General features: G+C 57.9%; 65 protein-coding genes and 5 pseudogenes (2 of these 70 running past the window's edge). 15 read left to right on the top strand and 55 right to left on the bottom strand.

Features of this window, described 5'->3' with window-relative positions:
• The 3 genes in view from ACK59Z_RS02680 to ACK59Z_RS02670 are tightly spaced (each overlapping or abutting the next) and all read right to left on the bottom strand, a layout consistent with a single transcriptional unit that may run on beyond the window.
• On the bottom strand, positions 1-22 hold the 5' end (the start) of the coding sequence (locus ACK59Z_RS02680) for an ATP-binding protein (RefSeq protein ID WP_003248156.1). The gene continues 1382 nt to the left of window position 1, outside the view; the window shows 22 of its 1404 coding nt (coding positions 1-22); it begins with the start codon at positions 20-22; its stop codon lies beyond the left edge, outside the window.
• Positions 19-1833: a DAHL domain-containing protein gene (locus ACK59Z_RS02675; protein WP_108191043.1), complete on the bottom strand. Its 1815-nt coding sequence runs from the start codon at positions 1831-1833 to the stop codon at positions 19-21. The genes ACK59Z_RS02680 and ACK59Z_RS02675 overlap by 4 nt, the downstream gene beginning before the upstream one ends.
• Positions 1830-2828, bottom strand: a complete 999-nt coding sequence (locus ACK59Z_RS02670) for a cytochrome-c peroxidase (RefSeq protein WP_108191042.1) — start codon at positions 2826-2828, stop codon at positions 1830-1832. The genes ACK59Z_RS02675 and ACK59Z_RS02670 overlap by 4 nt, the downstream gene beginning before the upstream one ends.
• Positions 2829-3025: 197 nt before the next feature.
• On the opposite strand from ACK59Z_RS02670, the gene ACK59Z_RS02665 reads away from it, so the two are divergent.
• Together ACK59Z_RS02665 and ACK59Z_RS02660 are read left to right on the top strand one after the other, a co-directional pair.
• Entirely contained in the window at positions 3026-4396 is a 1371-nt protein-coding gene (locus tag ACK59Z_RS02665; protein ID WP_409292337.1) for an HD domain-containing phosphohydrolase, read from the top strand.
• A 120-nt stretch (positions 4397-4516) separates the two neighbouring features.
• Positions 4517-5182 carry an SOS response-associated peptidase gene (locus ACK59Z_RS02660; protein ID WP_108191041.1) on the top strand — a complete coding sequence of 222 codons (666 nt, stop codon included), beginning with the start codon at positions 4517-4519 and terminating at the stop codon, positions 5180-5182.
• Positions 5183-5454: 272 nt separating this feature from the next.
• Here ACK59Z_RS02660 and ACK59Z_RS02655 read toward each other — a convergent pair whose 3' ends face one another.
• On the bottom strand, positions 5455-5712 hold the full coding sequence (locus tag ACK59Z_RS02655; protein WP_100773845.1) for a hypothetical protein: 258 nt from the start codon (positions 5710-5712) through the stop codon (positions 5455-5457).
• An 884-nt stretch (positions 5713-6596) separates the two neighbouring features.
• Here ACK59Z_RS02655 and ACK59Z_RS02650 point away from each other — a divergent pair.
• The 3 genes from ACK59Z_RS02650 to ACK59Z_RS02640 are packed head-to-tail and all read left to right on the top strand — an operon-like array spanning position 6597 to position 7910.
• Positions 6597-6851 (top strand): hypothetical protein, encoded by a 255-nt coding sequence (locus ACK59Z_RS02650; RefSeq protein ID WP_012052510.1) that lies wholly within the window; start codon positions 6597-6599, stop codon positions 6849-6851.
• Positions 6844-7557, top strand: coding sequence for a YafY family protein (locus ACK59Z_RS02645; RefSeq protein ID WP_108191039.1), 714 nt, complete (start codon positions 6844-6846; stop codon positions 7555-7557). The genes ACK59Z_RS02650 and ACK59Z_RS02645 overlap by 8 nt, the downstream gene beginning before the upstream one ends.
• A 44-nt stretch (positions 7558-7601) precedes the next feature.
• Positions 7602-7910, top strand: coding sequence for a hypothetical protein (locus ACK59Z_RS02640; protein WP_108191038.1), 309 nt, complete (start codon positions 7602-7604; stop codon positions 7908-7910).
• A gap of 180 nt (positions 7911-8090) precedes the next feature.
• Here the strand turns inward: ACK59Z_RS02640 and ACK59Z_RS02635 are convergent.
• The 3 genes and pseudogenes from ACK59Z_RS02635 to dapF all read right to left on the bottom strand — a co-directional run.
• Positions 8091-8242: pseudogene (locus ACK59Z_RS02635) on the bottom strand (transposase domain-containing protein); the annotation flags it as partial.
• Positions 8243-8483: 241 nt separating this feature from the next.
• A complete protein-coding gene (locus ACK59Z_RS02630; protein WP_070096978.1) occupies positions 8484-9110 on the bottom strand; it encodes a VOC family protein in 627 nt (208 codons plus the stop codon).
• 139 nt (positions 9111-9249) lie between these two features.
• Positions 9250-10047: a diaminopimelate epimerase gene (gene dapF / locus ACK59Z_RS02625; RefSeq protein ID WP_070096979.1), complete on the bottom strand. Its 798-nt coding sequence runs from the start codon at positions 10045-10047 to the stop codon at positions 9250-9252.
• A 408-nt stretch (positions 10048-10455) separates the two neighbouring features.
• Between dapF and ACK59Z_RS02620 the strand changes: the two genes are divergently transcribed.
• On the top strand, positions 10456-11037 hold the full coding sequence (locus ACK59Z_RS02620; RefSeq protein ID WP_108191036.1) for an MliC family protein: 582 nt from the start codon (positions 10456-10458) through the stop codon (positions 11035-11037).
• Between the two features lie 116 nt (positions 11038-11153).
• Here ACK59Z_RS02620 and ACK59Z_RS02615 read toward each other — a convergent pair whose 3' ends face one another.
• Together ACK59Z_RS02615 and ACK59Z_RS02610 are read right to left on the bottom strand one after the other, a co-directional pair.
• On the bottom strand, positions 11154-11909 hold the full coding sequence (locus tag ACK59Z_RS02615) for a DUF4239 domain-containing protein (RefSeq protein WP_108191035.1): 756 nt from the start codon (positions 11907-11909) through the stop codon (positions 11154-11156).
• Positions 11910-12035: 126 nt separating this feature from the next.
• Positions 12036-12831 (bottom strand): annotated as a pseudogene (locus tag ACK59Z_RS02610) (transposase); the annotation flags it as partial.
• Between the two features lie 151 nt (positions 12832-12982).
• On the opposite strand from ACK59Z_RS02610, the gene ACK59Z_RS02605 reads away from it, so the two are divergent.
• The gene (locus ACK59Z_RS02605) at positions 12983-13468 is read left to right on the top strand and encodes an ATP-binding protein (protein ID WP_070096707.1); all 486 of its coding nucleotides are present in this window, start codon (positions 12983-12985) and stop codon (positions 13466-13468) included.
• 46 nt (positions 13469-13514) lie between these two features.
• Here the strand turns inward: ACK59Z_RS02605 and ACK59Z_RS02600 are convergent, their stop codons facing one another.
• The 3 genes from ACK59Z_RS02600 to ACK59Z_RS02590 all read right to left on the bottom strand — a co-directional run bounded on the left by ACK59Z_RS02600 (position 13515) and on the right by ACK59Z_RS02590 (position 15219).
• On the bottom strand, positions 13515-14027 hold the full coding sequence (locus ACK59Z_RS02600; protein ID WP_070096706.1) for a GrpB family protein: 513 nt from the start codon (positions 14025-14027) through the stop codon (positions 13515-13517).
• Positions 14028-14107: 80 nt separating this feature from the next.
• Complete coding sequence (locus tag ACK59Z_RS02595) at positions 14108-14650, bottom strand: AAA family ATPase (protein ID WP_028697204.1); 543 nt, start codon at positions 14648-14650, stop codon at positions 14108-14110.
• A gap of 401 nt (positions 14651-15051) precedes the next feature.
• Complete coding sequence (locus tag ACK59Z_RS02590; RefSeq protein ID WP_375135885.1) at positions 15052-15219, bottom strand: DUF2199 domain-containing protein; 168 nt, start codon at positions 15217-15219, stop codon at positions 15052-15054.
• A 310-nt stretch (positions 15220-15529) separates the two neighbouring features.
• Between ACK59Z_RS02590 and ACK59Z_RS02585 the strand changes: the two genes are divergently transcribed.
• The 3 genes and pseudogenes from ACK59Z_RS02585 to ACK59Z_RS02575 all read left to right on the top strand — a co-directional run.
• Positions 15530-15814, top strand: a complete 285-nt coding sequence (locus ACK59Z_RS02585) for a type II toxin-antitoxin system Phd/YefM family antitoxin (RefSeq protein WP_070096705.1) — start codon at positions 15530-15532, stop codon at positions 15812-15814.
• Positions 15780-16088 (top strand): Txe/YoeB family addiction module toxin, encoded by a 309-nt coding sequence (locus ACK59Z_RS02580; RefSeq protein ID WP_070096704.1) that lies wholly within the window; start codon positions 15780-15782, stop codon positions 16086-16088. The genes ACK59Z_RS02585 and ACK59Z_RS02580 overlap by 35 nt, the downstream gene beginning before the upstream one ends.
• Positions 16089-16246: 158 nt before the next feature.
• Positions 16247-16533: pseudogene (locus ACK59Z_RS02575) on the top strand (site-specific integrase); the annotation flags it as partial.
• 699 nt (positions 16534-17232) lie between these two features.
• Here ACK59Z_RS02575 and ACK59Z_RS02570 read toward each other — a convergent pair.
• From ACK59Z_RS02570 to ACK59Z_RS02560, 3 genes are read right to left on the bottom strand one after another with little or no spacing between them, the layout of a single operon-like run.
• A complete protein-coding gene (locus ACK59Z_RS02570; protein ID WP_409292329.1) occupies positions 17233-17937 on the bottom strand; it encodes a hypothetical protein in 705 nt (234 codons plus the stop codon).
• On the bottom strand, positions 17930-18565 hold the full coding sequence (locus ACK59Z_RS02565; protein WP_409292327.1) for a hypothetical protein: 636 nt from the start codon (positions 18563-18565) through the stop codon (positions 17930-17932). Before ACK59Z_RS02565 ends, ACK59Z_RS02570 begins: the two co-directional genes overlap by 8 nt.
• A 52-nt stretch (positions 18566-18617) precedes the next feature.
• Entirely contained in the window at positions 18618-19322 is a 705-nt protein-coding gene (locus ACK59Z_RS02560; RefSeq protein WP_409292325.1) for a hypothetical protein, read from the bottom strand.
• Positions 19323-19522: 200 nt separating this feature from the next.
• Between ACK59Z_RS02560 and ACK59Z_RS02555 the strand changes: the two genes are divergently transcribed.
• On the top strand, positions 19523-20614 hold the full coding sequence (locus ACK59Z_RS02555; protein WP_409292323.1) for a helix-turn-helix transcriptional regulator: 1092 nt from the start codon (positions 19523-19525) through the stop codon (positions 20612-20614).
• Positions 20615-20675: 61 nt separating this feature from the next.
• Here ACK59Z_RS02555 and ACK59Z_RS02550 read toward each other — a convergent pair.
• The 40 genes and pseudogenes from ACK59Z_RS02550 to ACK59Z_RS02355 form a co-directional block, all read right to left on the bottom strand.
• Positions 20676-20888 (bottom strand): annotated as a pseudogene (locus ACK59Z_RS02550) (hypothetical protein); the annotation flags it as partial.
• Positions 20885-21178: a hypothetical protein gene (locus ACK59Z_RS02545; RefSeq protein WP_409292321.1), complete on the bottom strand. Its 294-nt coding sequence runs from the start codon at positions 21176-21178 to the stop codon at positions 20885-20887. The pseudogene ACK59Z_RS02550 and the gene ACK59Z_RS02545, both read right to left, overlap by 4 nt.
• A gap of 73 nt (positions 21179-21251) precedes the next feature.
• A complete protein-coding gene (locus ACK59Z_RS02540; RefSeq protein WP_409292319.1) occupies positions 21252-21452 on the bottom strand; it encodes a hypothetical protein in 201 nt (66 codons plus the stop codon).
• Positions 21453-21480: 28 nt separating this feature from the next.
• On the bottom strand, positions 21481-22176 hold the full coding sequence (locus ACK59Z_RS02535) for a hypothetical protein (protein WP_409292317.1): 696 nt from the start codon (positions 22174-22176) through the stop codon (positions 21481-21483).
• 57 nt (positions 22177-22233) lie between these two features.
• A pseudogene (locus tag ACK59Z_RS02530) lies at positions 22234-22371 on the bottom strand (DUF2514 family protein); the annotation flags it as partial.
• Positions 22372-22863: 492 nt separating this feature from the next.
• The gene (locus tag ACK59Z_RS02525) at positions 22864-23247 is read right to left on the bottom strand and encodes a hypothetical protein (protein WP_409292315.1); all 384 of its coding nucleotides are present in this window, start codon (positions 23245-23247) and stop codon (positions 22864-22866) included.
• Positions 23244-23732, bottom strand: coding sequence for a glycoside hydrolase (locus tag ACK59Z_RS02520; protein ID WP_409292313.1), 489 nt, complete (start codon positions 23730-23732; stop codon positions 23244-23246). Before ACK59Z_RS02520 ends, ACK59Z_RS02525 begins: the two co-directional genes overlap by 4 nt.
• Positions 23733-24053: 321 nt before the next feature.
• Complete coding sequence (locus ACK59Z_RS02515; RefSeq protein ID WP_054573869.1) at positions 24054-25079, bottom strand: IS110 family transposase; 1026 nt, start codon at positions 25077-25079, stop codon at positions 24054-24056.
• 108 nt (positions 25080-25187) lie between these two features.
• Positions 25188-26018: a hypothetical protein gene (locus tag ACK59Z_RS02510; RefSeq protein WP_409292311.1), complete on the bottom strand. Its 831-nt coding sequence runs from the start codon at positions 26016-26018 to the stop codon at positions 25188-25190.
• 27 nt (positions 26019-26045) lie between these two features.
• Positions 26046-27983 (bottom strand): hypothetical protein, encoded by a 1938-nt coding sequence (locus ACK59Z_RS02505; protein WP_409292309.1) that lies wholly within the window; start codon positions 27981-27983, stop codon positions 26046-26048.
• A 54-nt stretch (positions 27984-28037) separates the two neighbouring features.
• Positions 28038-31091, bottom strand: a complete 3054-nt coding sequence (locus ACK59Z_RS02500) for a host specificity factor TipJ family phage tail protein (RefSeq protein WP_409292307.1) — start codon at positions 31089-31091, stop codon at positions 28038-28040.
• Positions 31060-31464 (bottom strand): hypothetical protein, encoded by a 405-nt coding sequence (locus ACK59Z_RS02495; protein ID WP_409292305.1) that lies wholly within the window; start codon positions 31462-31464, stop codon positions 31060-31062. Before ACK59Z_RS02495 ends, ACK59Z_RS02500 begins: the two co-directional genes overlap by 32 nt.
• 2 nt (positions 31465-31466) lie before the next feature.
• Positions 31467-31946 (bottom strand): DUF1833 family protein, encoded by a 480-nt coding sequence (locus tag ACK59Z_RS02490; RefSeq protein WP_409292303.1) that lies wholly within the window; start codon positions 31944-31946, stop codon positions 31467-31469.
• On the bottom strand, positions 31943-32413 hold the full coding sequence (locus ACK59Z_RS02485) for a transposase (RefSeq protein ID WP_279839527.1): 471 nt from the start codon (positions 32411-32413) through the stop codon (positions 31943-31945). Before ACK59Z_RS02485 ends, ACK59Z_RS02490 begins: the two co-directional genes overlap by 4 nt.
• 25 nt (positions 32414-32438) lie before the next feature.
• The gene (locus ACK59Z_RS02480; RefSeq protein ID WP_178095712.1) at positions 32439-32582 is read right to left on the bottom strand and encodes a hypothetical protein; all 144 of its coding nucleotides are present in this window, start codon (positions 32580-32582) and stop codon (positions 32439-32441) included.
• Positions 32583-32591: 9 nt separating this feature from the next.
• Positions 32592-35507 (bottom strand): phage tail tape measure protein, encoded by a 2916-nt coding sequence (locus ACK59Z_RS02475; RefSeq protein ID WP_409292300.1) that lies wholly within the window; start codon positions 35505-35507, stop codon positions 32592-32594.
• 55 nt (positions 35508-35562) lie between these two features.
• Positions 35563-35982: a superinfection immunity protein gene (locus ACK59Z_RS02470; RefSeq protein ID WP_218186981.1), complete on the bottom strand. Its 420-nt coding sequence runs from the start codon at positions 35980-35982 to the stop codon at positions 35563-35565.
• 79 nt (positions 35983-36061) lie between these two features.
• The gene (locus ACK59Z_RS02465; protein WP_409292298.1) at positions 36062-36301 is read right to left on the bottom strand and encodes a hypothetical protein; all 240 of its coding nucleotides are present in this window, start codon (positions 36299-36301) and stop codon (positions 36062-36064) included.
• 107 nt (positions 36302-36408) lie between these two features.
• Complete coding sequence (locus ACK59Z_RS02460) at positions 36409-36894, bottom strand: hypothetical protein (RefSeq protein ID WP_409292296.1); 486 nt, start codon at positions 36892-36894, stop codon at positions 36409-36411.
• 57 nt (positions 36895-36951) lie between these two features.
• Positions 36952-38121 carry a phage tail tube protein gene (locus ACK59Z_RS02455; RefSeq protein ID WP_409292294.1) on the bottom strand — a complete coding sequence of 390 codons (1170 nt, stop codon included), beginning with the start codon at positions 38119-38121 and terminating at the stop codon, positions 36952-36954.
• 66 nt (positions 38122-38187) lie between these two features.
• Positions 38188-38691, bottom strand: coding sequence for a KilA-N domain-containing protein (locus tag ACK59Z_RS02450; RefSeq protein ID WP_232555087.1), 504 nt, complete (start codon positions 38689-38691; stop codon positions 38188-38190).
• Between the two features lie 126 nt (positions 38692-38817).
• The gene (locus ACK59Z_RS02445; RefSeq protein WP_409292291.1) at positions 38818-39222 is read right to left on the bottom strand and encodes a phage tail terminator-like protein; all 405 of its coding nucleotides are present in this window, start codon (positions 39220-39222) and stop codon (positions 38818-38820) included.
• Positions 39219-39647 (bottom strand): HK97 gp10 family phage protein, encoded by a 429-nt coding sequence (locus ACK59Z_RS02440; RefSeq protein WP_144180488.1) that lies wholly within the window; start codon positions 39645-39647, stop codon positions 39219-39221. The genes ACK59Z_RS02445 and ACK59Z_RS02440 overlap by 4 nt, the downstream gene beginning before the upstream one ends.
• A 2-nt stretch (positions 39648-39649) precedes the next feature.
• Entirely contained in the window at positions 39650-40030 is a 381-nt protein-coding gene (locus tag ACK59Z_RS02435) for a glutamate 5-kinase (RefSeq protein WP_409292289.1), read from the bottom strand.
• Between the two features lie 2 nt (positions 40031-40032).
• Complete coding sequence (locus ACK59Z_RS02430) at positions 40033-40425, bottom strand: protein singed (protein WP_409292287.1); 393 nt, start codon at positions 40423-40425, stop codon at positions 40033-40035.
• 39 nt (positions 40426-40464) lie between these two features.
• Positions 40465-41046, bottom strand: a complete 582-nt coding sequence (locus ACK59Z_RS02425; RefSeq protein ID WP_409292285.1) for a hypothetical protein — start codon at positions 41044-41046, stop codon at positions 40465-40467.
• A 43-nt stretch (positions 41047-41089) separates the two neighbouring features.
• Positions 41090-42037 carry a major capsid protein gene (locus tag ACK59Z_RS02420; RefSeq protein WP_409292283.1) on the bottom strand — a complete coding sequence of 316 codons (948 nt, stop codon included), beginning with the start codon at positions 42035-42037 and terminating at the stop codon, positions 41090-41092.
• 10 nt (positions 42038-42047) lie between these two features.
• Positions 42048-42767 carry a hypothetical protein gene (locus ACK59Z_RS02415; RefSeq protein WP_409292281.1) on the bottom strand — a complete coding sequence of 240 codons (720 nt, stop codon included), beginning with the start codon at positions 42765-42767 and terminating at the stop codon, positions 42048-42050.
• Positions 42768-42847: 80 nt separating this feature from the next.
• On the bottom strand, positions 42848-43159 hold the full coding sequence (locus ACK59Z_RS02410) for a hypothetical protein (protein WP_367237195.1): 312 nt from the start codon (positions 43157-43159) through the stop codon (positions 42848-42850).
• An 85-nt stretch (positions 43160-43244) separates the two neighbouring features.
• A complete protein-coding gene (locus tag ACK59Z_RS02405) occupies positions 43245-44288 on the bottom strand; it encodes a phage head morphogenesis protein (protein WP_409292279.1) in 1044 nt (347 codons plus the stop codon).
• Positions 44278-45702, bottom strand: a complete 1425-nt coding sequence (locus tag ACK59Z_RS02400; RefSeq protein ID WP_409292277.1) for a DUF4055 domain-containing protein — start codon at positions 45700-45702, stop codon at positions 44278-44280. The genes ACK59Z_RS02405 and ACK59Z_RS02400 overlap by 11 nt, the downstream gene beginning before the upstream one ends.
• 8 nt (positions 45703-45710) lie before the next feature.
• Complete coding sequence (locus ACK59Z_RS02395) at positions 45711-47012, bottom strand: terminase large subunit domain-containing protein (protein WP_409292275.1); 1302 nt, start codon at positions 47010-47012, stop codon at positions 45711-45713.
• Complete coding sequence (locus ACK59Z_RS02390; RefSeq protein ID WP_012053000.1) at positions 46999-47460, bottom strand: DUF2280 domain-containing protein; 462 nt, start codon at positions 47458-47460, stop codon at positions 46999-47001. Before ACK59Z_RS02390 ends, ACK59Z_RS02395 begins: the two co-directional genes overlap by 14 nt.
• Before the next feature lie 31 nt (positions 47461-47491).
• Positions 47492-48100, bottom strand: a complete 609-nt coding sequence (locus ACK59Z_RS02385) for a putative metallopeptidase (RefSeq protein WP_409292273.1) — start codon at positions 48098-48100, stop codon at positions 47492-47494.
• Positions 48101-48445: 345 nt separating this feature from the next.
• Positions 48446-48865 carry a hypothetical protein gene (locus tag ACK59Z_RS02380; RefSeq protein WP_409292271.1) on the bottom strand — a complete coding sequence of 140 codons (420 nt, stop codon included), beginning with the start codon at positions 48863-48865 and terminating at the stop codon, positions 48446-48448.
• 801 nt (positions 48866-49666) lie between these two features.
• A complete protein-coding gene (locus ACK59Z_RS02375) occupies positions 49667-49900 on the bottom strand; it encodes a hypothetical protein (protein WP_409292377.1) in 234 nt (77 codons plus the stop codon).
• Positions 49901-49955: 55 nt separating this feature from the next.
• Complete coding sequence (locus ACK59Z_RS02370; protein ID WP_409292269.1) at positions 49956-50225, bottom strand: hypothetical protein; 270 nt, start codon at positions 50223-50225, stop codon at positions 49956-49958.
• Entirely contained in the window at positions 50225-50536 is a 312-nt protein-coding gene (locus ACK59Z_RS02365; protein ID WP_064314657.1) for a hypothetical protein, read from the bottom strand. Before ACK59Z_RS02365 ends, ACK59Z_RS02370 begins: the two co-directional genes overlap by 1 nt.
• Positions 50537-50995: 459 nt before the next feature.
• Positions 50996-51385 (bottom strand): hypothetical protein, encoded by a 390-nt coding sequence (locus ACK59Z_RS02360; protein WP_409292267.1) that lies wholly within the window; start codon positions 51383-51385, stop codon positions 50996-50998.
• 158 nt (positions 51386-51543) lie between these two features.
• Entirely contained in the window at positions 51544-51867 is a 324-nt protein-coding gene (locus ACK59Z_RS02355) for a hypothetical protein (protein WP_409292265.1), read from the bottom strand.
• A 4-nt stretch (positions 51868-51871) separates the two neighbouring features.
• Here ACK59Z_RS02355 and ACK59Z_RS02350 point away from each other — a divergent pair, with 4 nt between their 5' ends.
• The 4 genes from ACK59Z_RS02350 to ACK59Z_RS02335 form a co-directional block, all read left to right on the top strand.
• A complete protein-coding gene (locus ACK59Z_RS02350; RefSeq protein ID WP_409292380.1) occupies positions 51872-52018 on the top strand; it encodes a hypothetical protein in 147 nt (48 codons plus the stop codon).
• Positions 52019-52551: 533 nt separating this feature from the next.
• On the top strand, positions 52552-52797 hold the full coding sequence (locus ACK59Z_RS02345) for a hypothetical protein (protein ID WP_409292263.1): 246 nt from the start codon (positions 52552-52554) through the stop codon (positions 52795-52797).
• Positions 52794-53015 carry a DUF551 domain-containing protein gene (locus ACK59Z_RS02340; protein ID WP_409292261.1) on the top strand — a complete coding sequence of 74 codons (222 nt, stop codon included), beginning with the start codon at positions 52794-52796 and terminating at the stop codon, positions 53013-53015. Before ACK59Z_RS02345 ends, ACK59Z_RS02340 begins: the two co-directional genes overlap by 4 nt.
• Before the next feature lie 20 nt (positions 53016-53035).
• Positions 53036-53207, top strand: the 5' portion of a protein-coding gene (locus ACK59Z_RS02335) for a hypothetical protein (RefSeq protein WP_409292259.1). The gene runs 245 nt beyond the window's last position; 172 of the gene's 417 nt are visible here — the first part of the coding sequence; it begins with the start codon at positions 53036-53038; its stop codon lies off the right edge, out of view.

The raw sequence follows: 53207 nt of genomic DNA, 5'->3' as shown, positions 1-53207 counted from the left end.
GGCGATTGGTCAGGTCACTCATGCAGGCTCCGTCACCGCGATCAGCGGGATCCTCAGGGTAAAGACAGCACCCAGGCCAGGGCCGTCGCTGTGTGCGGTCAGGTGACCATTCATCTCGATGGCGGCCAAGGCGCAACTGTGCAAGCCGAAGCCATGCCCGTCTTTGCGCGTGGTGAAGCCATGGGCAAAGATCTTCTGCAGGTTTTCGGGCGCAATGCCTTCGCCTTCGTCCAGCACGCTCATTTCCAGCAAGCCCCCCTCAATGATGCGCGTCCTGAGGATCATCGTCCGTGGGTCGCTGCCGGGGCCGGACATGGCGTACTTGGCGTTGCTGATCAGGTTGATCAGTATCAGCAACAGCCGATGCCGGTCGCCCATCACCAGAGGCAGATCTGCGAAGTCGCGCACTACCCTCACCTGATGCCGGATCAACGCGCCTGCGTTCATGCGCAGCGCGTCCTCGACCAGGTCGTTGACCGACAGCGGCACTGGCACATTTTTAGCCCCGGCGTAGGATTGCTGGGTGGCCACCACTTCCTTGATGTGGTCGATGCTCTTGTTCATCCGCTCCAGCTCGATCACCATCTCCTTCTGCTCCTCGGCGATCGCCTCGGTCAGCTGGTGGAGGTAGCCGGGAAGCAACCGGCCTCTGGGATCCTCGTCGAGAAACCGACCGATGTCAGTGGCATGCTCGCGGAACAGTTGCATGGCCTTGCCCAAACCCTGGGTTTTGCTGCTGCGCAACGTTCGAGCGATCAGATCAGAGGATGTGTTCACGCTGTTGAGCACGTTGCCCACGTTGTGCAACACATTGGTAGCGATCTCCGCCATGCCTGCTTGGCGCGCCGCGTTAAGCAATTCGCTCTGAGCGTTTCTGAGTTCCAGGGTGCGATCCTCGACCCGCTGTTCCAGGACGTCATTGGCGCTTTGCAACGCATTGTTGACCCGTCTCACCTCGGCGAAGCTGCGCACCAGCAGCGCAGCCAGGCAAATGACCGAGAACATCAGCAAGCCGGATAGCCATAACGTGTAGAGATGGTTTTTACGGTTGATCCTTTCAACCTGCTGTTGATCCCTGTCCAGGAGGCTGGTGATCGTATCCAGGCGTTCAGCAACCGGGATCGCCTCGATCTGTTCGAGCAGGCGGTTGACGACAGGTTGCTCGCGCAGGATCAACGCCACGTGATTACTCAACAAATTGAGGGGCGTGTGGAATTCTTTGGGCAGGTTCTGCGCGTTAACAGCCAGGTTACCTAACCCCACCTCTGTCTCGGCAGCCCTTTCCACAGAGGTAACCTGCGCGAACTCCAGGGCACTTAGCAACAGGTCATAAGTGTCAGCAACGAATACGTGTACCTCCGGCCGATTCGGGGCCAGCATGGTGTTGATCTGGGCCTGAATACCGTCCTCGGCTGTGGGTAGAAATGCCAACGAATTTCGCAGCAAGGCATTGTGCGATTTGAATTGCTCCACGAGCCGAGCCTTTTCCCCAAACGCAGAGAGAAAACCGTCATAGGCATCGCGCCACTGGTCTGCGTCAACGCGCCCTTGTTCGGCTTCCCGGCTGTCGAATCGTGCCCACAGCCGCTTCATCTCCTTGAGGGGGGTCACGAGTGGATCATAGTTATGAGAGACGGCTACCCGGGCCTTGAGCACCTCGTTTTCCCACACAGCATCCTGTTGCTTGAGCTGACGAATGAGATCTCGGGATTCGTTGTAGGTCTGGGTCTGCTCTGACCCGGAATTCAGGTACAGGTACAGCAGCATCGACGCCAGTACAAGGACCAACCCACTGAATAGAATCAGGCTTGTGCGCCGGGAAATCACCCTCATGGCTGACCCGCCTTTTCAGCAGTAAGGGTTTTGAGGAACAGCATGATGAGCCTGCGGTCCTCATCACTTGGGATTCGTCCAAGCTGATACTGAAACATCACGTCAATCGCACGCTCCAGTGTAGGCGCCGAGCCATCGTGAAAATAGGGCGCGGTCATCGCCACATTGCGCAGGCTCGGCACTTTGAACACGCCCCGGTCGGCCTCCTCTCCGGTCACGTTGAAGCGGCCCTGATCCGCCTCGGTGGGGTTGCCGCGGTCCGCGATGTAGTCGCCGAACACGCCAAATTTCTGGAACATGTTGCCCCCAATATTCACCCCTTGGTGGCAGGCGATGCAGCCATAGTCCTTGAAGCGCTGGTAGCCATATTTTTCCTCCAGGGTAAGCGCCTCGGTATCGCCCTGCAGGTAACGATCGAAGCGTGCGCCAGGGGTAAGAAGCGTCCTTTGGTAATCGGCCAACGCGCTGAGGATGTTGTCCTTTGTCACCGCGTCCGGGTAGGCATCCTTGAACGCCTGGCGGTAATGCACGTCTGCAGCGATGCGCTGCTCGATCACGCGCCAGTCTCCGCCCATCTCGTGAGCGCTGGTGATCACGGCCTCCCCCTGCTCCTCGAGTGACTCGACCCGGCCATTCCAGAATTGTCGGAAATTTAGGCTGGCATTGAGTACCGTTGGCGTATTGAGCGTAAGCGGCAGGCCATCTGCCCCTATGGAAAACGCCCGGTCATCGGCCCCGTACTTGTCCAGACGGTGACAGCTGGCGCAGGACCGTGTGCCGTTGCGCGACAACCGCGGATCGTTGAACAACTGGCGGCCCAACTCGACACGCCCAGGTGCCAGAGTGGGTATCGGAGGCAGCGGCTTGAGCGGCTCGTCCAGCGGCTCCGCCCCGCTGCCTCCGCTCAGAACGAGCAGCACCCACAGGCCCAGACAACGGCGCAAGCGCTGCAGGTGAAGAGCGGAACGATAACGACAGGTTGTGCGCGCTGACATCCGGGAGAATCCTTTTCCCTGGGCTGACGGACTTACAGAAGGGTGGTGCCATGCCGTCAGGTTAGATGCCTTCCAGACAATTTGCCTGCCACCCGCCACACCTTGCCCGGCACCTGTCACGAAAAAATGAACTAGCCTTTGACCTAAGCGCTCGTTGAGCTCGAGTGCCTCCATCGATCGATCACGTGAGGCCTGCCATGGACGTGCAACCGCCCCTGATTTCACCCTATCGGCCGACCGTGTTGCTGGTAGACGACGAGGAGTCGATCCTTAACAGTCTGCGTCGGCTATTGCGTGGCCAACCCTATGACGTGAAGCTGGCGACCAGCGGAGAGCAGGCACTGGCGCAGATGGCCGAGGGCCCGGTTGATCTGGTGATGAGCGATGCGCGCATGCCCGGGATGGACGGCGCCACCTTGTTGGCACAGATCAATCAGCATCACCCATCGACCGTCAGGATCTTGCTGACCGGCTATGCCGACCCAAGCGCAATCATCAAGGCCGTCAATGACGGTCAAATCCACCGTTACATCAGCAAGCCCTGGAACGACGACGAATTGCTGATGACCTTGCGCCAGGCCCTGGACCACCAGCATTCCGAACGCGAGCGCCAACGCCTGGAGCTGCTGGCACGTCGGCAGAACGCCCAGTTGAGACTGCTCAATAACGACTTGGAGAAACGCGTTGCAGCCCGTACCGCGGAGCTGCAGCAGACCGCTGACATGCTCGATCTGGCCTACGAAGAACTGAAACACAGCTATGTGACCGGGACCGAGGTGTTCTCGATGTTGGCTAATCTGCGGCTGCCTCCAGCCAAGCAGACCAATCGACAGATCATCGAACTGGTGCGTTGCTACTGTCGGGTCCACGCCTTGGACGAGGCGATAAGCCGCGATCTGGTCATGGCTGCGGCGCTGTACAACATAGGCAAATTGAGTTGGCCGGATAGCATGATCGTAGCCCCATCGGACCAGCTGATGCACGGCGACCGCGACCGCTATCGCGACTACCCACGCCAAAGTGAAGCGCTGCTGATGACCCTTGAGCCCATGAAAGATGCCGCGCGCCTGATCCTGCATCATCAGGAGCACTGGGACGGCAGCGGTTTCCCGGACCGGCTCAAAGGTGAAGCTATCCCGTTCGGCGCTCGCTTGCTCAAGCTGGCCGTGGACTTCGTTGAGCTGCAACGGGGTTTGATTCTTGAACGGCAGATGAACAGCGATGAGGCCTTGCTCTACCTGCGCAAGTACGCCGACCGGTTGTATGACCCGGCGCTCCTTGAGGATTTCGTCCAGGTTTGCGCCTCGTTCCACAGCGATATCACCCTGGTGGACCCTGAAGTCAAGGTGTGTACCACCCGTGACCTGGCGCCGGGAATGGTGCTTGCGCGCAACCTGAACGCCGACAACGGCATGTTGCTGCTTAACGCCGGCAAGGTTTTGAGCGCCGCACTGGTGGAAAAGCTGGTGGCCTTTGAATCGATGGAAGGCGGTAAGTACTGCATTTTTGTAAGGGTCCCTTTGAACGACCCTATAACGCCTGGAAGATCAGACTTGGCGCCGTGTTGAAGGAGGGGGGGCGCTCATTCAGCCCGGCACCGTCAGAACTGCGCGTACAGCACCACGTCGGCGTCATCCACACCGGCAATACACCCAAGCGCTATGCTTGCTCTGGCAGGAGGGTTGCGCATGTGTGGAAGGTTGAGTCAGTACCGAGGCATACACGACTTTGTCGAAACCCTGAGCCTGCCAGAGGCCTGGCGGAACAACGTCGGCGACCAGCCACTTGGCCGGTACAACGTCGCGCCGACCACCCCGGTGGCAGTGCTGCGAGTGGATGAAGCAGGCCCGCGGGCGGACCTGGTGAGATGGGGCTGGCGGCCGCATTGGGCGACCGACCGTGCCGCGCCGATCAACGCCAGGGTCGAAAAGGTGGCACACGGCCCCTTCTTCCGGGCGATCTGGCCGCACCGAGGCATAACGCCGATCGACGGCTGGTATGAATGGGTCGATGAAGGCGGACCGAAGAAACAGCCGTACTACATCCGACGCCGGGACGGGCGCCCTTCCCTTTGCGCCAGCATCGGCCAGTTCGCTGGCAGCGAGCATGATGGGTTCGTCATCATTACGGCCGATGCCCAGGGCGGAATGGTGGATGTGCACGACCGCAGGCCAGTGGTTTTGGCCCCAGACCTTGCGCGTGAGTGGATGCAAACCGCGATGCCCGGGGAACAGGCCGAGCAGATGGTGCTGAACCTGGGTGAGCCAGCCGAGGCCTTCGAGTGGTATCGAGTGAGCAAAGCCATTGGCAATGTGCGCAACCAAGGCGCCGAGCTGATACAGCCGCTTCAGTGAAGCGGTAGTAGACCATGCTGGCCCTAGTACTGGCAGCGCAACATCATCGACCACAGATGTGCAGGGTTTCGACTCGGGGACCGCGTCGACTTGGAACCCGCGCAGCACGACGACTGGTAACACCACCGTCCACAATGGCACTTGCCCAAGCCGTTACTGTTGAAATGGCACGACTCGACGAACAGGGAATACCATTATCGAAGGCTGTACAGATTCCAAGGCAGTCGACCTGCCCGTGGTTGCGGTGGGTCCGATCGCAGGCCTCGGCGAACTCACCTGGCAGAACAAGCTCCGCTTTTCTGACTTTCCACGTACTGTTCAGCCATAACCTTCCCTTCGAGAATGGCTTCTGTCGAAGAGGAGAAGGGTCGACTCACACGCAGGGTTCGCGCCGTTGCGCCCGGCTTCCCTACCTCGACCAACATCCCCGTGGGAAATTCGACGCTCGACTCCCACAGCACGTAAATCGATGCCTGGTAACCAAGGTAGGCATGCACGTAAAGGTCATGACTGGTGGACTGAAGGCTCATCACTTTCTCCAACTGGGCGCCTCAATGCGCTTTTGATGGAGATACGACTCAAGCGATCTGACGAGCGTTCCGTTTTCCCTGCATCGTTATCCGTGAAGACGCGAGCCTCTGCGCGGGAGTGGTTCTGGCCCTGGTGCTTTGGGCGCAGGAAACGCCTTGGCGACCCAGTCGTGAGCACGCTCGAGCGCCCAGGTCATCGCCGCAGACAGTTTCTGTCCACGGCAGTCAGGGTGTACCTCTTCGAGCAAGAGCACGCCTTTTTTCCCGTAGATACCCAAGAAAAGTTGAGTGGCGTTTTCAAGTGAGAGCCGGGCTTGGATGTTGATTAAAGTGCCGCAGGGAAGGCGCTCATCGTAGTTGCGGGAATGCAACGCAGAATTGGCCCATTCCCAATAGATTTTGCCGCGATTACGCATGGAACGGACCTAGAACTCATATTCTTGACTGGAGAGACAGAATACACAGCTGTTCCAATGAATCCACTGCTGAAGGTGTATGTTACATTTTTTTACATCTGCTTTTTTCATCTAACAGCCGTGGTCGCACCACCAGCCCCCCCTTCAATCGCCGCGCGGTCAACGCACGGTCGCTCAAGGAAAGTGGCTACGGTGTTCCGCCAGGCGAGCGCCATGAACTACCGGCGGATGGACAACCTAGCCTAGCGGATGGCCACGCTCCGGCGTATGGCGTCCAAAACCCCATACCCGGTCAGACCCTTTGTGCTCCACCCGAGCAAAGGTGGGCTGTGGCCCAAAATTGGCCCAAACCTGACGCGCGCACCGTCCTGATGCTTACGCTGAGGGCGATGGAGTCCATCTATTGAGATGCCCTGTCCCGTCGGGCAAACTCCGGTTGTTTCATTGGCCGATAACAGGAGTTTACGGATGCCATTTCCACTGACGGAACATAATGCCTTGTTGGCCCTAAAGGGCGTAGGGCCGGCCGTTATCGCTCGCCTTGAGCAGATGGGCATTGACTCGCTGGCTGTGCTCAGCAAAGCGAATGCTTGTGACATCCTGGCTCAGGCATCGGCAGCAGTGGGATCGAGTTGCTGGAAGAATAGCCCCCAAGCTCGGGCCGCCATTAACGCGGCCATCGAGCTTGCAAAGGACTCTCAGTTGGGCACACCTAGTGCGTAAAGCTGATCGCTTATTTCAATTGGTAAATCTGATTCGCGTCCATCAGCCAATCTCTGCTGAACGACTGGCTAGCCGAATTGGCGTTTCCGTTCGCTCAATCTATCGATACATCGACGATCTTTCCTTCAGTGGAATCCCAATCTATGGTACCGCCGGCGTGGGGTATGCCTTGGATGCCGACTTCGAGATGCCGCCATTAACGTTGAACAGGCTCGAACTGGATACATTGATGCTCGGGATGGAAATGCTTTCAGCTTCCGCCGATAACGATCTAAGTGCTGCTGCAAGGATGTTGTTGAGCAAAATCTCAGCGTCCATAGCCCATCACCAGATTGACCCCAGCACGGCAAAAATCAGGGCGCTTGGAACCACTCCTTCCTCGACGCGTGGCCATCTCGCAACCCTTCGAAATGCCATCGAAAATGCACAGGCGCTGACGATAACTTATACCAGCTTGGATGGTGCAGTTTCGCAACGCCTCATTTCCCCCCTTGGCCTTTTCTACTGGGGAGGAAAGTGGACGGTTGGAAGCTGGTGTAGTACCAGGGCGGCTTACCGCGATTTTCGGGTCGATCGCATAGCCTCTATCGCTATTGCTCAACAACCATCACCCGACAATCCTGCCCTTGATCTCCAAGCGTATATGAAGCACCAGGCAAGCCAGTGGAAAGCGATCACTGCTACTGACACTACGCTGTCAGTATGAGCTATTGATAATTGGGACTTCCTAACACACAGCAGGTCATCCCTATGCAGCGCTCATCTCATGTACTCGAACTAGCCATTTTCAAGGTCAAACAGGAATGCGTTGCGCAAGTGCCTGTGCTCCGCGCAGGGCTTCGGGAAACGTTAAAGACCTTTCCCGGTTTGATTGAGTACCGTGCCTACTGCCCGATGAGCGACGACCGAATCTTCGCGGACTTAGCAATGTGGGACAGTCTTGAGAACGCACAGAAAGTGGCAAAGGCGTTCAACGATGGAGATCCGAGATTCTCTGAGTATATGTACGCTATTGAAAGCCTGACGTTCATGAGTCACCTCGCTCCAGAGATGAGTTGACCCCGACGCCCAGCCAGAGCTGGCAAGAGACACCGATGCCTTTGCTATCAGGCATCGGTGTCGTCACCTCCAGTGTAAGTGTTCTCAGATCACCTATTGCTAGGTTCCGGGCTGCAAACTGACGTTATCTGGCAAAGCCGTTTCGAAAAAACGTATCGCCCGCCCTCACACCTTGCGTGACTAAACGGGCACCCACCTATGCGGCAGCAGCTCGGTAATCTCACTCGCACGCTGCGTCGGCAGGCGAGTGAGAACATCCTTCAAGTAAGCATACGGATCATGCCTGTTGAGCCTGCAGACTGGATTAAACTCATGATCGCCGCCGCACGTTTAGCCATCATAGCTGCACACTCGTCATCCGTTGATCAGCCAAGTACTGCAGCAGTAGCGTGAGAATCGAGCATCAGGCCGCACCGTAAGCGGCCTGTGCATCGGCCCTGTCTAGTACAGTTGTGCCAGTTTCAGCGATTTGGCCCAGTAACACCCAGAAGCCTTCGATCAGCGATAAGGTCTCGTCAGCACACGCTGCCGAATTCGGCCAGGCCATCAAATCGGCAAAAGACAGGTTGCACGTTACAGGATGACCAGGCCATTCGGTGTATTGATATAAGCTTTCAATGCACATCGCTCGCTGCGTAATACACTCACCGGGCCAGTAAAACCGATAGACTCCAGTTGGCGTTCCACCAAACGGGGATTCGGAAAAGCAATTTCCAAGCGTTCCAATTCGCAGCCTTGATCACCGAGTCTCTGAACTGGATGCTCCGATTCGCCCCAATCGATCAAGCTAGGGACTGCCCCATTCAGTGGTAGATGCCCATCACGCTGAATGGTGATTTTCCACGAAAGCACTCCCCTGCTCATCGGTTCAATCTCGCCAAAAACATTCCGGAGTTCTTCGTCTGTGGTATCCAGATGCTCTGTACGCGCGACCCAATGGGCTAGATATGGCGACGCTTGCGCGCTCAGTCTATCCAGCCCAAAGCACCTGGGCCTGGTGGGCAAGGGCGCCTTACTGTCCGGAGCAATCACTTCAAGATAGAAAGACTCTCCTAACCTCAGCAGCAGGTTGTGAGTGCTCATTCGCGGATGCTCACCACCTGGCTGCAACCGTACTCCAAGCTGACGCTCAACAAATTGCGCCCCTAACGGAAGGGTCGGTGAAACAATGACCAGATGATCCAAGGTTGAACGCCTCATGGTCTCTTATCTCCCTGATCAGAGAACCTCGTTTGTTGCCTGCTCTTCATCCGGCACTCTCGATCTTAGTTACACTTACCTACGCTTGATCAGTCCACGCGATAACGGCGAATACAGAGGTGCCGCGTATTCAACCGATCTATGCCAGACACTCCGGATCCAACCAGTACCTCCCAATTTTGCACACCGGGCCCTTCATGAGTACGTGGTTGTCCTCATCAAGTTCGATGGTGATCTCACCGCCAGGCATGTGCACTGTCACATGATCGTCAACGAACCCAAGTCGTCGTGAGACTGCCGCAGCGGCACAGCTGCTGGTGCCTGAAGATAGGGTGTAGCCCACGCCACGCTCCCAGATCTGCACCATCAGGTTTCGGCGATCGACAACGTTCACGAATTGCACGTTGGTTCTGTTTGGGAAGAGCGACAATTGCTCAATGGTTGGCCCAAGCTTGCGTGCAAGTGCCTCAGTCGCCTGATCGACAAACACCACGCAATGGGGGTTGCCCATCGACACAAGGTTCAGGTGCAGGCGCATGCCATCGACTTCCATTGAGTGTCGTTCGTTTTCGGGGAATGTCGCCATACCCATGGCAATGGAAATGCGTCGGCCGTCGTCAAGTACATGGCAACGAACCTTACCGCCTTTGGTTAACAACTCGAAGGGCTCGTGCGAAACGATGCGCTGATCCCAAAGGTAGCGACATAGGATTCGCAATCCATTGCCACTCTTTTCCGCCTCGGAGCCATCGGTATTGAAAATCTGCACTGAGAGCATCTTGCCTGGCTCGATAACAGGAACAAGGATGCCGTCACTGCCTAACCCTCTATGCCGGTCGCATATCACCGAGATGGCCAGCATAGAGCAATCGAATGGCGTTTTGTCGTGGTAGACGAGATAGTCGTTGCCAGCTGCGTGATATTTTACGAACTGCATGAGTTATGAGACCAAGGCGCTCAGGGCGGGGAATAATGAATGGAGTTAGAAACATAGCACACGGCCGCTGAGCGCTAGGCTCTGTACGAAAAGTCTTGAGACGCAGGTCAGGCAAGGCGAAAACAGCCGAGGAAGCGGAGTGTACTGGAGTACATGAGCATTCCGAGGCTGTTTTCAACGCAGCATGAACAAGTATCAAGGCTTTTCGTACAGAGCCTAGCGGGGCCCGGTTGAGGATTCCACACCAGGTTAGAGCGATGGTGAAATAAGAGATGTCAGTGACTTGCTAGCAATGACCGCAATCGGCCAACAGCAGTCATTAGCCGCCGAAAAGCTAGTCCACCCTCCACGTCAGTCAGCGCAGAGCTAGACTGAGCCCAGTATTCTGAATCGCTAATGGTGGTTCCCATGAAGCACTGGCTTCCCCTGCTGCTCACCCTGCCTCTGTCGCACACCCAAGCTGCGGGACCTGCCTTCAACTGCACTCAGGTCGAGGCCGGCAGCATCGAACAACAGATCTGCCAGAGCGAGCGGCTCTCGGCAATGGACCGGAAAATGGCCGAGGTCTACACAGCCGCGCAGCAGAAGGCCGGCAATGAACATCCGCCGGTGCTCAAGACCGAGCAACGGGGCTGGATCAAAGGCCGCAACGATTGCTGGAAAAGCGCGGACCAGCCCGCCTGCATCGCCGACAGCTACCGCCTGCGCATCGCCGAACTGCAGGCGCGCTACCGGCTGGTCGAGGCCACCGGCCCGGTGTTCTACCAGTGTGACGGCAACCCGGCCAAGGAAGTGGTTGCCCGCTTCTTCCGCACCGAGCCGCCCACGGCCATCGTCGAGTTCGGTGACCGCAGTTCGCTGATGTACCTAGAACAGACCGCAAGCGGCGCGCGCTACCAGGGACAAAATGAGAGTCTATGGGAGCACCATGGCGAGGCCATCGTGGTGTGGGGCTATCAGGGGCCGGAAATGCACTGCACAGCGCGTTGAAAGCCGCCGCTATGACCCATTGCAGAAATTCTCCAGGGGTAGCTATCGGCCAATATCGAACTTTGATGTAGTCCGCCACGAGGTCATCATCCAGAACACAAGCGCGCCCTGCTTCCTTAAAGCTGCATTACGGCGAGCGCCCTGCGCAGAGGCTCGTCGGATATCTGGATAGGACCGTGAAATGGCACGTCCATATCCAATACCAGATATACGGAAGCCGCGATAAGCATTGAAGAAACGATGAACATTCCTATCACCATTGAATTACGTGGCGCTCGGTATCCAAAACTGGCGAAAATGAGCGTCAACCAAGCAACAAGCATCCCAATGAGTGGGCCGGGAATTGCCCCCTCTGACTGCTCGACGATCCTCCAGCGTTGCTCGATAAGCGAATGATATTGCTGACGAATATCCTGAAGCATAGTTTCATGGTAGCGGTCTGGCGGCTTTATGGCAGCCAAAGATTTTCCTATGTCATCCAAGTATTTAGCTGCCTCGCTGTTACGATGTTGCAGCGCCTCGTCCCCCCGGTACGGGGACTCAATAGCGTGCTCAAGATAGGTGACCAGTCGGTTGCGGGTGTCTTGTGCCGATTCGCCATAGCCCCGCAGTGTCCGATCAAATATGATCATGCTGGTTGCATACCCATGAAAGTTAGCGTCAATGGACTCGAAGGTATTTTTGGCAGAATTGATCATCAATCCAAAGACCAGCGATGTCATAACCACAAAAATGTTAGCTACCAGGCGAATCACTGTATTTGTGTCTTCGTCTCTATGGTGGGATGCCAGCTTTGGGTACCACTGCATCATGAGAAGCGAGGCGGCAACCAAGCACCCCAAAATAGCCACTGCGATCCAGAGAGAATTCATGCATCAAGGCCTCGATCAATCTGACTCAAGTCTTAAAAGATAGACCGTGGCCGACCGCTTTGGGTCCAGGCTGTGTGAAAACGCAAGTAAGTACGTCGAGTAGCGAAAGAAGCTGGTGCAGCCTGTAAGGATTTCCGGACCTTTGTAATAGCCTCGGTCGGCTACCACTGTCAGCGACTCAGCGCCGATCTCTTCGTCGGCCACTCGTGGCCATTGAGCGTGCATCAGGATCGGTAAAAGAGATTTGCTGATCTGGGCTGGCGTGAAGCTGCGTTTCAATGTCCTTGAGCTTCGTCATCTGCTGTTTCGGTTTTTCTATTTTTTCGCTCAGTCGTTCAACCTTGGCCTCGGCGACCTCGGGCGCTGCCCGAACCGCCGAATCCATCGCCGCAAGATAGCGGTCAATGCTCTGCTCGATCTGCTGCATGCGCGCCTTGATCTTGCCCTGGGTAAAGTTGCGGTCGCGGTTATTCACGGCTTTGAATTTGCTGCCGTCAATGGCGATGATCGACTGGGTGAAGAGATTGAGGTTGCGGCAAAGCACTACGAATTGCCGGCAGACGCTGCGAATGGCTTTACCGTTGTCTCGGCGAAAGTCGGCAATCGTTTTGAAGTCAGGAGCCAACCGGCCCGTTAACCACATCAGCTCGACATCGCGCTCTGCCTCGCGCTCAAGCCGACGGCTGGACTGAACCCGGTTGAGATAGCCGTAGATGTAGATTTTCAGCAGCACTGCTGGATGTTACGCCGGACGCCCCGTTGCCGCAGGATCCACACCCTCGAAACCGAGTGTTCCAAGGTCAAGTTCATCGACAAAAACATCGACTACCCGAACTGGGTTTTCTTCGGTGATGTAGTCGTCCAGGCACTCCGGCAGCAACGTGACTTGCGTCCGAGATTCACCTTCTATGAATCGCTTCATGATCGTCCCCGCCACGATCTCGACGATCAGAAGGTTAGAAAATCGCAGGCGTTTTCACACAGCCTGGACCCATAGCGAACGTTTGAATGCTCGGTGATTGCTTCGGTGCTTTTCAATGAGCATCATCGGGGTTCGACAAGGAGACGTCTCTATGCCCAAACCATTGCTGCATCTCATCTCAGGAAAAATTGCATCCGGTAAGTCAACGCTAGCCAAAAGCTTGGCAGTTGAAGGATCGACGGTTCTGCTGAGTGAGGATCATTGGCTCTCACGGCTATACCCTGAACAGATCAAGTCAGTAAACGACTATGTGCGTCTTGCGCACCAGATTCGGCAGGTGCTGGGCCCGCTCGTCATCGATATCCTTCGGGCTGGAGTGACTGTCGTTTTGGATTTTCCTGCAAATACTCCTCAAGATCGACTATGGCTGCGCAACCTGGCTGACGCAGCCGAGGTTTCACATTGCGTCCACTACATCGAGGTGGACGATGACACCTGTCGAGACAGGTTGCATCTTCGCAACCACCGTGGTGAGCATGAGTTTGCGGCGACTGACGCGGAGTTCGATCTGATCACTAGCTACTTTCGAGCGCCACATAAGGATGAAGGGCTTCAGATTAAAATTCACCGACATTGACGATCTCTAGTGCGGATTTGGGCCGCTACCGAACCAGAGCGCACCATCACCTTCGTCTATTAGCGACCTCAAGCAACGCCGCAACAATGAACGGCCCCTTTTTCTCCAGATACTCAGCCATACCGCCGATATTGGTGGCTTCCAGTTCAATCTTGAGGTCTTGATATCGCTTCCGAAGGGAGGCGTCGTTCCTGAGCAGATCTCTGAACGTCAGCATCTGAATGACTGAGTGGTGACCACGCCTGCAAATGTGAATCTTGTGGGTCCGCATCTCGCCAACATTGCGGCGATAGAAGTGGTGTCCTTCCGACAGGTCACTGCCGCGTACATAGCTCAGCGTCAGCAACACCTCGTCTCGCGCTGCCTCATTGCGATGCTCTGAAACCTCGACCAGCACATCGATCTCAGGCTTTGCTGCAAGTTGCGGTACAGCCGTGCTGCCTACATGGTGAATGGCGAGAAGCTCACCGCCTAATACCGAGGCGAGCAGCACTTTGACCGCCTCATACCGTTGCGGCCATGCAGAGTCGTAAGCCGTGATCTTGCTGGTCAGCGCCATGGGGCCTCCTTGGGCAAGTGAAAACGTTCTGATGCGCCTACTCCGCAGACACCTGCCGCCAATCAAGCGCGATCTGGCATCTAATGACCTTGCACAACCTGATCAGGCTGCGTGCCCATACTCGCGAGAAAAACATCGGTATCCCGATTGGTCCGCAGGCAGACCACGCGACAGCCCGACGGGGCCGTCGCCACGAATCGCTTTATCGCCTCCCGAGACGAGGTTTTCGTCCGCCACATGAACCTGAAAAACTCCGGAAGGTTGGCCAGCAACTCCGGGCAGTTGTCCGGCAAGTCAGGCCGGGATCGGCCGCGGTTCAACACCGTTCTGAGGAGCACGCGCCAGAATCGAAGCGGAGCCGAACGATCAATCCATATCAACATGTCTGCGCGGGCCAACCGGTTGTTCCATGTGGTCGAATGCCCGCCTTCGAAGATCCAGCGCTCACGGGCCTCGACCTCATGACAAAGACGCGTCTTCTCGTCCCGGCTCCGCTCGACCCACCCTGGCTGCCAATGAATCGTGTCGATGTGCACGACCGGCAAGCCTGTGCGCTCGCCAAGCTTGCGCGCCAGGGTACTTTTCCCAGCCCCTGGCTGACCAATGATCATCACCCGCTGCATTCAAGCTCCCTCTCGCCATGCCTGCTGAATTTTGGGCGCGCGATTCTACGACAATGGGCGACGCGGTCAACTGCAAGCGCACTCATGCTCTGGGCGTCCTTCGCAAGTCGGCAGCTGATCACTGCTCAAGTGGTGTAACTCATCATGGCGCTGGCCACTGAGTTCGCCGTTTGGGTGATCACGGCCGACAGCTTGGCTTGAGTATTATCCCTGACCGCCTCGAAAGCCTCCAATTGCATGTAGCGTCTTTGCATGCGCCACGCGTAGTTCTGCACGCGGATCGCCGCAGAGAGACTGCCTGGGGCCTGGTAGTCGGCCCTGTCAGCCGCAATTGAGCATGAAGGCCGTTGGTGTCACCAAAAGTCGGTATGGCGTTGGCAAGGGATACGGAAAACAGTGGTTCAGAGAACTGATGGGGGGTCATCCCACCGCTCGTAGATACGTTCAAAATCTGGTTGCATGAGTTCAACCCATACCCCCACGCTATAGGGCTCATCACGCTGAAATACGGGAAGAGGTAGCGTTGCCCGGACAAAGAATCGTTCGGCGGAAAACAAGCTCAATGTCATCGCTGGCGTGTTCCATTCCGCACTCATTGCAGATCATCTTAAAAGCTCCCGTTGCATCTACCGGTTTACTGCCTTGTACAACGTTAGGTACAATGGCCGCGGTTGCCAGCGACGGCTGGATCCATCTGGACACCTGTGGCCTGTGGCTACTGGAATGACGATTCTGATTCTGATCCAGATGAGAGAACACTGTGAGTCACTACGGAGCCGCTGTGCGGGCCGACTGGCTTCACTTTCTTAGAACTTTGGGCGTCGCCTGTGGCGGTCCAAAGAGCAACCCTTACCCGGGCAGAGCCCGGAGGATGGACAAATGCACGTACTGACTTTTAGCCAGGCTCGCGCCGAACTGAAGCAGACAATGGATGATGTTTGCCGGGACCATGAGCCCGCCGTAATCACGCGACAGCGTGGCGAACCCGTAGTAATGATGTCCCTGGAGGACTACAACGGGATGAACGAGACCATTCACCTGTTGGGATCGTCCAAAAACGCTTCGCGCTTGCGCTCATCCATCGCTCAGCTCCGGGACGGCCAGGCCTTGACGAAGGAACTGGACCTCAATGAGCAAGAACCAGAAGCAGCGGAACAAGGATGAAGCCCGCGACAAGGTAAGCGTGAAGTTCACCAAAGAGGGCTGGGAGGATTACTGTCACTGGCAGAGTGCCGACCTCACCATACTTGGCAACGTCAACCGCCTGATTGACGCGTGTCTACGCACCCCCTTCACGGGTATTGGCAAGCCTGAGCCGCTGAAAGGCGATTTATCTGGCTTGTGGTCCCGCCGCATCACCCGTGAGCACCGTCTGGTCTACTTCTTCGAGGCCGGTATGCTCACCGTTCTGCAATGCCGCTACCACTACGACGACTAAAGCACTGTACTGTGCTGTGCGCGAGCTGCCTCCCCCCCCCCGTAAAAGGGGCGGTCGGTGAACGAAATCACGCGCGCGGTCGTTTGGCGCTTGGTGTCCAGTTCTTAGGGATAGGCTATCCGCAGGCTCATGCAGAGGCGCACTACCACGCTGCACGGGAATCGCCGTTCGTCTTGCCGCCCGGCAAGAATGGGGAGCACGTCAAGCAGACGTCGGACCTGCACCACCAGTGGCGGCCAATCCTGAAAGGTTTGGGCATCAGGTACCGCCCCCGTATAACTGCCGCCACACCTATGCGACAATATGCTCAATGTCTGGTCTCAACCCCGCATTTATCGCCCAACAGCTCGGGCAAGGCGTGCAGATGCTCTTATCGACTTATGCGCGCTGGATTAACTCGTCTAACGACTGGCAGGAGCTGGATAAGCTCCAATTTGGTCCGTAGCTGCGAAGAAGCCACGTAAGTTATTGATAGGTAAGCTCCTTGATCTCCACCGCTAACATCACCATGCGCTATGCAATGGGATTTAGCGGGTGGAGATGAGTAGGTTTTACTGGCTGAAACTCCCCTCTATCCCCCACCAAAACGCACCGGTTGGTTCGCGAATTGGTCCGATGCTGATCTAGGACCTTCCATACCGATCACGCATAACGCTCACCGACATCGAGCGAAATCAACGGATTTGCAATCCGCCCTGCATTTTCCTGATTTTCAGTAGCTTACGAGCTTTTCAGTTCCGCATAGAAACTTTTCTAGTAAGGCTGCAGCCCTTTAAAATCAAGGGGCATGGCAGGAGTTGCGGAACTGATTTTCGCGTCTAGTCAGCGGTTTTCAAGACCGCAGGATAAATCCAGAAACCATGCCAATTGCGATGTGGAACCGATCCCAAAACAAAGATGAAACGGCAAGGCTACAGGACGCATACTGCAAGGGTAGCCGTTTCAGTTTTGGGATCGATTTTGGACTATTTGCGGGCAAAATTCTGTCAGTTTCACCGATTTTCATCCCGTAAAGCCGTAGCATCTTGCGGTGTGTTTTTGACAGACACAACACCCCATCCAAGGGTTCAGCCAACAGGAAACTCTACAAAGAATCAGATTCCGAGGTGCGCCCCTTTAGGTTTCATGGGAGGTCGTAAATAGCCTAAAAGAGCCTGCCATCTGGTGAGGAAAATGACGTCCTGTAGATGTTCCCACTATAATCTGAAACCTCTGCCTCGAACTCTATACTGGATACTTCCCCGCTGCTACCAACACCGGAAATCGTAAGATCAAGAAAGTCAGAGTAGTATATATTGTAAACATAATCACCCGCAACATTCGTTATATTTCTGCAACTAACTTTATATATATTCCCAGGAAGATTTTTAAGCACCCCTGGCGCCACAGATGAAGGAGCACACGAAATTATAAGACCAAAATCAGAAGTATACCTGTGACTTATCTTAACTGGCGTGAACGGCCAAGATTTCGGCTTTTGCTCTTGGTAATTTATCCCCTTAATATCAGATAAACCATTCGGCGGCAGAGCAACATAGGTCAGCCCATGATAAATTGAAACACCTTTTGATTTATTTAACGGTTGACCAGGAACAGAGATCGCCGTCTCCACCACCCAAAATCCATCTCTGCGCCTGTAAACTGACTCCCCCTCCATCGTGTTAGTTACGACACGAGTCTTAACATATCCACTCTTTACTCCAGAAGCTCCAACAGCTGGATCATTTTCAAGCTGCTCTTTTAGACCAGCACTAATCGGAACGTCAACTGGCCATCGCCGGAGGGGCTCGGCTTCAACCGTAGCAGAGAACAGCAATATACTCGCCAACGCCGATCTGAGGTTACTCATAGCTGCACACCTCACACTTTTCGATATCAAAATTCTTCATTGTGATCTTTTTCATACTGGCACTGTGTTCGAATGCCGGCCTTTTATTCCCTGCAATGCTGAAATATGGTGTAGTGTCAATAAAATAAGAAACCTTCGCGCAATTGGGCTCGTTCGTAGTGACTTTATAATCAGTCCCGGTTTTGCCCTGGCGAATTATTGATATATTCGCCGAGCACCGACCTACTATCTTTTGGCAGTTGCAGGACTTTTGATAGCTTTTAGCTCTCGCGCGCCAGTCGGAATCGGCCTCAATCTGGCTGGCCTCTCTTGCATAATCCTGCTGCAAAGTTAGATCTCTTTTCTGAGCTGCCTGCGCGGCGGCATCCGCTGCCCGTTGCGCATCCGCTTCTTGACGCTCTCTTTCAATTTTTCGCTGGGTCTCGTACTGCTTTAATGAAGCTCCTACCGAATTCAGAACCCTCGCCGCATCATCCAGAGATGAACCATTTTTACCGTTGGAACTGTAATCGTGGCAGTCAGGGTCGTATCTACCTGCCTCCATGCCACAGGTAGCGCTTGCCAGGATGCTAAACAACAAATAGCTCACAGAAATAAATCCTACCAGTAAATATTTTGCAGTGCGCATAAAATGCTCCAGGCTTTTAAATTGCTGACCGTTATTGTTAACGTTTCACGCTCTAAAAAAGTTCTCCCATTGGCGAGGTGAACGAGACATTATATTTGTGACCCAGATGGTCTTCGGCCTCTGCTTGAAAACTCAAACCAGGACTTGGTGCGCCATTTGTACCACCTACTGAAATTATGTAATCAAAAAAATCGGAGTAGTAAACATTGTAAAAATATGGCGGCTGAAAGCCATCACTATGCTCGCAGCGCATCTTATATATGCCCCCAGGAAACCCTTTGATTTCGTCGACTGCAAACTGCAGCTGCTTACAAGATAATATATATCCTCCAGTCCTGTATTTTTGCACCAACTTGATCGTTTTGGGAGGCCATGTCTGTGAGTCACCTTCGCTATAGCTTATTGACCGTGTAGGGTTCGTATTGTTTTCATCGGTGTTATCCAAGATACCGGTTAGACCTCTATAGATCATCACAGCCTTGTTTCTTGATCCGCCCAACATCTTATACTCCGACTCACTTACCCATAAACCATTGCGATACCGCGCTGTGGTAACATAGTCGCTGCCATTGTATCGAATTACCGTTCGAATTGTGCCTGACTTTATTAGAGCCTTTCCCACAGCCGGATCATTCTCCACCTGTTCTTTCAGAGCCGGATCAACTGAAACTTCTTCTGGCCACTTTCTAAACTGATCCGCTTGTGTAGCATGCGCGACGATCAGTAACACAGCACCGACTATAGAGAGCCTATCCATTCAACAACACCTCAGAGTTTCGATTCAGAGCTAACGAGCGTGGAGTCAGTATGGTTTCAAAAAAACCGCTCCACATCATTCAAATGAATGATTGCCCTTCCCTGTGCTGAATGCGCATTGAGCTTTCCGCCCGGCTAGACCTGCTACCAACTTCTGGTATTCTGGAAGCAGCTAACCCCAAGCCCTGCAGGTATGCCCTAATGAGCAATATGGACAAGCTGTACGATGACCTTGTCGGTCTGTGCTACGAATCGGTGCTGGACGCTGCGGCTTGGACCACCCTGCTGAGCAGGCTTGCAGAGGCTACAGGGAGGCAACAAGGTGCGCTCCTGCTCTGGGAGCAAAAAAATAAGGCTGGACAGGTATCAAGATTTTACCAGCTTGAGCAACAAGCTGCAGAAGATTACAACAATTATTACTGTAATATCGATCCTACTCGGTCCTTTATGCAGGATCGGTCGGTTGGGCTTTGGTATCACGACTACCAGGAGCTAGGAGCTGACCGCATCCGGCGCGATCCTTACTACCAGGAATATAAAGCCCAATATGGAATGAAGAGTGTTTCAGCAATCAAGATCCACAAGGACAGCACCTCAGAGGCCTTTCTCTCGTTGGTGACCAACAGAGGGACTCACGGTCCGAATGTTCAACAAGAGCTGTTGCTCAACCGTTTAACACCGCACCTTATACGGGCTTCAGAAATTTCATTTAGGCTTGGTCGCCTTGAACTAGAAATTAAGAGACGAGACTTCTTGCTCGATCGTCACCCTACTCCCCTCTGGCTGCTAGATGATGATGGTTATGTGGTTTATGCAAATCATGCTGCGACAAGGCAGGTTAGTCAGAATAAATTCGAACTTTACGAGCGCTTCGGTCGACTCCACGCTCACCATATGGATGCTCGCTTGCAGCATCATATTCAGAAGGCATTTGGAAAGACAGGCTCTAAGCAAGCCAGCCGTCTTCGCCTTTCGCCCAATGGGAAAGATTTATTAGTAGCACCGGTCGACACTGATACACCTTTGAACCAGTATTCCAGTAGACCACTTGTATTGATTGCCTATCTGAGTGGCCAGCTTCAGGGGGATTTGTTAGCCCGGCTTTTTCAATTCAGCCCAGCTGAGCAGCGACTGGCTGAACTGCTTTGCCTAGGCCATACGCCCGAAACTTGTGCGTCTCTCTTGAATGTCTCCATTAATACCGTCCGTACGCAGATGCGTGCGCTCTTTCGTAAAACAGAGACTGAGCGTCAGGCGGAGCTGGTAGGCTTGCTAACGCGGATGAAGGTTTGATGTTCACTTAGGCGGTAGCCGTAATCACTGAGCACTATGGGCTCAGCAGATCGTGATGGGAGTGATAGGCCTCTTCGAATTCCATCAGCGCCCAGTAACGAGCGGCCTCGGACAGCTCCAGCATATCGACCAGGTTCTCCGAACTGACTTCACGGCGGCGGTGAGCGGCATAGGCCATCTCATCGAGCACAGCGGCGCGGCCGTCTGGATCGGTTATCAAACAGAACTGGTCGTTCAGCTCATCCAGCCATGCTTTCGGTATCCCATTCATCATTCTGCCCTGCACCACCAGGACTGCGCGTAGAGTACGCCGTCGACCTCCTCCACCCCGTTGATGTTTATACCGAGCTGAGCCATGCCGTTGACCTTGGCGTCGTGAAGACGCGGAATGATGTCCGGCCCAGGCGCAGGGTTGAACACCCAGGCCTGTGTCGATACCCGGCCCAGCGGCTCGCTGTGGTGGTCACCAATGTGGATGTCGGCCCGAATGGGTGTGATCTTGCCGAGCTGATTCGTAGGGATGGCCACGCCATTCACGCGGCGGCGAACGAGGAGGAAGTACATAGGGCACCGATACTGTATGGATAAACAGTATCGTATAGGCGGGATCGGTCGCGGGCAATTGCCGATCAGCGGATCAGTGAAGAGGTGGCAAATCCTTACCTCTGGCCTTGGCGATGACGCGGAGCTGGTAATCGGATACCACCTGGAACAGCGACTCAGCCAGCAGCCGCAGGCGCTCGATCTCCTCCGCCGGCGCGCCGCGATCCTGGGCCTGGTGATACTCCCGCAGGGCGTCGACAGCCTGCTGAATCAGCGGCTCGCCGGCCTCAACCATTCCAATGAAGGTTTGTCCATTTGTTGACCTATGACGATGGAAGTCCAGAGCTACAAATTGACCGCTCCCCTAACAGGCCTACCTTGACATAGATGGGCTTATCAGCGCATTGGTCGATCAATTGAGTGATCTGGCGCTCATAATTGTCATAATATTGCAATGTATAATCATCAAAAAACAAAACAATGAAAATCAACCCACTAGTTCCACTAGCGTCTATTTGGCCGCCTGCGACACTTATCGTTGAGAGGAATTTTGCAAAAAACTCATTCGATAAATTCGTATACACTGAAGAATCATAGCAATCCCCTAGCGCTACTCTATCGAGTTCATCTTGGGAGACACATATGGTTTTTACCTCACAGTGCTTCAGTTCACCATGCTCCAAATACGACAAATCAGGTGATCTACCCCCTCCCTCAGGAATGAACCTTATTTGCTCAAATCCTTGCATATTAAGGTATTCATAAGCAAACGCTTCGTTCAGGCGCGTGAAAAACCCTTGTTTAAGCTGGCCATTTCGATGGTCCCTAAAATAGCCAACAACCTTGCCTAGAAAGTCGATCCATAATTCTTCAGGCATCTTCGAAAATGCTCGATCATAGGAGCCAAACATTTCTCTAGCTTGAACCGACTCCTCTATCCTAAGATCAAACTCATCAAAGAAGTTTTCTTTGGGGAACCTTCTTTTTACAGATGCGATAAGCTGTCGAAATCTTTCCATATAATCCCTTGCGAAGAGCCTGCAGTATGGCGGGGCGGCTCGAACTGTTACACAGCATTACTCGATCAGGGCATTATAGGATGCCTCGCACGCAATGCTCGCTATTCTGGCTCGATCATAAGCCTGCGCCAGCTCTCGATTCGTTTCGACAGACCTGCTGAGCAGGTCGGAGAGCACCATGGCGGCGCGGATGGCTACAGGCCTAGGGTAGCTAGCTCAGATGCTGGTGACTCTGAGGGCTAGCGCTGGTACCATCTTGCCACGCTAACTTTCCTCTCATAGGGACCAAGATAGCCAGAAGCCCCGGACGCCAGCATCCGGGGCTTCGTTTTTTTAGCGGGACGGCCTCTCAACGGCAAGACGATGCAGCAGCCTCCAACAAGCGCTCATATCCTATCCGTTGCCGTCTCTCTGCCAGCAGCGCACGAACCTTTACCTCTAGGCTGTCGGTCTTGCGCAGGCCGGCAGTTGCCCACGGCGGCACCGCGACCTCCGGTGCTCGGCATGGTACCTGCACCGGCACCTCGACACGAACGTACTGAATTTTGGGCTCGCTCTTCCCTGCGCACCCGGCCAGCCCCAGCGCCAGCATCAGCCCGCTCCTACAGGCGAAGCCACGGATTACACGGCGTACCGCCTGGTAAAGACCCGTTCCGCTCCCACAGGAGTGCGAGTTCAGCCCCATCCTCATAGGCCAAGTTCCTTGTCGATGATGGAGGTGGCAGCGGCGCACTGGTCGCCGCCGGTGTGCTCTTGCTGCAGCAGGTTCGCCGCGGCGTAGTCGATGCCTGCACTGGCCTTGGCCTCGCCCACTGCCTTTTCCGCGCCGGCCTGGCGGACGTTCGCGGCCAGGGTCAGGTCGCCCAAAGCCTTGCCCTGCTCCTGCGCCAAGCCTGCAAGATTGTCGCGAGCAGCTTTGCAGGCGGCAGCCTCCCCAGCCGAGGCATCCAGCAGCGGGCGGTAATGCCGGGCCGCCTGCCACACGCCGCCGGCAGCGCCCATGCCGATCAACAGCATGCAGCCGGCCAGCACCGCCAGTAACCGGCTATGACCGATGGGCAGCGCGATCATGCCAGCGCCCCGCCCAGCTTCTGCCATTGAGCCAGGAGCTTTTCCAGCTTGTGCGGGTTCTGGCCGTAGCTGTTGCCCGGGAAACTGGCCCAGATGTTCGAGCACTTGGCGACAGCCTGCTGGATGCGGCCGGCTTTTATGTCGTCCAGGGCCCGGCGCTCCCGGATCTGCTGCAGCGCAATGCGGTCCTGGTTCTCCGGTGTGAAGCCGCCAGCCAGGCGCAGGCTGATCCAGTATGCATTCCAGTAACGCTCCAGCAACTGGTACCGGCCAGCGGCGGTGCTGGTGACCGGCTTGCCGTTGATGGGAAAAGTCAGCTTGCGCCGCGGGTGATCGGCATAGCCCTGGAATAGGCCGCCGCCGTACAGCACGTTGTAACCATCGTCGCTGGCCTTGATGGTCGAGGTTCCTTCAGAGAAGGCGATCAGATCCAGAAACCGGAGCACGTTAGCGCCTCCGGCCTGAGATTCGGTGAGTCTGGCCATGAGATTTCCTATGGACAAAAACAAGCCCGCGCTGGGCGGGCCGGGTAAATTTCAGGCACAAAAAATCTATGGTCACCCCATTTTTTGCAATACTGATTAACGGATGAAATGGATGGCTTGCTTAAATCTATCCGGCGTCAAATTGGGGCAAGCCCCGCGCCACGATGAGAGCCGCGCCTGACGATCCTTAAAAACCGCTCGGCTTCGAGAGCCGATTTTTATGTCAGGATCCTCGCCAGGCCGGTAGGCCGTTTATTTCATCTATTGCTCAGCTATCGCAAAACCTGAAAGGTGGATCGTGGTACAGCAACAACCACAGGGTCAGGCGTTCAAGGCGCCTGGCCCTGTTTCGTATTGGGTGTGATGAGCAGAAATCGCCCAAGCTATGCGGGCGAATTTATTGGCCAGTGCACAGGCGACCACGTTTGAGTGTCGGCGCGTCATAAGCGCTCGCACCCAGTCCGCCAGAGCCCCCTTCTGCCGCGCCAGGTTCTGCATGTAGACCCTGGCGCATTGCACCAAAAGGCGTCGCAGATTCTTGTCGCCTCGCTTGCTGATCCCTAGCAAGTTAGCTTTGCCGCCAGTGCTGTACTGCCTGGGCACCAAGCCTAGAGAAGCGGCAAAATCGCGACTGCAGCCGTATTGCTGACCATCGCCCATTTCCACAGCCAGCAGGCTGGCGGTGATCGGCCCGACACAGGGCATGCTCAACAAACGACGCCCTAGATCATCGTCGGCCAGCTGGCCAACCAGCTCTTTATCCAGTGCCTTGACCTGCTCGTCCAAATAGGCGAAATGGTCATGCAGACGTTGCAGCAGCACTGTCAGCCGAGCAGGCAGCTCGTGCTCCGCTAGAACAGCAGACAAACGCTTCATGACCGCCAGGCCCTGAGGCAAGCTGATGCCGAACTCAAGCAAGAACCCATGCATCTGGTTGACGGCCTTAGTGCGGTCACGGATCAGTGACTCGCGTAGGCGATGTAACACAGAAAGAGTCTGCTGAGCTTCGGTCTTGGGCGAAACGAAACGCATCGAAGGGCGCGAAGCGGCTTCGCAGATAGCTTGCGCATCGACGAAATCGTTTTTGTTGCCTTTGACAAAGGGCTTAACGAACTGAGGAGAAATCAGCCTCGCCTGATGCCCCAGGGCGGTCAGCTCACGAGCGACGAAATGTGCGCCGGCGCATGCTTCCATCACCACGGTGCACGCTGGCAGGTTGGCGAAGAACCGCATCATTTGCTGTCGTGAGAGCTTCTTGCGAAACAGCTCCCGGCCGGGCTTATCCTGGCCGTGCAGATGAAAGGTATGTTTGCCGAGGTCGATACCGACCAGTGCCAAATCGCTCATGATGATGGCCTCCGGAATGAAAACACCCTGCGAAAGCGTAGCCCTCGCAGGGTGTCGGGGTGACCATCTCATTAACCGCTCAAGGCGGCTGCGCTCTCCGATTCATGGTCAGGGGACGCTGTAGTAAGCCTTCAGTTCAGCCATCAATTGCTTAAGCTGGGCGGCTCCCAGGGCTGATGAAAGCAGCGACTCACTGAAGGTATATAGGTCGCCAACCTTAGAGTTTCGCAGGGCGTTCACGCTGTTGTGATATCCGAGTTCCAGATATGCGTCAGCAGAAGGGGTCGGCGTTGCAACCGTTTCGGTTCGCTGCGTGAAGCTGTCAGCGTCATTGATGGAAAGGGAAATCACACGGGTTTCGTGGTTGTAGTCCGCGACGAAGATCCCCCATTCAGTAGTCGGGATCGATTCATACACCGATGTGAATTCACCCGAGCCAGTCGCCATGGTTCCTCTGGCCTCTACGGGGGTCGCATACTGCAGGCCATATGCTCGGAACAGACGCCGGGTTGGAGCGCCCGCATCAAAGCCAACCACGAAGTTGGTCAGATAGTTGCCTGCACGGTCAGCAGCATCCCAAGCAAATGCGCCCACTGCCGTATAGGACTGGGTCAGGCTTCCTGCCGGGAGCGCAATAGACGCCGCAGCACCCTGGCCGCCAGATGCCGCTGGACCGGAATAAAGAGCCTCTTTGCCACCAAGGGTAAGAACCTGCCAGCGGTCAATGTTCACCCCCAGTGGAGTGAGTGGCTTGCCTGTAAGCCGACACCGTCCTGAAACACCGCCACCGCTAAGCGGGGTCATACTTCTCGCGCTGACTACGTGCTTGAGCGAAGCAATCTGAGCTGCCACCGCATCCGGCCCGGTCATGATGATTCGAGGTGCTCCAGCTGCTGCAGCGGCGGTAACGCCTGGTAGGCGAATAAGTTGGCCAGCCATGTTATTTCCTTCGGTCTGTGGACTGTATTAAGCGGATTGAACCGCGATGCGCTGATGGCAGGCCCAGTTGTAAACAGGACGTCCCTGGCCGTCTCGATCTGGGCTGTTATCGCGCAGGCATGCACGCGCACCGGTCGTTGGGCCAAGTGGCTGGCCCGCAACTCCCGCGTCGGCAATACCGATGTATGGGTTTGAGCCAGTCGGCTCTGCGCTGAGCGTTACCTCAATCAGGTTGTCGCCAAGGAGTCGGACTGTCGTCACGCTCGCGCTCGATGTGTCGTCCACGTAGCGAATGCCCCAGTTCCCTGGGTCAGTGACGTTGCCGGTGTCCACGGTCAGAGGCCCGGATGGGGTGTGGAAGCGAACGACAACCACGGCACCTGTGCGGACTGCTGAAATGGCATGCGTGGGCAGCCAGCGTCCACCTCGGATCAGCGCCTCCGCAGCGCGCATGTGCATGCAACCGATACGGGTGTAGCTGTCGCCGGTGAGATGAGTGCCATCCGTGTTGCTTGGAACCCAGTACTTGGGACCTGCACAGGCAAACCGGTCTGGGTAGTCGAGAGCCGCCTGCAGCTGCGCCAGCGGCACGAAGCTGCTCACAAGCCCGTAGTTGGTGAAGTTGCTGATCTGATCCAAAAGCATCGGCACCGGCTCGCTCTGGCCAGACGCCGCGCGGATATCAGTGTCCAGATCAGATTGAAGCTGGAGCAGAGCCGCCAGGTAGGTGGCCTGGGCCATGTTCCGGTCAGCCTCACCTTGAATCCAGTCAACGAACGGAACCCGGTAGGCCAGCCCCAGTCGTGTTGCTTCTGCCTTAGACGAGGCCACCGCCGTCAGGAGGTTGCTGTAGTAGAGCGACCCTTTGCTCAGCTGTGCAATGGTTCGCCCGTTCCTGCCATGGGCGCTGGTAAGTACCCCGGCATTTGCGGGCACGCCTCGCAGGCGATTGAGCTGGCCAGACAGCTGAACAACCGGGACCTCACGCACGACGCTTACCAGAGGCTTGAATGGGACCACCATCGCGTCAGTCAGGGTGGTTTCCTGATCTGTCAGCATGACCCCGCTCTGGATGGTCAGAAGGCGATTGGCAGTTGGCGGTTGGGTGGTCTGGACCACACTGGTGTCGCCCATGGCCAGCGACTGGCCATACCCCAGGATATGCAACAGTGTCTGTACAAATGGCGCAACGGAACCTGGAATAGGCACGTCTACGGTAACGGATGCCACGCTGGAGCCGCGGCGAATGTAAGACAGTCTCCCGCTCGACACCTGCGGTGAGAAGTTGTCGCCACTGGACGTGACCTGATACGGCACGCCATCCACCAGCACCCAGATATCCTGGCCACCAACCGGACCGTCAGCGTATGCGGCGACGGCGCCGGTGCTCTGCCCGAACGTGACAACCTCACCGCTCCACTTGATGCCCAGGAGCACCACGCCTTGGGAGTCGACCACCGCCCAGGCATAGTCGCCCAAAAGGTCAAGCCCCGGCAGAGTATCGAGAAGAGCATGGACCGCGCCGCTCTTCTTTACGGCCAGAATCGCCCGGTAGTTTTCGTCCACGACTGCCCATGGCATTTCATCATCCAGCGATCGTGGCGGGGTCTGGCTGAGTGCTGTGCGCGCTAAAATATCTGCGCTACGGGTTGCCTCGGCGTTCGGATAGCTGTCCACATATTCCGCAGCACCGGCTTGATTTCGGTAGACCTTGACGTACTCATCCTGCGCGCTTGAGAGCACACTGAAGTTCGTGCCGTCGGCAGTCGCAGCGAGGCCAAGCTCTACCGAGGCATAAGGCATGGCACCGCCAAGCAGCGTGGCCAAGTTCGTCATCACCATCGCATTGGTTGGGCGAATAACTCCGCCACCAACGTCCATCATTTTCACTTCGGGTGACAGCAGTAGCTCGTTCGTCGTCCCGACAATCCGGTCCAGCTCCTGAAGGGTCTGTTGGCCGCTCATCAAATCTTCCTCAATAAAAAGCCCGCACGGGCGGGCTTGGTAACTGCTGCGGCGTCATGCCGGCGGTAACTGGTCGTCGTAGGTGTAAACCCGGGCGTCGTAGGGCATGCCCTTCATCGCCGTGTTGCCGTTGGCCGGGTCGGAACTGGTGATCAGCACCGGGTAGGCCCAGCGCGAGGCCGACCCAAACAGGATGTGCGGCGGCTCAAGCGGGCCATCCACCTCTGGGGTGAAGTCGAGGGCATCGACGCGGACCGTGTACTGATCCACCTGAGTGGCAGTCCACGGCCCGGACAGCGTGCCGTCCAGCTTGCGCACGCCGATCCGATGCTCGCCGCCGGCGCTGAAGTCCAGTGGTTCCGATGAGGTCAGGAGCGTTCCCGATCCGGTTACCTCGAAGGCCAGCAGGATTGCGCTCTGGCACCGCTTGGGCGCGTCATCAGCAACAGCCGCGAAGCTCAGGTAGCCGCTGTTGCTGCCGTCCATCTCGGTTTCCCAGGTGTAGATGTCGTTCCGGAACTTCTGGTGGCCACGCCGGCGCATGCCGATACGCCAGGCTCTGGTCTTATCGCTGACACCCGGCATCTTGATCTTTTCGACCTTGGTGCCAAGGTCGCCTGGCCACCGGCACTCGACCATTTCCCACGCCCAGGTGGTGCGCGAGAAGTACTCCACATCCACGCCGTCGAAGTCGTTGATCGACGGCATGGCGCCGCTGATCTTGAGCATCTTGGTCATGTTCTGTGGCGAGTAGGTCTGCGTTTTCGGGCCGTAGGTCACGTCGAATGCGGCCCTCGCGCTATCCCGAACCGGGCGCAGCAGGCCACGGAAGGTCACCAGCTCACCAAAACCGCACGCCAGTGCGTTGTTGATCATGTCCTTGACGGTGATAGTCGAATCCAGCGTCTCGTCGTAGGTGTCGCCGCGGGCTACGCAGGTGTTGTGGAAGGCCTGCCACTCGGGCAGATCCAGGTCATCGTCCGTGTACCCGCGCTGCTTCAGCTGGTAGATGCACCAGGGCACGATGTCGCGGCTTGGCCCGGTACCACCCTCCATCAGAGGAAGTATGCGGGTTGCCTCGGCGCTGACCTGGCTCTCGGACTGCGCAGAAAGCCGGTCACCGCCACGGATGTTGCAGGTCATCACCGTCATGCCGGGGTAGCTGGTCGGTGAGTTCTGCATGCGCCCACGCAGATCCGTCCAAGTGGCGTCATCCCGCGCTTCATCATTGATACGGCCAGGCCGGTCCACATACTGCTTGCGGATACGGGCCTCGGCCCGCATTGCATACGGCAGCGATACACGCTCGGTGAAGCCTTGAGCATCGAGAGAGCCGCCCACGTTCATGTACTGGAGCTGCGTCCAGGCACCGGCCACGTCCATGTCGCGGTACTCGAGCACGTAGTAGGTCGGGATCTCGTAAATCTGCCCTTCCCGGCCGATACCGGCAAGGCCATTGGCGTAGGTGACAGTCCACTCCAGCTGGGTGACCTTCTCGTTTTCCGGGCAGCAGGCGAATGGCCCACGGTAGCCGCCCTGCAGGTTCGAAGCGTCCAGCGTGATGAGGCCGTTCACGGTCTGCATGGCGTTGAAGCCGGGCCAGCCCGCGTCGGTCGACCCGGACGAGGTCAGGCGCTCGACCTCGATCAAGCTCGTGCTGAAGGCCGTGATCCGGTACCGCAGACCGCGCGGGCCGATGGTGGCCAGGCCCTGTCCCAGCGCAAGGCCCACCACGGGCGATCCACCATCATAGTCCAGCGTCATTTCCGCTGGCTGCTCGGGTATTGCACTGGTAGTTGCCGTGCCGGTCACGCCGACGGGCGACGAGCCCAGGATGATCGATGCGCCGGTGGCCGTGATGGCCTGGCCGGCGAACGGCGTTAGCTCAACGAACCGCACCATACCGCTGCTCTGCTGCGCCTGGAATGGCGTCCCGCTGAGCTGGGTATTCAGTGCAGATACCAGGCCCGCGAGATCGGTTGTGGCGGTGTTCAGCGTCACTGGGTAGGTTGACGCGCCCCGTACCAGGCTAAAGCTCAGTGACGTGACGTCGAAGTCATACCGGCTCGGTGCGGCTGAGCCAGTGAGCGTAGAAGCGGTTCCAGGGTTGGCCGGCACTGCTGGGCTGTATGGTGTGTAGCTGTGCACCACATACAGGCCCGCATTCGCCCCAGCCACCTCGATGAGCATGCCCGCCGTTGGGTTCAGCATTTCCAGCGGGCCACGGATGATGTCGCGCCCGGCTCCACCGTCAATCACCGTGTAGGTATACGGCGCAAGCACACGAACGATGATGCCGTTCGACCAGTCGGCCGGGAACAGGCCTGAGCCGGCCGGCACGCTGATCGTATCGCCGACGAACTGGTACGCCGAAGCCGTGGCCGACCTGGTGAGGTCGGTGGCCATGGTCAGTTCCAGGCCGGCCGAGCCGCTGGAGCTTGCCCCTACCTCAGGAACGTTGAACCAGTTGATATGGGCCGGGTCGCCCGACAGATCGGCGCCTGGCGGGTAAATCGTGAACGTTGCATCGGATCCCAGAGAGATCAGCGGGGTTTCGCCTACCTTGACCTTGGCCAGCGGTATCTCGTACTCGCCTTCGCCGATGTACAGCAACATTTCCACGCGCTGGTCACGCGGGGCAACATGCGCCCGGCGGGGCTGGGTCAGGTACGACGGATAGACCCGCTGGTGCCCGGCGATCTGGCGCACTGGCTCTCCCAGCTTGACCTTGTTGCCCTTGGCGCTGGCCTCTGTCAGGGGGTCACCCTGCTGGGTGCCGGTGCTGGATGGCATGCCGGGCATCTTGGGCATGATCGACTTCAGCACCGCCTTGGCGCCTTTGAACAGCGCGAAGGTGATGGAAAACGGGTCGGTGCCCTTCGGCTCGCGGTATATCTGCAGCAGGTCGGCAGGCTTGAACTTCACCTTGTGCCACAGGTGCTGCTCGATAACCTCATCATTGAGCACAACGCTGATCGGCGGGCTTTCCCGGCGCTCGTACGACGGAGCCAGGGACTTCAACCACTCCTCGATCGACATGCGGCGGTCGGTCTTCCAGGTGCCGAGCGGCGCCGTGTCACTCAGCTTGTTCGGATAGAACTCGATCACGGTAATAGACCACCTTGGGGTGAGCGGCTTCAAACTCGCCAGTTGTCCGGAGGCATGCGCCGCCGGGGTTTGTGTCCAGCACCTTCAGCCGGCCCTCGCTGAGGAGCACCGTGCCGACATGCAAAAGCGCTGTTCCGCGCAGCACTGCTGCAATTGCCCCAGGCTCCGGAGCGCACTCCTCCATCGCCTTGCGCAGGCTGCGGTAGGCCTTGGTGTTTTCGCGGATCTTGTCTTTGCCAACCGCCCCCAAGGACGGGAGCCATGGCAGACCGAACAGGTCGTGACGGATCGCCCGGCACATCCCCCAGCAATCAAAGGCAATAGGCCCCCGTGCACCCTCGCGGTACGGGGCGCGCATGAATTTCTCGATCATGGTTAGAGGTACTTCAGGCCAGGGGCTTTTGTCGCGGTGAGGAACTCACGCATGCCGTTGGTATTGAGCAGATCCATAAAGCCGCAAGTCAGCTTGGCGATGCCGTCTTCATACTCCCGGCTGAGCAGGGTCATCCGATATCGCTCTTGCGGAAACGAAAGATCTTCGGCGAGATAGCGCCGGATGGTGATGATGAAGCGCTCGTCGGCCGCCTTGGCTTCCTCAACGACCTCCTGCACCTCTCCAGTGACGTTATCCATCCCGAGCACAATGTTCTGGAACGCACTGTTGTCGCTCTTCGGTAGGCCTAGGTCCATCGCCATAGCGATGAAGGTCAACGTGCGACCGTCCTCAGTGGTGCATACTCGATCTTCCCAGCCAGCGCAGTAGCAGTGCGAGACCGTGCCGCCCTCCTTCCGCGCCTCGATCGTATCCACCAGCTCCCCGCGCCCCGAGGCGTAGCACTCTTCTATCAGGCTCATCCGAAGTAATCCGTATGCCATTTCTCAAGGATGGATTGCAGGCCGGCGTTGAACTGGTCAAGCGGCATGCCCAGGTAGGCGCCGAGGTACTGGTCCTCGGTGTAGACCGGCCGTTTCTTGAACTCCAAGCGAGCAGAGAACCGCCAGCGCTTGATCTGAGCCAGTTCACCGCCGGTATACATACCTTTGAAGTGCACCAGGTGCACCTGCATACCCAGCGGGGTCTGAAGTGGCATCTCGAACCACTCGACGCCAAGGTTCAGAGCCCAGGTATGCCAACCCTCGAACAGCGCAGCCTCTTCCTGGCTGAAGTTGAATGTGAACTGAGCAGAGGTCGGAGGATTGCTGGTTACCCGTCGATACCGCGACCGGCCGGTGACCATCGGCGTAGCCCGCATCGGATCGACCGTGCTCAGGCCATACCCCTCCTGCAGAGGAAGTGGCAATTCTGCCGGGTATTGAATCATTGCCATTCCTCAGCTGAGGTTCGTTTTAGGTGAGAGGGCTGAGGCCCAGCGCTTCCTCGATGCGGGCAAGCCGCCGTTGCAGCAGAAGCTCTTTCTCGTCAGGCGGCGCGACAGGCTCGGGCACAGTTGAGCCCGGCCCGGTATCGGCCTCTTCCGTTTCGGTGGTCATGTAATTTCCTTACGTTGGAACGCGCTGAAGACCAAAGGCCGCCTGAAGCGCCTGAGCTCGCTCGCCGTCTCCCCAGATGTCAGCGACGAAGGCGTCGATCTCAAGCTGGCCGTTGTCACCGGTGCGCTGGTCGACTGTGCCGGCTCGGGAGCGATCTTCGATCAGGTTTACGGTGACGTTTGGCTGGGCGACCACGGGCGCCTGGGTGCTGCCGGACGATTGAGTCGAGACAACCGAACCGCCACCACCAGCCACCGATACCCGCTCATTCGAGTTGATCGCCTCCAGCAGAGCCCGGTTGCGCTTGGTAGCCGCGGCGTTTACCACGAACTCGCCGTCGCTCAGCCGGGCCATGATGCTGTCGGAGGTGCCGGTACCGGCGCCGGACACGTAGCCGCCGGTGGCGAAGCCAGGAATCACGGCCAAGCTGGATGCCAGAGCCGTGGTCGAAGTCAGCGCCGCCGCCGCGGGCACGGAGTTAGCGCCCAGCGTTGCAAGGGAAGCCATCGCCGCCGCCGGTGCCCAGGCCGTGGCCGTGGTGCCCGCCAGGATCATGCTCTGGCTCGCAGCAGCAGTGCCAAGCGTGGCATTCAGCGCCGCATTCAGAGCCATCTGCACGCCCATCTTCACGAAGCCCGCGAGGATGTCGCGCACCACGTTACCGGCGATGTCACCCAGGTTGCTGAACGACAACTGCCCATCCATGATCGCGTCGGTGATGTCGGTGGAGATGTTGTTGAACGCGCTGGAGAAGATGTACTCCGTCTGCCCGGCGATGTCGCGCGCCTGGTTGCCGAAGTTCTGCACCGCTGCCGTCCACCCGTTGATCGGGTTGAGCATGGCCTGATCCATCTGCGCCCAGCCGGCCTGCATCGCTGCAAGCTGCTGGGGCAGGAACTCGTTGATGGCGTCGATCTGCCCCTGCAGGGCCTGGCGCTGCTTCTCGTCTGTGGCGTTGGCCAGTTCGGTCTGCAGTTGGAGTAGGCGGTCGTTGGTCTGCATCTCCAGGTTAAGCCGCTGCTGCATGCGAGACGCCTGCAGGTCACCCATTCCGATGCTGGCAGCGTCAAGCGCGTACTGGTCGCGCTCATTTGCCAGCTGCTTTTGCAACTGGGCGCGGTACTGCTCCACCGCGGTCAGGCCCTGAGCACCCTTGAGCGCTGCCGCATAGTTGATGGAAGCCTGGGCCAACGCCTTGCTGTACTCCTCCTGCGTGATCTTGCCCTTGGTCAGCGCTAGGTCCAGCTGACCCTGCTCCTTGGTCAGCGCCCGTGCGGCCTGGGCTGCTGGGTCGTACTGGCCGTACAGGCGGGCGAAGGTGTTTTCGGCCTCGGCCACGCCACGGTTGACGTTCTTCGGAGCGTTTTTCTTTGCCTCGCGGGCTTTGATGTCCGCGATTTCCTGCTCGATGTTCTTGCGGGCAGTGGCGTACTTTGTCTCTTGTTCGGAATTGAAGCCGCCGGCCGCCATCGCATCGGCGCGGGCCTTGTCGAGGTCCTCCAGCTGCTTCTGCAGCTTCTGGGTCTGGGTCTGCGCGGCAGTGAACGTCGAGTTGATCAGATCCACGCCTTTCTTGCCGGCGTCTTGAACAAATCTGTTGGTATTGCCTTCCCACGCCTTCCAGGCTTCGTCGGCAATACGGCCCTGCAGTTCAGTGGCTCGCTTTTCCAGCGCCTTGAGGCTGTCGGGGTTTACGCCCATAAGGCTGCTCGCGGCAGACCCGTACTTGCTTATGGACTTGCGTGCCTCGGCGATCTGGTTATAGACATCGGCCAGTTCCTGTTCAGGAGTGGTCTTTCTCCCAACATCAAGCATCGCATCCCAGGCTTTCTTGGCGAAGCTGCCAAGGGATTGCCAGGCGGACTCCAGGGAGCCGAGATTGCTTTCCATCTCTGCCGATCTGGAGCTCAATGCTGTTGCATACAGATCCGTCGCCGCCCTTGCGGCATCGATGGTTTTCCCCTGCTTTTCCAGAGAGATGATGTTCGCGTACTGGCTGGCAGTGAGGAAGTTGAGCTCTGCGTCGAGCTTCTTCACTGCCTCAACTGGACCTTTAGCGATCTCGTTGAAGGACTGAACTACCTTGGTAACGTCTTCCCCCGTCTGCTTGGACCAGGCCAGTGACGCTTTTGTGATCTGCGCATACATGGGGGTGAGAGCGTTGCCGGCCCCGGCAAGCTGCTCGAGAACCTTAGACGCTGCGCCAACAGTCGTGCCAGTGTTAGCCACCTGCTCGGCAAGGTTGGCAAGTTCGCTGTAGCTCGTACCTGCTGCGTTCCCATTCCTGATAATCGCATCAGTCAGTCGATCCGACTCTTCGGATCCCTTGTAGTACGCCAGAGCCAGTGTGCCAGCTGCTGCGGCCGCCACTGTGAACGGATTCACCAGGCCAAGGACGTAACCACCAAGGGCCTTGGCCGCAGGTAGAGCGCCGCCGAACATATCCTTGAGCTGACCGCCCTGCTGCAGGAACACCGTGAGCGGCGCTTGCCCGCCCTGAAGGCTAACCGCGATATCGGTAAATTGAGCAGGCACTCCACGCAATGCTGCCTGGTAAGCCTTGGCCGACATTCCAGCCTTGTTCATGGTCGTGGTGGTTTCGCCGAGAGCTTCTCGCATCGTGTTGATGCGCTGGGTGTACTCGACGAATGTGTCGCTCTCGACGACGCCAGCCTTCTTCAGCTTGGCCAGCTTTTCCTGCATGTCATCAAGACGGCCCAAGGCGGCAACCGTGGGGTTGATCTGACCCAGCAACTGGGCGAGCTCTTTGCGCTGATCATCAAGGCTACTGCTCACACCATCGGCAGATGAGGCCGCTGCATCGCCGGCCCTCTCCATGCGCTCAAGGGATGTTGTCAGGTCGTCCGCATTGCGCTTCGCGCCCCGCGAGTCGATCGTTACCGCCAGGCGGGATTCCTGGGTCATACCTTTCTCCGGGCATAAAAAAACCCGCCGAAGCGGGTCTTGTATGTGTTTGGTGTTAGCTCACCACTAGCGAGCTGCCACAGTGCTTGCACTTGATGGCTTCCACCTTGATATCTTCAGCGCAGAATGGGCAGGTTTTTGTGGCTGCGGCAGCCTGTTCCACTACCGGCGCCTCTTTGTCCTGAGCGGCCACTGCAGGTGCCGTTTCTGGCTTTTTGAAGGCCCATACCAGTGCGACTACCCAGCCAATCAGCGACCAGCCGAGGAACAGGTTAACGAGCGCGATTGAGGCGATATTGGTATGCCCGCGCAACTTAGCTTCGATCGTAGGAAGCATGTAAAGCAGCGGCACGCTGATCAGCCCAGAAAACACGACCAGCTTGCCAAAAGCATTCAGCTCATTAGCTGGTATGGTCCCCATGCCTAAGCTGTAAGCAGCCAGAAATGCCAAAACCACGAATCTCACTGCAAACATAAACTCATCCCTGTATGAACGTATGGCTGGATGCTAGCACTTCATGGGTGCACGGACCAACGGATGGCCTGAGCAGCGGCTACTTCTTGGACCTGACTTTTTCACCCTCTTTTTGATTCTGCTCATCCCACCGCCGGCGAAACTCTTCGTCCAGGGCGAAGATGGCGGCATCGAACTCTTCGCGGCATATCACCGAGGGGTAGCGGTCGAGATACTCGGCGATCGCGGCCGGTGCGATCGGAGCCGGAGCACCCATCATGCCGACGTACTGCCGGGACCTGCCGATGTGGCCGTAGGCCTCAAGGATCTCGGCAACCACGTCATCGATCTCCGGCGGCTCCTGGGCCTTGAGGCCAAGGCGCTCATGCTTCCAACGCTTCTTTTCGTTGTCAGGCCCGGCCCAGTCCCTACCCCAGCGATATGCCGCTACTGCTTTTCCGCAGTGGCCTGGGCCTGTTCCTCAATGCGCTTGGCGATGTCGAGGCCGGTGCGAAGGGCCAGGAAATAGACGCTTGGCATCTGCTCGATCAGCGACTTGCACAGCTGCGGGGTGTACTTGGCTGGCTCGCCTGGACGCTCTTCGACATCAATACCCTGCCAGTCCTTGATCAGGTGCTTGGTGGCCAGGTCGATGAACAGATCGTCGTCGGTTTCGAGCTCAACATCGGGGATGGAGTCGATGGTGAAGCCTGCAGTGCCCACGCCAGCCTGCTGATTCAGCGCGGCAAGGTGTCGGCGGATCACGGCTTGGTGCGACTTGTAGATCGGGTTGGCAATGGATGCGACCAGAATCGCAGCCGTGTCCGGCCCCTTCTCGCATTTCACAGCCAGGCCACCCGGGCCTACCTTGAAGTGCACCCAGCGCTCGCCGTTGATATCCAGCTCAGGCTTTCTTGCAATGGTGATGCCCATGGTATTCCTCTGCGGTAAAAGGCCCGACGCACACCGCAGGGCGCGCCGGGCAAAGGGTTAAGCGGTGACGGTGACAGCGCAGGTATCGGTCTTGGTGCCGTCTGCGACGCTGGTGGCCGTGATAGTGGCGGTGCCGACTGCCAGGGCGGTGACCAGGCCGGTCTCGCTCACGCTGGCGATGGTCGGGGCGGAACTGGTCCAGGTGACTTGCTGGCTGGCACCCGCCGGGGTGACCACGACTTCGAGGTCGCCGGTATCACCTACTGCCAGGCTCAGAGTGGCCGGGGTGACGTCCACGGCAGCCACAACGATCGGTGCCGGCAGGCGGGTGATGGTCGGAGCGACACGGCGGGCGGTGTAGTTCAGCTCCACCTGGATGATGTCGGTCGAGCCGCCATCCGGCCAGTCGGCGGTCACTTCCATCTCAGGGATCAGGAACTTGTATCCACCGTCAGCGTTGCCGATGGTGAATTCCAGGCTGATCGCGTCGTTGCCCTTCTGGGCCTTCCACAGCTCGTAGGCCATCTTCGACCAGCTGATGGTGATCGCGCCGGACGGGGTGAAGGTGGTGGCAATGATGTTGCCCGGATACGGGTTGCCGTTGCCGATGCAACGCTGGGTCTGCACGTTGTTGTCGAACTGCAGGTTGAAGCTGTCGACGCAGGCGTTGCCCTCGCCAACCTGGACCCCGTTGATACGCAGGCCGCTGATGTCTTTGAAGCTGAACCGCCGCTGGCTGGACTCGGGCTGGGCGTTGACGATGAACGACGTGTTGTCGCCCTTGTCATCCCAGGAGCGCGCCGCCATGGTCATGGTGACCGTGACTTCGTTGTCGCCTGGGAAATCGAAGTTCATGTTTGCGACTTGCACGCCACGAGCAATGGCCGAGACACCGATATCGGTCGCGTAGGATGCGATCGAGAAGGTGATGCGGTCGTCGCCCATGGTCAGGACGTTGCCGGCCCAGTCCTTGCCGAAGCAGGAGGCCATGAAATCGTCCAGTGCGCCAAAGCGCCATTTGGTTTCGATATCGCCGCCCACGTCCACGGTGGTTTGGGCAGTACCCTGAGACATGCGGGTGAAGCCGATTTCGTTGTTCTCTTCCGAGTTGAAGGTCGGCATCAGGCCATTGCTGATGCGGGTCAGCACCTTCCAGTCACCGGCCGGCGTTACGCCTGGCGTCACCTCTTTGATGGAGGCAAGCTGTACTTTTGCACCGCTCGACATGGGGTGTTTCTCCTATGAGTAGGCGTAAAAAAACCGCCATGTGGCGGTGCATTGGGCGGATTCTGATCAGGCCGCGTCGAGCCCGAGTGTCATTTGCAACTGGTCGCGCCAGTATTCGACCTGGTGTTCCAGGCCAGGCTTCTTGTTGCGCCAGCGGGCCAGCTCACGACCGCTCAGGCTTGCAACGGCCTTCGCGTCGTCCAGAGCACGGCAGGCGCGGTCAAATTGCTGCTTCTCGTTCAACTCGCCGCGCAGCAGGGCATCAATGTGTAGGTCGGCCCAGACGGCGAACTTCAGATCCAGCCATCGAGCAAAGGCCACCCCCAGCTTCGGATGCAGCCAGGTGCCGCTCTGGTAGCGCCCGCGGCGAGTTTCTAAAAGTGACTCAGGATCACAATTAAGCGCTTCGGCTAAAACACCCATGTACTGCTTGGTTTCGTCCTGCTTCAGCCAATCGACCGGGCGTTTACCGAATCGCTTGGCTACATCAGTGGCATTGATCCAGCCATCGCTATTGAAGCGAACAGCCTGGCCTTGGTAGTGAAACGGAATGACGTTGCTCTCGATCATCTGTGACACCTCGTTCATCAGGCGAATAGAAACGCAGCCAGGGCGGACGGATGAACGAACATCCACCGTTCGGCTGTACGGGCCTAGGCTGCGTGTTTGGTTGCCTTGCGGCAGAAATTGGCGGGCTCAGTAGGCCCGGTACGGAACCCGTACGTTGACTTGGTACCACCCGCTACCTTCGTCGCCGACGACCTGCGGGGATGCCTCGAAGAAGTCGAACGGGCCTTCGGGCGCGCTGTAGTACTGGAACTGGGTGACCAGCGTGTCGACTGCCCGGGTAATGGCCAGGGTGCCGCTGTAGCTCGGCACGAATAGCTGAATCATTACGATGCCGGTCTGGCGCACGCATGGGCCGATACCAACTTCTGGCGTGCTGCTCAAGCCGGGAACATCGGCCAGCCGAGCCCAGATGGCGCGCCCGGCCGGATTGAATGGCTTTGGCGGATTCGGGTAATCGACGGCGTCTGCGGGGATTCCGGCCCACTGCTGCATGCGGCCGATGACAATGGCGCGGATCTGTTCAAAGGTCATGAGTAGGCCTGCGATACGCCGTTGAAGGACACTGCATAGATACCGCCAGGCGCCTGGGTCGAATGACCATCCTCAAGCTTTTCGGCATAAGGCAAGTTTGTCTGGATGTAAATGACCGTGAAGGGCTCTAGGCCTGAAAGCTGCCGCTGCCCTTCTGCGATTGTTTCTGCTCCGACCTTGTCAATTTTGTTCGTCTGCGTGTAAACGGGACTGCCAATGCTGACAATGTGGCTTCCCCTGAATCTCCCGCCGGAGTAACCAGGGGGCGGGGGACTTTTCCATAGATCAGGGTTACCGACCGGAGAGCGCAACACTATCTCGCCAAGCATTGCCATGGCTATCGCCCTGGAGCGCTGAGTGAGCGCATCTTCCACCACTCCAGCAAATGCGCTTGGTGGCGTGCTCCAACCTCTTCCCCTGGCCATGGTCACTTCCTCAGCTGGATCTCGTAGTGGGCCTTGGCCGGGTCAATGCCTGGGCTGACGATGCGGTATTTCACAGGCTCGCCCGTGATCAGGTCGTTGGCGGTGATTTCGTGGCCAACAGCCGGCTTGTCGGTGACCTCGCTGGCCAGGCAGATCAGCAGCACATCGCCCACTAGGATGTTCAGCCCGTCGATGCGCCGGCTGTCGTAGCTGTCGAGCACTCCGCGCCCCGTATAGGTCACGGGCTGGGCCGTGGTGGTCTCGCCGACCGGATCCCAGACGCCAGGCCCCATGTAGGTGCCAGTGAACGTCGATACCGCGTCGGGCAGGTCTTCGTCGAAGGCCTCTGCCAGGTCTGCCTGGATTTCGTCACGTAGACCCATGGCTACCCCCTTTTCACAGCAAAGGCGAATGGGTTGCTGCGCCATGGCGTCAGCAGGGCAAGTGCCAGCTGCACACAGGCTGGCTGGGCGATAGTGCGGGTCTTGTCGATCGAGCCGAAGGTCTTGCTGGTCGATACCGACCCAGCCTTGACGGTCTTCGCCTCAAGCGATCCTTCGGTCTGCTGCTGGTACAGCTTCCCTTGAGACGCGCATTTGGCCAGCCGGGCGCCAGCCTCTTTCACGTCGTTAGGAATGTCGTCCATGTCGATGCCGACCAGGTTGAGCGCGGTCAGGTAGGCATTCGCCTCGAACACCGCCTCTTGCTTGAGGTCGCCAGCTGCCCAGCCAGCCCCGAGGATGCCATCCACGTCGGCCACGGTGATGTAGGTAGCCATCAGGCCTCCGCTGTAATGAGTGGGGCCGATGCCCCTGTGTTACTTGGCGAGTTCGTCGACCTGCTTCTGCAGAGACTCTTTCGAGGCGTTGGCGCGGTAGGTCACTCCAGACTTGTCCAGAACAGCCTTCAATGCCTCGACCTCTGGGTCGGCGGCAGTAGCTTTGAGAGCCTCGATCTGCTTCAGCAGGTCGGCCTTCTCTTGCTCAAGGTCGACTACCTTCTGGACTTCGCCGTCGCGCTCGCGCTGCAAGCTGGCGATGCCGGCATTGACCGCTTCCAGCACCTGGAACAGGCGCCCGGCTGTTTCGCCAAGCTCACCCTCTGGGCGCTCCAGGCTCTGAGCAGCGAAGGATTCGACGATCCCCCCGACAGAGGCAAGCTCTGCAGTTAGGCGATCAAGCTCAGCTTGATCCGGGGCTTCGACGAGGGGCACGCGCTTCGGCGCCTCAAAAAAAGTCACTTCAGCACCAGCATCTTCGTAGGCGTCGGCCACCTTTGGCCAGTCACCTACGATCACGACCGCCTTCACGCCAGGCTCGGGCCGGTCGAAGTGCTGAGGATTGCGATAGCGCTTACCCGGCTCGAACCCGGAGGCCTGCGCGGTGTAGATCAGTTCCATGATGATCTCCAAGGCGACCCATTACGAGTCGCCCGATGCTTGATTACGGAGTGCCCAGGTCGATCAGCACTCCAGCAGTGGCCTTATCGCTGGTTGCGTACTTGGCCCAGTTGGCACCAGCGCCCACAGCCGCCAGGTTCGGGTTGATGCCGCCGGTTGCGTCGGCCCAGCTGTAACCCAGCAGATCCAGGTTGAAGGTGCCCTCGGCACGGAACCCCATCGCCAAGTTTTCCTGGGTGTTGATCGGATACGAGCGGAAGCCCGGGGCCTGAGATTCGGTGACGCGAATCGCGCCGGACTGCAGACCGAAGATGGTTTCGGCGGGATGGGTGTCGGTAACCAGTACTGGCTTGCCCATGGTGCCCGGCTGGCCGCCGTAGATCACCACGCCCGCTTCTTCGTAGATCTTCTCGCTGATCGCCTGATCCACCATGTCGAAGTAGGTAGCCGAATCCATGGTCCACAGTGCGATGCGTCCGAAGCGGTCACCGAACTTGCGCATACCCTTGGTCAGCACCTTCTTGCCGTCAGTGGCAAAGCTGCCGGTGGCGACCATGTTGGCGTTTGCGCCGATCGAGGCCTTGAGGGCAGCCATGGCGTACTGGATGTAGCCTTCCAGAACTGCGTCGGCGTAGTCTTGGCCAACCAGCTCAGAGAACTCTTCAGGTGAGCGAGCGCGGCGCTTGAAGGCCTCTTCGGTGGTCTCGTAAGGGCCGTACTTGAACGGAACCTTCACGCCGACCATCTCGCCAGCACCGATCTTGGAGCCGGTCACGGTAGCACTGGAGTTCACGTCGCGGTGACCGATCGCGCCGCCGATCTTGTAGAAGGCCCGCTTGCGCAGATCACCTTCGATAAGCTCGTTGTTCAGCACGATTGCGCCATTCGAGGAGACGTTGAAGATATCGATCACGTCCTGGATGCGCTCCAGGTAGGCGGTTTGGGCAAGATCGTTGTAAACGATCATGTCCGAGTTGACGGTGGTCGCCATGTGTTACTCCCTATTTGGGCAATTTGAGGTAGGCGCTCTGCCCGTGCGCTTCGATGAACTCGCGCTTCTGGGTAGAGGACATTTCGGAACGTTTCAGCGCGGCCCCGCCGCCACCTTTTGCACCGCCGGCCCCGCCGCCAGATGCTTTACTGCCAACAATCAACGGACCGAAGGCCGGATCGTTGGTGAATTCTGCTTTCAGCTCATCCAGCGTTGCCGCCGAGAGCTTGCCGGCGGCGTCCAGCACGACGACGGTGGGTTTGCCATCACGCTGCTCGACGCTCAGCCGGCGTTCGATGTGGGGAAGCAATGCCTTGGCGCTGCCTGGTACAGCCAGGGTGGTCGCGATCTCGGTCGCGGTGCGCCCTACGGTCAGATCCCGGATCTGGCCTTGCAGGGTGTTACGCTCGTTTTCCAGCGCCGAACTCAGCTCAGCTTCGCGGCGGTTGTACTTCTCGGACCAGGACTTTTCGAGTTCCTCGACGTTGCCAGACTTGCGGGCGGCCTCCTCGGCCTCGGCGCGCGCCTTTTCTTCGGCCTCACGGCGGGCTTTCTCGGCAGCCTTCTTCTCGCCCAGGAGCTCCTCCACCTTGGCCTTCAGGCCAGTGACGTCTTCCTGCTGCGGGAGACCGTCGATGCCGAGGACGAACTTGCCGTCCTTCTCGACGTACAGGGCCTGAATGGATTCGTCGACGCCTTCGAGGCTGTCCAGTTGGAATTTCAAGGTCATTGCTGTCTCCCAGAGACTTGTGCAGGCCCTGCCTGCGGGCATAAAAAAACCCGCCGAAGCGGGTTTAGTAATTGGTTTTTTCAGCCTGCCGTGAACCGGTAGGTGTACGGAGCAAGTCGCTCCATTTTGATAATCGACCCAGCCACCAAAGCGTGATCGTTCAAAAACTTGGTCACCACAAAGGTGCTGCGTTTCCGGAATATCTTCTTGTCCCCCGCAACCTCATCCTGAATTGGATCTTGGCTGCCATAGAAGACCGTTGCCAGCTGTTTGGCAGGAAACTTCCGGTTCTTGCCACCAATGATCTCAGGTTCTAACCAGTCGAACACATCGGTCAGCAGAATGTAGCTTCGTTGAGCGTTGGTTTGTAATGGAAAAGTCCTGAACGTCATCGTGCCGCCCTCTTGAATGAGGGCTCTATGGTTTCAAGCGGAAGTAGGCAATTCAACAAAAACCAACTCTTTGCAAGCCAGGCTCTCACTTTTCTGATTTCGTCAATGCCATGGGCTCACGCTCGCGCAGCTGTTTTAGGGTCAGGGTCTTGCCGTCGTCGTCGACGAACCGGTCGATGGACAACTCGCCCTTGCTGAACAGTTCGTAGCGCGCAGGCCCGAGCACGTCCTTCTGGAACGCTGCGGGCTGCCGTGCAAGCCATTCGGCGTAACTGATCTTGCTGTTAACCTGCTCGGCACCATCAGGGCCGACCGAAGGCCTGGTTGAGCCAGGGATCTCCCTGGCGAACTCGTCTCTCAGCGCCGGGATGACCGTGGTCCGGCACCGCCAGTGATACGGCGGCTTCGGCCCATCCAGCGGGATGATCGTCTGGTCGATGCTCATGCAGAACAGCGTGGTGCGGCTGTCCAGGGTGGCGATCCGGCGCATCCCCTTGAGGATGTCGTCGTTGCCCTTGAGCACCTCCACGCGCGCCGTGGTGGCGATGTGGTTGGTCATGGTGTTGACCAAGGCCTGCGCCTGATCGCGCTGCTGGACGCCCAGTGACGTCAGCCGACGACTGATCTGGCCGGACGTCTCACCCAGCGCTGAGCCCATGCGGATCTCGCTGATGATCTCAGCGCTCTTCTTGGTGCCGTACTGGTCGAGCGCGCCGTTGATGCTGATGCGCTGTCGGCCCTTACCGACCTCCAGGTCGAGAGGGTCAGCAAGCGCTGCTGCGGCGACCTGCTTGATGCTCAGCCGGTTCAGTTGGACGACCGTCTTCACGACATTGCCCAGCAGAGTCATGTTGAACTCAGCCTCATAGCCACCGAATTCGGTCAGGTCGAGCACCGCCTGCTGCTTCATCTCGCCGTAAACGCCCGCCAGCTCGCCCTGTAGCTCTTGGATCTGCTTCTCGTAACGTTGGGTGCCGTAACGGCTCAAACCTTCTGATACGCGAGATTTGGCGGTGCTGATGGCCTTGGTGATGAACTTGGCCAGCCGCTTGAGGCTTCCCCCGGCGTAGCGCTGCACGTGCAGCTGGTGACGAGTCGCTGCATCGGACAGGTAGCCGTCACTGCTCATCGCTGCCATCTCCGGTGTCATTGCCGGTCACCGGCGCCTGCTCGGCCAGTTCATCTTCGATCAGCTCGTCGGTACGGTCAGCCTCAAGCACACCACCCTGGCGGAGGTTGGTGCGCACGTCGGACTTAGCGATCAGGCCCTGCTGCCACAGCTGGACTTGGGCCAGGATGTCCTGGGCGGTCATCGTCTCATCGAAGAACGATTGGTTTAGCCAGAACACAGTCCCGGCCTCGTCCGGCTCGCTCATCATGAATCGCTCGGCGTCGAGGATAGCCCGTTTCAGGGCCTCGGATACGTTGCCTGCGATGGTGCCCAGTACGCTGTTGTCCGAGCTGTAGCGGATCCGAACTGCCTCGGCCGTCTCCGCGCCACCCGCCTTCTGGACGATGCGGGCGCCGATCATCAGCATCTGCTCTTCCTTGTCCTTCATCAGCGTACGAGCCAGTTGGCTCTCCGTTGCCTGGACAAGCTTTGCGTCACCGGACTTGCCGAGGTTGTAGCCCCGGGTCGATCCGATGTGCATGCCGTTCGGGTTCACCTTGGCGAACTCGTCGGCGCTGATATCCGTGGTGATGAACAGCGTCGGCTGGCTGCTGATGAAACCGCTCTCCTCCACCGTGGCGCTATTGCCGTAGTGCAGGATATTCACGTCGGCCAGGTCTTCGAGGGGCGACTTGTCGACGCTGGCGTCGTTGTTCTGCGAGCCGTAGAAGCTGAACAGGATGTGGTCGAAGGGGCGTCCATTCTTGTCGAGCGGCGCGACTTCGCTATAGGTGTTGCCGTCCTCGGCGTAAACACGCTGCACATAGCGTCCATCAACCAGCAGCAATACGCGGTATTGGGTGCTCGTTGTGCGCTCCAGGCTGTCCGGACTGAACGTGGACACGCATTCCAGCAGGCAGACATAGACTAGGCGCTTCACCCCATCGACCACTTGTTCATCCCAGTCGATGATCGACTCGGCGCCATAGTGATGGATTAGCGCGCTGCGCCCCTGCATGTCGGCCATGGAGGACACGCCCTCAACCGCAGGGAAGTCCACGAGGAACCCACCCCGGCCTGCGTCAAGGCACTCGCCCACGGCATCCTTGGACAGCTGCTCCAGGCTCGTGCCGTCGCCGCTAGCGTTCTCTTTGAGGTATTCGACCCCGGCGGGCAACTCCAGCTCTGCAGTCTTGCGAAACACCGCACCCAGCAGGCCGGTACGCGTGCGCCCGGTGACGTTCAGGAACATCGCCCGCTTCTTGTACTGCTTGTATCGCGCCTGGTTCTCGGGAGACTTGTTCTCCGGGTCCGGCATCGGTAGGTAGATATCGTGCTTGCGCACCTCGCGGGCGCCCGCCACGCAGCGCTTGACCAGCTGCCAGCCGGGCAAGGCCTCCGAGTACTCTGCCCGAGGGAGGAAGTTAGGCATGGATGGCCTCAGAAAGTGAACGAGATTGGTACGTGAGTGACCGGCCTGCTGATCGGGTAGTCGTGGTGGATGAAGTAGCCGCCGGCGTCGTTCGCGTGGTCGACGCCAGATTTTTTGTCGGGCTCGCCATTGGGCGCCCACACCTGCTGCTCCAAGCCATCCGCGTAGGTCGGGCAGCGCAGCGGGTTAATCAGGTAGCGGCGCTCGCCATTCGCGTTGCAGAACATGGCGTTCATGGCGTTGATCCGGTCCTTTACCGGGGGGTTGGCATCAGGTGCAATCACACTGAAGCCGGCCTGGCGCAGGATGGCGATGTCCGTCTCGCTGGCATTCACCGACTTGCGCGACCCGCCCGAGGCGTCTGGATAGATCCTGATCTCGCAGGTCTTCTCGTAGTCCCTGCCGTTGTGCCGCCAGTACCGCTCCTTGATGCGCCGGATCATGTCCGGGGTATCGAAGCCGTCGATCAGTTCATCCACCGCCCTAGGCTTGCCGTCTGCGCGCTTGACGTGCGTGATAGCAGCCATCTTGCCGACGTTGAAGTCCATGCCGATGAACAAGGGCTCTCCAGGCTCTACGGTATCAAAGCAGGAATTCAGCTTCCGGTCGTAGGCGTGGTAGATCGACCCGGCGTTGAGGTTGACGAACTGACCGTTCAGGTAGGCCAGGATCAGCTGGGCCGGGTATGACTCCATCAGCGACGTGATGTAGTCAGGCGGTAGGTTCAGCTCGTTGTCGAACGTGCTGGCCTGCACCAGGCCATACATGCCCTGCAGTGCAGGCTTCTCGCGCAGCTGCTTCACGAACTGCTGATAGACGAACTTGAAACCCTCAGGGGTCGTGGTCACATCCACGCCGTTCTTCAGCCCGGGAACGTTGTAGCGCATCCGGGCAATGATCTTGCGCCAGGCGTGTTCGGCCTTGAGCGCTGGCAGAACATCGAGCTCGTCGACCAAGGCGTGCCCGATCTTGAAACCGACGATAGTCTGCGGCTTCTCCATCGAGCGGCAGATGGTCGTGCTGCGGTACTGGCCGCCGCTGTAGAACTCGACCTCCTTGTCGCTCTCCTTCGTCTTGACCTTCAGGCCCCAGTCGAAGGCGACCTCCTCGATGGTCGGGAAGAAGATGTCGCGGATCTGCGGGTAAGTCGGAGCGAAGTAGCCGGAGTCGATCCGTGGCCATTCCCAGACGTGCTTGCAAAGCGCCGCGCAGCCTACCCAGGTCTTCCCGCTGCCAAACCCAGCAACGAAACCTCGAAACTTGTTCTCCATGCGCAGGAAGCTGGCTTGAGGCACGTTAAGTGACGGCATCAGGCTTCCTCGCATCCACCACGTCGACCTGCACCCGGGTAGGCGGCACGTTGTCGTGGGGATTCTCGTTCTTGGTCTGGCGGTTCACGTATACATCGCCGACCTCTTTGGCCGCCTGCTCGAGCAACTGCGCAGTCAGGGCCATGTTCTTCATGGCCTCGGCCTTCTCAGCCATCCTTCCCAGCGCACGAAGCCGGAATGCCCGGTTGGCGATAGGTATCTCGGATGTCTCTTCACGGAATCGCTTGCGCGTGTCTTCGAACAGGGTCCGCCAGCGCTTGGCCAGATCTCGGCCTGCGCTCTTGGTCGGGTCATGCGATTCGCACTGCTGGCGGCTCACCTCGATGCCAAATTCTTCTCGGACAGAGGTCGCCACCTGTGCGGGGGTATCGAAACAGGCCAGGGCCTGAACGATAAAGGCTTTCACCTCGTTGCTCAGGGCCGCCATAGGTTCAATTCCGTCTTAGGTCTGTCAAAGGTCAGGCAGACTTGAGCAGACAGGTTCCGCAGGCCCTCGAAATGTTGATCTTGGCCACCTCAGGCGGCCGGCCTGCAGCGTCGATGAGCTGCTGTACTTCTTCGCTGGCACCGTAGCGCCTCACCACTCCGACGAACTCTTCCACGTCATGGCCACGCAGGTAGAGCTTGGGCAGCCCTTCCTGGGTGAACTTGGGTGCGCCGTACTCATCGGTCGCCTGGGCGATGTGGTAAAGCTCGTGCTCAACCAGGGCGCAAAACTCCGCGTCAGTACACTGGGCGCAGTAGTCGCCAGCCAGAGTGATGAGGTAGGAAGGCTCTTCGCCGAACCACTGCCGCATTTGCTGCTCTTGTCGGGCCTTCTGCCATCCGCCAGCTCGGAACATCAACTGCTCCGCCTGGCCGAAAACCACCCGACCCTTCTTACTGAATCCACTCGATGCCCACAGCACGCCGATGTTGGCGTCCACCAGGTGGGCGTGCTCGGGATTATGGATGCTTCCGGTGCCGGCGAGGATTTCCCTCTGTATCCACTCCCAGACTTCAGGCGCCGGGCGCAGAGTAAGCCAGACCGACTCAAGCAGGTCTTTCGGTGGATTTGGCCGCCCCATAAATCACCGTCGAGATAAGCAAACAATTCGAAATTTACGAAAATCCGTCAGAAACCGAGGCTTGTTCAAAAAAAAATCAGGAACACTTGGAGCTCAAACCAAAACGGAGATCCACAATGAGCACCCTAGCAATTACCGCACTCGGACTAGTCACGACTTACTTGGCGACTAAACGGATCCGGTCCACCACCACCCTGGTGATACTCGGGTTGGGGTCCTTAGCTCTGTTCGAAATCTGGAAGCTCTAGAGAGGATTGCCGGCAGGGTGCGCTTGACCGCACTCTGCCCGGAAGGCTCGTTCGATCGCTTCCCAATCGGGTTGCTTCGCTGTCATAGAGATCTCGCTTAGAAAATGTCGTACTTGACCAAAATTTTTGCAGCTACGAAACCCATGAGGCTCAGCATGAGCAGTAGGTTCCTAAGGCTGTAGTAACCCCCAGACCTATCGCTAGCTCTCTCTGCATATGCTTTCTGTTCAGGGAACGCATTGCCTGGGTATTGAGAGCACAACTGCAGGTACGCAGCGTTCAATTTAACGGTGTGAATGGAGGCCTCGACTCTCTTAAACCCACAGTACGCAGCCAGCGCCATCAAGAGTAAAGGCACAAGCTGGACGGTCGCTGGATTCCACCCAAGCTGGTCGTAGGCAATTGTTTGAGCGAGATACGCGCATCCGGCGAGCGTGGCGCCCAACACGAATTGATCGAAACCGAATGAGCTTTTGTAGTACGTGTCATTGAGGAGCTGGAGGTTCTGAGCGGACACTTTCTTATCCTGCTTGCGGGAAAAGATCATTTTTTCCGAACAAGAGACCGCCTGTCTACGACAATATCCGCCCCAAAGGAACACTTATCAGTACTACACCGTGCGGCCCTCCAGGAGCCGTTATGCAGGCCGAGAGCAAACCGGCGCTACTTGGCGAACCCAGTCGAAGCCCAGAGCACTCCGATGGTGGCGCCCATCAGGTGAGCGTGATCTGGGTTATGGATTCTGCCGGTTTCGGCGCGGATCTCGGCTTGTAGCCATTCACAGATTTCCGGGGCCTGGGCCGAGGCCAATCGAGTGCCAACATGGGATGGTTCGAATAGCTCCAGCATCGCCGCTGGAGGGTATGCCCTGCGCCTGGTCATACTCCGTTGCTATGCCTTGGAAAATCTCGCTGGCGGTCAGCGAGAAAATAGAGGGGGTGAATCAGAAATCATAGGACTGAGCGGAATGTACGCCATAACCATCCAGTAGCGATCCCAGCATCACAACGCCTGCGGTTACATTTCTAAACTTAGATTTGATACCTTGGGTGCGTTTTTTCATCTTCTTCCCTCCTGGGGCTTTAGTAGGTGATGTGTATCCTTTGTTTTCGCTAGGGGAAATCGAATCCCCTACCTGGTTTTCACATTTGCTGACGTTGGTCTGGTTAATGGTTACTGGGGCGTAGTTCCCGATCACCGTTGTAACAGGTGCCGCGGTGCAGGTCGTGCTCTGCCAGGCTCGCTCACTCCTATGATTTCTATGATAGCAATAGTACATCATTGAATGACGAAAGCCAAAGGCCCACCACCTAAAACATTAGCCGTTGAATGGATCCGTCGGTTTGGTGATCGAGCGAACAAACCACATGAAGTCCTGCTGCAGGTTGATCTTGGCCAAGGCCAGCAGCCGCGGGTCGACTCCTTCGATCTGACCGATCTGCTTGAACAGCTCGCCGGCATCAGCCTCCAGTGCCTTGATCGAGTTCATGCCGTCGATCTCGCTCTGAGTGAGATCGCGGTAGCCGGTGATCTTCTTGTGCTGGTTGTCTATGGGTGATCCTCAGATTGTCGCGCCACAATTCGGCGCATATCGAATTTGTGGCGCCCTACCTCAGCTGGAACACATGACCACGCCGGGCGACGGCATACAGGACGATCCCCAGCTTGAGGATCACGCCGTACAGGGTGGGCACATGGCCGTTCATGGCCAGGACGAAGGCGCCGAACGCCCCAATGGCCACCAGGTAGAACGCGACGGCCAGCAGCGGGTGATCCATTGGGCGGATACGTCGCAGGTAGTCGCACGCAGCGATCACCACCAGCACGCTCAGGAAAGCATTCGCGCCGATCAGAACTGAAATCAGGGTCGAGCTCATCAGGTAGCTCCCTTGGCTCCGAACTGACCCACGAGCGACTTCAGCACCGGGATGATGTTCATTGCCAGAAGGCCTATCAGAAAGGCCACGCCGTATTGGGTTTCTCCGCCGGCTTCAAGCTTGAAGAAGCTGATTGCCAACGGGGTGCAGAAAACTGCCGAGGTGAAACCGGTGAAGAAGGCTGCGACCGCCTGGCCCCGAGTGAGACCGCGTAGGAAGGTCAGCGAGAGGATCGCCCCCGCGAAGCCGCCAATGATCACGCCGTACTTCACCAGCAGGACGCCGGCAGTCGTGCTTGCTGGTTCGGCCATGAGTGGTTCCTAGAATAAAAGGCCCGATTGAGGCCCTATCCAGGGCTCAGGCAAGTGCGCGGAGCAGCACATAACGAATTGGATCGAGCAGAGGGAATCGACCCCGTCTCTGCTCAGCTTGGAAGGCTGGCGGCAAACCTGCTGCTTGCCCGCTTTGTGTGGGTCTCTCCCCACCTGTCCGCCAAAGACCATCACGACGCCAGTGCCCTACTGCAATGGTCTCGCCGATCCGATCTCGCGCCACCCACAGCACAGTGAGGGAATGGGTGCGCGGGCTGCCGGTGTTTTTCCGTATCACAACGCTACCGGCTAGCAGTGTCCAGGCGTCCCCGTGAGGGCTGCTCTGGCTGCAGTTGCGTTCTTGCTGGAGCAAAAATCCCGGCGCTTGTCCGGGACTCTTTAGGCCCTCAGGGACCAAAAAAACCCGGCACGTGGCCGGGTCTCATCGACTAATCTGTCTCAGTCTTCCTTTTCTTCATAATCTTCGAGCTCGAACCATACATCCGAAGCCTTCACAACAATGATGTGCTCTTTGATATTCATCTGGTCCGATAACTTCTTGTGCTTTTCAACAGCTTTCCTTGCCCGATTGAAGACAGCTTCGGGACTGGTTTTTTCCGTCAAGCCAGATATGAAGTACGTTGCATGAGGAAGCTGCTTCGTTCCTCCTGCCATGTCCTTGATGGTCTGAGAAAAGCCCTGCTCAGCCATGCGCTCATGGAAGTAATCATATTTGCTGCCGTTCGAAAGCTCTACACGAGCTAGAAATGCAGTTTCTTGTTCTGGCAAGAGAGTCGTGTGAGGGTCTCTCAGCGCACTGTTCACGATGTTGCTAAGCGTGACTCGCATTGTGGCTATCCATAGTTAGGTGATAGCACCGTACATGGGGGCAGCGCGATAAATTTCAAGTGCAAAAAACCCGGCGCACTGGCCGGGTTTGATTTGCCATCCTAAACACACGCAAGAATGACAGGATGAGCAAATAATGTTGCATCGTTGCACGGGTGTCAAGCGGCATCTGCCATCAAAACGCCTTCCTCCTGAAGTATCTTGGCAGACGCTGCCAGCGCCTCAGCAACCATCTCGTCCAGCACCTTCTCGATACCCTTCTTCCAGCGCCAGTAGGTGGTCCGATTTAGGCCCTGGCCGTCCCAAGTGTTGATGTCGTAGAACTCGGCAGGCAGCACGATCATGTCGGTGGAGCGCTTCACGTACTGCTCGCGCCGCGCCTGGCCGGCGTCCTCGGGCATCTCGCCGCCCTCCAGGTGCTTGACCACGCCTGCATGCAGCGAGTCGAACTCTGCACGCTCACGGGCGGCACGGCTGAGCATGGAGATGGACAAGGACGCAGAGGAGCTTTTCGTCTTCCACTGCCCAGCCGGCCAAGGCTGCATCGTCAGCAAATGGCCGCTCGACAGCTACCACATGCCGATCGCCATGGCTCATTACGGGCAGTGCTGCGAGCTGGAGCGCGCAGTCTGATTTCACTGGCTGGCCTTGGCGACAGGGCCAGACGGGAAATCAACGAATCAACCGAGGCGAGATCATCAGGCTGCGCAATCCTCGGTAACGCGCAGCTGCACGGCCCGCCGGGCTCTGGTGCATGACAGCCGGAAAGACGGCCCGATGCCTTGCTCCCCATCGCAGGCTGCATCGGAGTGTGATCTGCCAAGTAAGTAGCTGCCCCAGCGCGGGGGTAGATGAAAACCGGTTACGCGGCGTTAAACCTGGCGGCTGGCTTGGACGCGACAGATCACACCCCGATGCAGAGAAGCGCCCAGCTCAGGGCGCGGTTACCGAAGCACCTGTGGACGTCCCTTCCCTCGCACTGGGGGTAAACGAATTGCGCCGTTGGATGGGTCCACGCCAAGCCAGCTGCCGGGGTAGCGCCCGGCCTCTGCATCCCTTCCCTTCACATACGACCGCATTGGCGGGTGCCAGGCTGGCTTTTCACGCCCAGTTTGGTCACTGCGCCTGGTATCCGGCCAATGCGGTTGGCTACCTAGGTTCACACAATGAGTAAAGACACAAGCGGACCGGCGTTCCCGGTCACATTGCCGAGTGGCGAGTCATATCAGGGTCACCTGCCGCATGACGGCATGACTCTGCGTGATTACTTCGCCGCCCAGGCCCTGCAGGGGATGCTCCCGTATCCCGGTAACGAAATGCGGGGCTCTTTTGCTGAGATGACGCCGAAGCAGGCCGCTGAATCAGCTTACGGATACGCCGACGCCATGCTCGCCGCCCGGGTGAAGCCATGAGCGGCTGGATCAAGTGCAGCGACAGGCTGCCGGAGCTGCCCAAGGGTGGCGGCAAGGCCTGGGTTATCGCCTACACGCCAGCCCGAAAAGCACAGAGCGCCTTCAACGGCGCCCGGTTCCTCTACTGGAATGGCATCGACTGGCGTTATGGCGATGGCTCACGTTTTGAGCACCGCGTGACGCACTGGCAGCGCCACCTCACCCCACCCACCGAGTAACCCACCACCTGGAGGCGACCATGGGCGCACTTCGAGCAGCACAGTTTGAGTACGACAATCGGATGCCGCCGGCGGTGAGCGAAGTAGCCGACGCGGAATCCACTTGGATCGACGACGGCATCGCTGAACTGATGGCGCGCCGCGATGTGGTGTTCCAGCGCCGGATGCGCCCGAAGCAGGGTGTCACCTATG

Source organism: Pseudomonas sp. KCJK9058, assembly GCF_046230975.1.
Taxonomy (GTDB): domain Bacteria; phylum Pseudomonadota; class Gammaproteobacteria; order Pseudomonadales; family Pseudomonadaceae; genus Aquipseudomonas; species Aquipseudomonas alloputida.
The sequence above is the reverse complement of the archived record's forward strand: the minus strand, read 5'-3'. Positions and strand labels throughout refer to the sequence as shown.

What these genes read in the sequence shown, in the direction of transcription:
- ACK59Z_RS02675 (WP_108191043.1), bottom strand. Translation starts at nt 1,833, where the DNA reads ATGAGGGTGATTTCCCGGCGCACAAGCCTGATTCTATTCAGTGGGTTG.
- ACK59Z_RS02670 (WP_108191042.1), bottom strand. Translation starts at nt 2,828, where the DNA reads ATGTCAGCGCGCACAACCTGTCGTTATCGTTCCGCTCTTCACCTGCAG.
- ACK59Z_RS02665 (WP_409292337.1), top strand. Translation starts at nt 3,026, where the DNA reads ATGGACGTGCAACCGCCCCTGATTTCACCCTATCGGCCGACCGTGTTG.
- ACK59Z_RS02660 (WP_108191041.1), top strand. Translation starts at nt 4,517, where the DNA reads ATGTGTGGAAGGTTGAGTCAGTACCGAGGCATACACGACTTTGTCGAA.
- ACK59Z_RS02655 (WP_100773845.1), bottom strand. Translation starts at nt 5,712, where the DNA reads ATGAGCCTTCAGTCCACCAGTCATGACCTTTACGTGCATGCCTACCTT.
- ACK59Z_RS02650 (WP_012052510.1), top strand. Translation starts at nt 6,597, where the DNA reads ATGCCATTTCCACTGACGGAACATAATGCCTTGTTGGCCCTAAAGGGC.
- ACK59Z_RS02640 (WP_108191038.1), top strand. Translation starts at nt 7,602, where the DNA reads ATGCAGCGCTCATCTCATGTACTCGAACTAGCCATTTTCAAGGTCAAA.
- ACK59Z_RS02630 (WP_070096978.1), bottom strand. Translation starts at nt 9,110, where the DNA reads ATGAGGCGTTCAACCTTGGATCATCTGGTCATTGTTTCACCGACCCTT.
- dapF (WP_070096979.1), bottom strand. Translation starts at nt 10,047, where the DNA reads ATGCAGTTCGTAAAATATCACGCAGCTGGCAACGACTATCTCGTCTAC.
- ACK59Z_RS02620 (WP_108191036.1), top strand. Translation starts at nt 10,456, where the DNA reads ATGAAGCACTGGCTTCCCCTGCTGCTCACCCTGCCTCTGTCGCACACC.
- ACK59Z_RS02615 (WP_108191035.1), bottom strand. Translation starts at nt 11,909, where the DNA reads ATGAATTCTCTCTGGATCGCAGTGGCTATTTTGGGGTGCTTGGTTGCC.
- ACK59Z_RS02605 (WP_070096707.1), top strand. Translation starts at nt 12,983, where the DNA reads ATGCCCAAACCATTGCTGCATCTCATCTCAGGAAAAATTGCATCCGGT.
- ACK59Z_RS02600 (WP_070096706.1), bottom strand. Translation starts at nt 14,027, where the DNA reads ATGGCGCTGACCAGCAAGATCACGGCTTACGACTCTGCATGGCCGCAA.
- ACK59Z_RS02595 (WP_028697204.1), bottom strand. Translation starts at nt 14,650, where the DNA reads ATGCAGCGGGTGATGATCATTGGTCAGCCAGGGGCTGGGAAAAGTACC.
- ACK59Z_RS02590 (WP_375135885.1), bottom strand. Translation starts at nt 15,219, where the DNA reads ATGACATTGAGCTTGTTTTCCGCCGAACGATTCTTTGTCCGGGCAACG.
- ACK59Z_RS02585 (WP_070096705.1), top strand. Translation starts at nt 15,530, where the DNA reads ATGCACGTACTGACTTTTAGCCAGGCTCGCGCCGAACTGAAGCAGACA.
- ACK59Z_RS02580 (WP_070096704.1), top strand. Translation starts at nt 15,780, where the DNA reads ATGAGCAAGAACCAGAAGCAGCGGAACAAGGATGAAGCCCGCGACAAG.
- ACK59Z_RS02570 (WP_409292329.1), bottom strand. Translation starts at nt 17,937, where the DNA reads ATGAGTAACCTCAGATCGGCGTTGGCGAGTATATTGCTGTTCTCTGCT.
- ACK59Z_RS02565 (WP_409292327.1), bottom strand. Translation starts at nt 18,565, where the DNA reads ATGCGCACTGCAAAATATTTACTGGTAGGATTTATTTCTGTGAGCTAT.
- ACK59Z_RS02560 (WP_409292325.1), bottom strand. Translation starts at nt 19,322, where the DNA reads ATGGATAGGCTCTCTATAGTCGGTGCTGTGTTACTGATCGTCGCGCAT.
- ACK59Z_RS02555 (WP_409292323.1), top strand. Translation starts at nt 19,523, where the DNA reads ATGAGCAATATGGACAAGCTGTACGATGACCTTGTCGGTCTGTGCTAC.
- ACK59Z_RS02545 (WP_409292321.1), bottom strand. Translation starts at nt 21,178, where the DNA reads ATGTACTTCCTCCTCGTTCGCCGCCGCGTGAATGGCGTGGCCATCCCT.
- ACK59Z_RS02540 (WP_409292319.1), bottom strand. Translation starts at nt 21,452, where the DNA reads ATGGTTGAGGCCGGCGAGCCGCTGATTCAGCAGGCTGTCGACGCCCTG.
- ACK59Z_RS02535 (WP_409292317.1), bottom strand. Translation starts at nt 22,176, where the DNA reads ATGGAAAGATTTCGACAGCTTATCGCATCTGTAAAAAGAAGGTTCCCC.
- ACK59Z_RS02525 (WP_409292315.1), bottom strand. Translation starts at nt 23,247, where the DNA reads ATGATCGCGCTGCCCATCGGTCATAGCCGGTTACTGGCGGTGCTGGCC.
- ACK59Z_RS02520 (WP_409292313.1), bottom strand. Translation starts at nt 23,732, where the DNA reads ATGGCCAGACTCACCGAATCTCAGGCCGGAGGCGCTAACGTGCTCCGG.
- ACK59Z_RS02515 (WP_054573869.1), bottom strand. Translation starts at nt 25,079, where the DNA reads ATGAGCGATTTGGCACTGGTCGGTATCGACCTCGGCAAACATACCTTT.
- ACK59Z_RS02510 (WP_409292311.1), bottom strand. Translation starts at nt 26,018, where the DNA reads ATGGCTGGCCAACTTATTCGCCTACCAGGCGTTACCGCCGCTGCAGCA.
- ACK59Z_RS02505 (WP_409292309.1), bottom strand. Translation starts at nt 27,983, where the DNA reads ATGAGCGGCCAACAGACCCTTCAGGAGCTGGACCGGATTGTCGGGACG.
- ACK59Z_RS02495 (WP_409292305.1), bottom strand. Translation starts at nt 31,464, where the DNA reads ATGATCGAGAAATTCATGCGCGCCCCGTACCGCGAGGGTGCACGGGGG.
- ACK59Z_RS02490 (WP_409292303.1), bottom strand. Translation starts at nt 31,946, where the DNA reads ATGAGCCTGATAGAAGAGTGCTACGCCTCGGGGCGCGGGGAGCTGGTG.
- ACK59Z_RS02485 (WP_279839527.1), bottom strand. Translation starts at nt 32,413, where the DNA reads ATGATTCAATACCCGGCAGAATTGCCACTTCCTCTGCAGGAGGGGTAT.
- ACK59Z_RS02480 (WP_178095712.1), bottom strand. Translation starts at nt 32,582, where the DNA reads ATGACCACCGAAACGGAAGAGGCCGATACCGGGCCGGGCTCAACTGTG.
- ACK59Z_RS02475 (WP_409292300.1), bottom strand. Translation starts at nt 35,507, where the DNA reads ATGACCCAGGAATCCCGCCTGGCGGTAACGATCGACTCGCGGGGCGCG.
- ACK59Z_RS02470 (WP_218186981.1), bottom strand. Translation starts at nt 35,982, where the DNA reads ATGTTTGCAGTGAGATTCGTGGTTTTGGCATTTCTGGCTGCTTACAGC.
- ACK59Z_RS02460 (WP_409292296.1), bottom strand. Translation starts at nt 36,894, where the DNA reads ATGGGCATCACCATTGCAAGAAAGCCTGAGCTGGATATCAACGGCGAG.
- ACK59Z_RS02455 (WP_409292294.1), bottom strand. Translation starts at nt 38,121, where the DNA reads ATGTCGAGCGGTGCAAAAGTACAGCTTGCCTCCATCAAAGAGGTGACG.
- ACK59Z_RS02450 (WP_232555087.1), bottom strand. Translation starts at nt 38,691, where the DNA reads ATGATCGAGAGCAACGTCATTCCGTTTCACTACCAAGGCCAGGCTGTT.
- ACK59Z_RS02445 (WP_409292291.1), bottom strand. Translation starts at nt 39,222, where the DNA reads ATGACCTTTGAACAGATCCGCGCCATTGTCATCGGCCGCATGCAGCAG.
- ACK59Z_RS02440 (WP_144180488.1), bottom strand. Translation starts at nt 39,647, where the DNA reads ATGGCCAGGGGAAGAGGTTGGAGCACGCCACCAAGCGCATTTGCTGGA.
- ACK59Z_RS02435 (WP_409292289.1), bottom strand. Translation starts at nt 40,030, where the DNA reads ATGGGTCTACGTGACGAAATCCAGGCAGACCTGGCAGAGGCCTTCGAC.
- ACK59Z_RS02430 (WP_409292287.1), bottom strand. Translation starts at nt 40,425, where the DNA reads ATGGCTACCTACATCACCGTGGCCGACGTGGATGGCATCCTCGGGGCT.
- ACK59Z_RS02425 (WP_409292285.1), bottom strand. Translation starts at nt 41,046, where the DNA reads ATGGAACTGATCTACACCGCGCAGGCCTCCGGGTTCGAGCCGGGTAAG.
- ACK59Z_RS02420 (WP_409292283.1), bottom strand. Translation starts at nt 42,037, where the DNA reads ATGGCGACCACCGTCAACTCGGACATGATCGTTTACAACGATCTTGCC.
- ACK59Z_RS02415 (WP_409292281.1), bottom strand. Translation starts at nt 42,767, where the DNA reads ATGACCTTGAAATTCCAACTGGACAGCCTCGAAGGCGTCGACGAATCC.
- ACK59Z_RS02410 (WP_367237195.1), bottom strand. Translation starts at nt 43,159, where the DNA reads ATGACGTTCAGGACTTTTCCATTACAAACCAACGCTCAACGAAGCTAC.
- ACK59Z_RS02405 (WP_409292279.1), bottom strand. Translation starts at nt 44,288, where the DNA reads ATGAGCAGTGACGGCTACCTGTCCGATGCAGCGACTCGTCACCAGCTG.
- ACK59Z_RS02400 (WP_409292277.1), bottom strand. Translation starts at nt 45,702, where the DNA reads ATGCCTAACTTCCTCCCTCGGGCAGAGTACTCGGAGGCCTTGCCCGGC.
- ACK59Z_RS02395 (WP_409292275.1), bottom strand. Translation starts at nt 47,012, where the DNA reads ATGCCGTCACTTAACGTGCCTCAAGCCAGCTTCCTGCGCATGGAGAAC.
- ACK59Z_RS02390 (WP_012053000.1), bottom strand. Translation starts at nt 47,460, where the DNA reads ATGGCGGCCCTGAGCAACGAGGTGAAAGCCTTTATCGTTCAGGCCCTG.
- ACK59Z_RS02385 (WP_409292273.1), bottom strand. Translation starts at nt 48,100, where the DNA reads ATGGGGCGGCCAAATCCACCGAAAGACCTGCTTGAGTCGGTCTGGCTT.
- ACK59Z_RS02370 (WP_409292269.1), bottom strand. Translation starts at nt 50,225, where the DNA reads ATGAGCTCGACCCTGATTTCAGTTCTGATCGGCGCGAATGCTTTCCTG.
- ACK59Z_RS02365 (WP_064314657.1), bottom strand. Translation starts at nt 50,536, where the DNA reads ATGGCCGAACCAGCAAGCACGACTGCCGGCGTCCTGCTGGTGAAGTAC.
- ACK59Z_RS02360 (WP_409292267.1), bottom strand. Translation starts at nt 51,385, where the DNA reads ATGCGAGTCACGCTTAGCAACATCGTGAACAGTGCGCTGAGAGACCCT.
- ACK59Z_RS02355 (WP_409292265.1), bottom strand. Translation starts at nt 51,867, where the DNA reads ATGCTCAGCCGTGCCGCCCGTGAGCGTGCAGAGTTCGACTCGCTGCAT.
- ACK59Z_RS02350 (WP_409292380.1), top strand. Translation starts at nt 51,872, where the DNA reads ATGGACAAGGACGCAGAGGAGCTTTTCGTCTTCCACTGCCCAGCCGGC.
- ACK59Z_RS02345 (WP_409292263.1), top strand. Translation starts at nt 52,552, where the DNA reads ATGAGTAAAGACACAAGCGGACCGGCGTTCCCGGTCACATTGCCGAGT.
- ACK59Z_RS02340 (WP_409292261.1), top strand. Translation starts at nt 52,794, where the DNA reads ATGAGCGGCTGGATCAAGTGCAGCGACAGGCTGCCGGAGCTGCCCAAG.